The organism is Leifsonia sp. GW821-FHT13C05, assembly GCF_058806515.1.
Map to the genome: position 1 here is coordinate 1 of NZ_JBXAPT010000004.1, position 55,573 is coordinate 55,573.

The window sequence follows — 55,573 nt, forward strand, 5'->3', positions numbered from 1 at the left end:
CCCCCCCCCCCCCCCCCCCCCCCCCCCCCCCCCCCCCCCCCCCCCCCCCCCCCCCCCCCCCCCCCCCCCCCCCCGCCACAGTCAGCGCGGCAGCACGCCCGCACGCGCTCAGCGCGGCAGCGGCGCTCCCGCCGTGAACACCTGCAGCACGCGGAAGTCGTCGTCGAGGAGCACGGCGTCCGCCGCGTATCCGGCCGCGAGCCTGCCGAGATCGCCACCGCGACCGACGGCGGCCGCAGGGGTCTCCGTGAGCGCGAGCACCGCATCCTCGACCGGGATGCCCACCTCCGTGACCGCCCGGCGCAGCGCGTCGTCGAGGGTGAGGGTCGACCCGGCGATCGAGCCGCCCTCGGCCAGGCGGGCGACGCCGTCGCGCACCTGCACGGCCAGCGAGCCGAGGATGTAGTCACCGTCGCTCGATCCGGCCGCCGCCATCGCGTCGGTGATCAGCGCCATGCGTCCGGGAGCGGAGGCGAACGTCATCCGCACGACCTCCGGGTGGATGTGCACCCCGTCGTTCACGATCTCCAGCGTCACCCCTGCGGTGTGCGTCGCCGCTGCCACGGGACCCGGCGCGCGGTGGTGGATGCCGTCCATCCCGTTGAACGCGTGCGTCAGGATGCTCGCCCCTGCGTCGAACGCCGCGAGCGTCTGCGCATAGTCCGCCGCGGTGTGCCCGACTGCGACGGCGACACCGGCGTCGGAGAAGGCGCGAACAGCATCCAGTCCGCCCGGCTGTTCCGGGGCCAGGGTGATCTGCCGCAGGGTCCCGGTCGCCGCCCCGAGGAGGAGCTCGATGTCGGACGGCGTCGCCTGGCGGAGGAGGGAGGGATCGTGGGCGCCCTTGTGCCCGACGTCGAGGAACGGTCCTTCGAGGTGCGAGCCCAGGATGCGCCGGTCGTCCTGCATCATCGCCGCGATGCCCGCCACCCGCACAGCGAGGTCGTCGACGGGCGCTGTGACGAGGGAGAGGACGAAGCGGGTGGTCCCGTGCTTCTGGTGCAGCGCCATCCCGGTGCGGATCGCGTCCTCGCCGTCGTCGAACGACGCTCCGCCTCCACCGTGGGTGTGGATGTCCACGAACCCGGGGGTGACCCAGGCGCCGTCGGCGTCCGTCACAGCATCCGGCTGGTCGCCGGCGACGGAGATGCGCCAGTCGTCGCCGGTGCCGACCTCTGCGATGGTCTCGTCCTCGAAACGGACCCAGCCGTTGTGCAGGATGCGGCCCTCGCTGACGAGGCGGGCGGAGTGGATGACGTGAGCGGTCATTTGATCGACCATAACCTAAGCACCGATGGCCTACGCGACGATGACCTCGAACCCGGCGTCGGCGAAGGCGGCACGCTGCTCCGCCGTGATGCCGTCGTCGGTGATGAGCGTGTTCAGCACCTTCGGTCCTCCGAGCGTCGCGAACGCCTTGCGCCCGATCTTGCTGGAGTCCGCGACCACCACGGCGCGGGTGGCGCGCCTGGCCATGAGGGAGTTCACGCTCGCCTCGCCTTCGTCGTGCACGGTCGCGCCGATGGCGGGGTCGATGCCGTTGACGCCGATGAACGCGATGTCCATCGTGATCTTCTCCAGCACGACATCGCTGTACGGTCCGACCAGTTCGTAGGAGCGGGCGTGCACGACGCCTCCGGTGACGACGGTCTTGATCTGGGGCCGCATCACCAGCTGAGCGGCGATGTTGATGGCGTTGGTGACCACGGTGAGGTTGGGGTGAGGCGACGGCTCCATCAGGTCGGGCCGGGAGCCGAGCACGGTCGCGACGGCGGTGCTCGTCGTTCCCCCGCAGAGCCCGACGACGGCGCCGCGCGGGACGAGAGCGCTCGCCGCCTGCGCGATCCGCAGCTTCTCCGGAGCGTGCTGCTCGCGCTTGTACCGGATGGGGAGGTCGTATGCCACGGACTGGCCGACAGCTCCTCCGCGGGTGCGGGTGAGCAGCTGCTGGGAGGCGAGCGCGTCGAGGTCGCGACGGGCCGTCGCCGCGGAGATGTCGAGACGCGTCACGAGGTCGTCGACCTCGAGCTGTCCCGTCTCCGCGAGCAGGTCGAGCACGGTGTTCAGCCGCTCAGCTCTGTTCATCGCCGTTGTGTCTCCGTTCGGGTTGACGCCTGCTCCACAGCGAACAGCGCGAGAAGGCGCGCCGCCTCGCCAGCCACCGCGGTGCGTCCTTCGCGCAGGTATTTGCGCGAGTCCACCACCTCGGGATGCGCGGACAGGTAGCCGCGCACCGCCTCCGTGAAGAAGCGGTTGAGGTGGGTGGAGACGTTGACCTTGGTGATGCCGGAGCGGATCGCTGAGACGATCGTCTCATCCGACACGCCGGACGAGCCGTGCAACACGAGGGGAACGGGCACGGCGGCGTGCAGCCGTCCGATCAGGTCGAGGTCGAGCGAGGCCGTCCGCTCCGTCATCGCGTGCGAGCTTCCGACCGCAACGGCGAGGGCGTCGACGCCCGTCTCAGAGACGAACCGGCGTGCTTCTTCCGGGTCGGTGCGCACACCGGGGGCGTGTGCGCCGTCTTTGCCACCGATCTCGCCGAGCTCGGCCTCCACGAAGACGTCGTTGGCGTGTGCGTAGTCGACCACCCGGATGGTCGCCTCCACGTTGCGGTCGTAGTCGAGCTTCGCACCGTCGAACATCACCGAGCCGAAGCCGAGGTCGATCGCCTGGCGGGTCAGCTCCTCGTCCTCCGCGTGGTCGAGGTGGACGGCGACGTGGGCCTGTGACGCCGCCGCGACGGCGATGGTCGCGCGGGCGATCGGCTCGAGGCCGCCGTGGTAGGTGACGCAGTTCTGCGAGATCTGCAGGATGACGGGCAGCTGCGTCTCCTCTGCGGCGGCGACGAGGGCTTCCGCCGTCTCCAGATGGATGACGTTGAAGGCGCCGATCCCGGTCTGCCGGGAGGCGGCGGAGTGCATCAGGTCGGCGGTGGAGACGAGCGGCATGGCTTCCTTACTGGGACGGATGGTGCGGGATGGACGGTGTCAGGGACCGGCGGCGGTTCAGCCGGTGACGATCAGGCGGGTCTCGATCTCGGGGTACGACGGGTCGAGCTCCCCGGCCAGCGGGGCGAGCACGGCGGCGGCCGACCAGGCCGTCGCCCTGCGCAGGATGCGCTCGGGATCGGTGACGCCCGCCGCCAGGCAGGCGGCGACCGCTGCGACCCCGGCGTCCCCTGCCCCGGTGGCGTTGCCGTGCAGCGGCTCGGCCAGCCGGGCGCGGACGGGGGAGGAGGACGGGCCGATCGCGAGCATCCCGTCGGCCCCGAGCGAGACGAGCAGCAGACCGGCGCCGCGGTCGAGGAGGATGCGCGCACCGGCGACGGGGTCGCTCTCTCCCGTGCTCTCCGCCAGCTCTCTGCGGTTCGGTTTGAGGACGGAGGCGCCGGCTTCCGCGGCGCGCAGGAGGCCCGGACCCGTCGCATCCACGATGCTCGGGATGCCCCTGGCCGCCGCGAGCGCGACCAGCTCCGCGTAGAAGTCCTCCGGCGCTCCGGGCGGGAGACTGCCCGAGCCGACGATGCAGGTGGCCGGCACGGACAGCCGGGTGACCGCATCCCACAGCGCGGACCATTCCGCGGAGGAGAGCTGGTCGCCGGTCTCGTTGAAGATGGTGGTGAGCCCGCTGCCTCTGTCGACGATGGCGACGCTGCTGCGGGTCTGCGCGGCGACCGGGACGACCTCGTGCGGAACCCCGCTCGCGCCGAGGTCGTCGGCCAGGCGCAGCCCGGCGACCCCACCGGCGGTGGTCAGCGCGAACGCGCTCCCGCCGGTCTGCGCGATCACGCGGGCCACGTTGATGCCCTTGCCTCCCGCGCGCGCCGCAGGGGCGGCGACGCGATGGCTCTCGCCCACGTCGAGCTCGTCGACCGCGTATGTGAGGTCGACGGCCGGGTTGGGGGTGACGGTCAGGATCATGCTGTCTGCTCCTCAGCTTGCTGCTCGGCGGGCGTCGCGGCGTCGAGCAGGTCGCGGGCGCGCAGGGCGGCTCCGATCACCCCGGCGTTCTCGCCGATGCTCGCCGGGAGCAGCACGGGACGTCGCTGGAAGGTGAGGATCGCATCCAGCCGCGCGGCCAGCGGCTCGAACAGGGCGGGGCCGGCCTGGGCGAGACCCCCGCCGATGACGATGGCCTCCGGCGCGAGCAGCGCGACGGTGTGCGAGAGGTCGAGGGCGAGCGCATCCAGTGCAGAGTCCCAGACGGACTGCGCCACGGCGTCGCCGGCCGCAGCGAACTCGAGCACCTCCTTGGCGCCGGGGACGGCGACGCCGGAGAGCGCGGTGTACCGGCGGGCGATGGCCGCCGCGGAGGCGATGGCCTCCAGGCAGCCGCGACCGCCGCAGGCGCACTCCGGACCGTCAGCGACGCGGGAGTGGCCCATCTCGCCCGCCATGCCGCCGCCCGTGTGCAGGCGGCCGTCCACGAAGATCGCGCCGGCGATCCCTGTGCCGATGGCCATCACGACCACGTCGCGGTACGGCGCAGCAGCTCCGATCCTGTGCTCGGCCTCTCCCGCACCTCGCACGTCGTGGCTGAACGTGACCGGCAGTCCGACGGTCTCCTCGACGCGGGCGCGGAACGGGAAGTCGTGCCAGCGCAGATTCTCCGAGAAGACGCCGATGCCGGCCTCGTCGTCGACGTGGCCGGGCACGAGCAGCCCGATGGCGAGCGGACGGACCTCCGGATGCTCGGCCCTGAACCGCGAGGACAGCTCGGCGACGGCGGAGACGACGGCCTCGGCCGTCTGGTCGCCGTCGTGCGGTGTCGCCCGGCGTTCGAGCGCGACGATCCTGCCGTCCGCGTCGATCAGCGCGGCCTTCATGTCCGTGCCCCCGACGTCGAAGGCGAGCACGGCGTGGCCGGCGCCGAGCGGAGCCGACCGGGACGGGGAGGTGGCGTGCTCTGTCACGGCGCGAGGATGACGGAGCGGGTCAGGTTGCGGGGGTGGTCGGGATCGAGCTCGAAGCGGCGGGCTCGGGCGAGCGCGACCCGCTGGGCGCGGATCAGGTCGGCCATGCCGTCGAGGTCGCTGTTCTCGAAGTGCGCGCCCGTCACCGCGACATCGGCGGCGAGCCCGGACGGCGCGGAGCCGAACATCCAGGTGACGCGGCCGGGAGCTGCGATCGCGATCGGTCCGTGGCGGTATTCCTTGGCCGGGTACGACTCCGTCCAGGACTGCGAGGCCTCGCGCATCTTCAGCGCGGCCTCGTGGGCGAGGCCGACGGTCCAGTTGGCGCCGAGGAAGGAGTACTGGTCGGCGGAGATCAGGGTGTCGTCGAGCTCCTCGTCGACCGCCGTCTGCGCATCCCGGATCGCGGCGTCGATGTTCTCGCCAAGCGACGCGCGGATCAGCGCGAGGGAGGTGGTGGCGAAGCGCGTCTGCACCACGGACTTCTCGTCGGCGAACGGCAGAGCGACGACGTCGTCGACCAGGTCGACGAGCGGCGTGTTCGGGTCGCCGACGACGCCGACGGTCCTGGCTGTGCTCCCGGATGCGCGGAGCTGGTCGAGCAGTTCGAGCACCTCGGTCGTCGTCCCCGACCTGGTGAGCGCGACGACCGCGTCGTACTCACGGTCGACGAAGGCCTCAGAGGCGGCGAACGCGTCGGTGACGCCCAGCCCGGCGGTCTCCCGGAGGGCGGCGTACGACTGCGCCATGAACCAGGAGGTGCCGCAGCCGACGACGGCGATGCGCTGTCCGGTCGACGGCAGGAGCGACTGCTCTGCACGCAGATCGGCCGCGCGCGCCCAGGTCTCCGGCTGCGAACGGAGTTCGGCCTCCATGTCGGCACCGAGCGTGGATGCTTGCGTCACTACTACGTCTCCTGTCTGTCGCCAACCACTTCCAGGACAATGATCGCTTATGAGCGATAAGTCTGTCTAGTGATCATCTTCAATCGCTCATTGGCGCCTTTTGCCGGATCTGTTGCGACGGAATTAACGCCGTGTAACGATCTGGGCGGAATTCCTTGACGAGCGCCCCAGTAGGCGCAATGATTCGAGCATCCAGTGAATACATGTGATTGTTTCGTGCAGGAACAAATCACAAAGGATCAATACTGACGCACCGTCGCGCAGCACTTCGTACCTTGCATCTGACGGTTCGTTCCCTTCGAGAGTGAGGAAGTCCATGAAGAAATCCCTGCGGTGGGGCGCAGCCGTCGCGATGGCGACAGCGGCGACCATGACACTCGCATCCTGTGGATTCGGCGGCGGCTCCGGCGGCGGATCGTCCAGCGGTGCGCAAAGCCTGGACCTCATGGTCGCGAGCTATTCGGACAACACCAAGGCCGAGTGGCAGCAGATCATCAAAGACTTCGAGGCGAAGAACAGCGGCATCACCGTCAACCTCGACGTCGAGTCGTGGACGGACATCAACAACGTCATCAAGACGCGCATCCAGGCCGGCAAGCAGCCGGACATCCTGAACATCGACGCCTTCGCCGGTTTCGCGGCGGACGACCTGCTCTACCCGGCCAAGGACATCGTCTCGTCGAAGACGCTCGACGACTTCCAGTCGGCGTTCGCCAAGAACGCGTCGATCGACGGCACCCAGTACGGCCTGCCGTTCATCGCCTCCGCCCGCGCGCTGTTCTACAACAAGGACCTGTTCGCCAAGGCGGGCATCACCGACCCGCCCAAGACCTGGGCGGAGTTCGAGACGGACGCCGGCAAGCTCAAGGCGGCGGGCGTCACCGGATACGGGATGCCCCTCGGCAGCGAGGAAGCCCAGGCCGAGACCGCCATCTGGTTCTACGGAGCAGGCGGAGGGTACGGCGACGCGAAGAAGCTGACCATCGACAGTTCGGAGAACGTCGACGGCGCCACCGAGATGCAGAAGATCATCAACTCCGGCGTGACGGAGGCGAACCCCGGTTCGACCAACCGCACCCCGCTGATGAACGTCTTCATCCAGGGCCAGATCGGGATGCAGATCGGCCTCCCGCCGATCGTCGGCCAGATCAAGGACAAGAACCCGAGCCTCAAGTACGGCATCGCGCCCATCCCCACCAAGGACGGCTCAGCGTTCACGCTCGGCGTCGCAGACCACCTGATGGCCTTCAAGGGCAAGACGGACAAGACGGCCTCGATCAAGAAGTTCCTCGACTACTTCTACTCGGCGGACGTCTACACCAAGTGGGTCGGCGCGGAGGGCTTCCTGCCCACCACCAAGTCCGGCGCGGACGCGATGGCCTCCGACGAGACCATCAAGCCGTTCCTCGACCTGCTGCCGAACGCCAAGTTCTACCCGTCCACCAACCCCAACTGGGCAGCAGCGCAGGGGGCGATCCAGAGCCAGATCGGTCAGCTCGGTCAGGGTGCCAACCCGGCAGACCTGCTGAAGTCGATCCAGGCGAAGGCCGACGGGCAGTAGTCAGCGCGGCATGAGTCACACCATCGAAACGACCGAGACGGGGGCGGCCACCGGCCGTCCCCGTCGCGGGGCGTCGCAGAAACCGCAGGGCACGGGCGCCCGTGACCTGGCGAACGCGGTCCCCTGGACGCTGCCCGCCCTCATCCTGATCTTCGGCGTGGTGCTGTTCCCCGCCGGCTACATGATCTTCAACTCCACCAGGAAGATCTCGGTCGCCGGAGTCGACCACGGCTCCGTCGGCTTCCAGAACTACCTCACGGTGCTCAACCGGCCCGAGCTGCCTGGCATCCTGTTCAACACGCTGCTCTGGGTCGCGTCCGTGGTGGTGCTGACCGTCGTGATCTCGCTCGCGCTCTCGCAGTTCCTGAACAAGAACTTCCCCGGCAGGCAGTGGGTGCGGATGGCCATCCTCATCCCGTGGGCGGCCAGCGTTGTGATGACCACGACCGTCTTCGTCTACGGCCTCGACCCGTTCTACGGCATCATCAACAAGTTCCTGGTGGATGTGCACCTGCTCGCCGAGCCGTTCGGCTTCACCAAGGAGCCGGTGCCGGCGTTCCTCTCTTCTATCGCGATCGCGGTGTTCGTCTCCCTGCCGTTCACCACGTACACGCTGCTCGCGGGTCTCGCGGGCATCCCGGGCGACATGCTCGAGGCGGCGAAGATGGACGGCGCCGGCGCTGCTCGGACATACTTCGGCGTCACGCTCCCGAACCTCCGCAACGCCATCGCCCTCGCCAGCCTCATCAACATCATCAACGTCTTCAACAACCTGCCCATCCTGAAACTGATGACAGGGGCGATCCCCGGCTACAAGGCGGACACCACGACGACGTACATGTTCAAGCTGCTGCAGAACGAGCAGAGGATCGACCTGTCGAGCGCGCTCAGCGTGATCAACTTCCTGATCGTGCTCGTGGTCGTCGCGCTCTACCTGTGGATCGTCAAACCCATGAAGGAGGTCTCGTGAGCGTCCAGGCCCCCAGCATCACCGCCCCGGTGACGCCGCCGCCGCGCCGCCGCCGTCCCGCCGAGAACCGGTTCACCGGCAGAGTCGCCGGCCGGATGGTCGCCGGTCTCGTGATCGCGCTGGTCTTCATCGCGCCGTACCTGATCATGCTGGTCGGCTCGTTCAAGAGCCGCAACAACATCCTGACGGTGCCTCCGACCTACCTGCCGACCACCTGGCATCCGGAGAACTACCTCACGATGTGGTCGACTCCGGAGACGCCGCTGCCCGAGAACCTCATCTCGACCATCGTGATCTCGGTGTTCGCGACGGCACTCGTGCTGCTGGTCTGCGTGCCGGCGGCCTATTACACGGCGCGGTTCCGGTTCCCGGGGCGCGGGGTGTTCCTCTTCCTCGTGATCGTCACCCAGATGCTGCAGCCGACGGTGCTCGCGACAGGCCTCTTCAAAGAGATGGTCGCCCTCGGCATCAACGACACCTGGCTGGCGATGATCCTCGTCAACGCGGCCTTCAACCTGGCGTTCGCGATCTGGATCATGCACAACTTCTTCGCGGGAGTGCCCAAAGAAGTGGACGAGGCCGCCCAGCTCGACGGCGCAGGCAAATGGACCGTGCTCTTCCGGGTGCAGCTGCCCCTGGTCTGGCCCGGCATCGTGACGGCCATCATCTACACGTTCGTCGCATCCTGGAACGAGTTCGCAGCGAGCCTGGTCATCCTGTCGACGGACGCCAACCAGCCGCTCTCTGTGGCCCTCACCAAATTCGTCGGCCAGTACGACGCCGCCTGGCAGTACGTCTTCGCGGTGTCGATCGTGGCGGTCATCCCGGTGGTGGTGCTGTTCATGCTCATCGAGAAACGACTCGTGGGCGGACTCACGCAGGGCAGCGTGAAGTAGACCGGTGGGGGTGCCCGCGCGTGTGGCGCGATGCGGGCGCCTCCCACCTGGGGTGTGAGGATGTACCCCAAGTGCGCGCACGCCGCGCGGAGAGTACGATCGCGGCGAACACACAGACCGGGGTCGGCAGACTGGGACTATGAGCGTGAGAGAGCGGCTCGGCGTGCTCGCCGAGAGGGGTACCGCATCGCCGTCGCGGATTCGCGTGGCCGGGCGCGAGTATCGCTGGTGGGTGGTCATCCTGGCCGTGTTCGTCGCATCCCGGGTGTTCACCACGACGCTGATGGTGACCCTGTACGTCGCGGCGACGGTCGGTGAGTGGCATTTCGCGAGTTCGCGCACGGAGCCCAGCTTCTGGACGTTCTCCGGGTCGTGGGATGCGTCCTATTACCGGAAGATCGCCGAAGGCGGGTACCCGACGACGCTTCCGACCGACGACAGCGGGCACGTGCAGCAGAACTCGTGGGCGTTCCTGCCGCTGTTCCCCGCCATCGCGCGCGGGCTCATGTTCGTCACCGGGCTCGGGTTCTACCCGGCCGCCGTCATCGTCGCCACGGTGTTCGGCGCTGCGGCGACGCTCGTGCTGTACCGGCTGGTCGCATCCAGGGTCGGCGCGTCGAACGCCCTCTGGGCTGCCGTGCTGTTCTGTTTCGGGCCGCTCTCGTTCGTGCTGCAGATCGCGTACGCGGAGAGCCTGTTCTTCTTCCTGATGTTCGCGGCGCTGTGGGCGATGATGGCGAGGCGGTACTGGCTGGTCATCCCGTTCGGGGTGGCGGCCGCGTTCACCAAACCGGGGGAGCTGGCGCTGCCGCTCACGCTCGGGATCGTGTTCCTGGTGCGTCTGGTCGTCTCCCGGCGCGGACAGGAGGCGTTCGGCTGGCGGGAGCGCATCGCGATGATCGTGGCGGGGGGAGTGACGGCGGTGGCCGGGCTCGCGTGGCCGCTGATCGCATCCGTCGTCACCGGATACGCGGACGCGTACGTCGAGACGGAGCTGTCGTGGTGGACCGGCTTCATCGGGCGGGTCGCCTTCGTGCCGCTGACGCCGTGGTTCCTGTTCACCTGGAAGTACGCGAACGTGATCGGGGCACTCCTGGTGGTGGCCGCGATCGGCGGTTTCGCCTGGCTGCTCAGCAGGCCGAGCGTCCGCGCGCTCGGCACGGAGGTGGTGGCGTTCGCGGCAAGCTACGGGCTCTACCTGTTCGCGGTGTTCCTGCCGCAGCAGAGCCTGTTCCGGCTGCTGATGCCGCTGGCGCCGCTCGCCGGTGCGCCGGCCCTCGCCGCCAATAAACGGGTCAGGATGATCGTGCTGATCTGCGGGATCGCCCTGCAGCCTGTCGCCCTGCTGCTGCTCTGGTTCCTCGGCTACCCCTGATCGAGGTCAGGAGCTGACGCGTTCCCGCCAGCGCACCTCGGGCACACGGCGGAAGTTGGTACCCGCCGCCTCCCAGTGCTCCGCGAGGTCGGCGACGCGCTCGGCGAAGTCGTCGAAGTCGCGGGCCGTCTCCACCGCATCCGTGTCGGACGGCGCAGGCGACCAGCCGATCTCCGCCACGGCGGCGAGGCGGGGGAACACCATCTCCTCGATGTCGGAAACGGTCGCCACCGTCTCCGTCCAGAGCGGAGCCTCCACGCCCAGGATGTGCGCCTCGGTGAGCCCGGGGACCACCCGCGCCGGGTCCCACTCGTACGACTGGCGCAGCGTGGTGGGGCCGTCCGCCCAGTCCTGGCCGAGGCGGTCGCCCTCCTCGTAGACGATGTCGAGGTATGCGACGTCGGCGGGGGACATGATGACGGAGCCGCCCTGCCGCACGAACGACAGGGTCTCGTCGGCAGCGCTGCCGCGCGGGGTGAGGAAGTCCCAGTACTGGCCGACCGTGCCATCCGGCAGGTCGCCGCTCTTCCCCATCTCGTGCCAGCCGGCCGGGATCTTGCCGTGGCGGGCGACCGTCGCGGCTGCGTCGGCGATGAAGCGGAGGAAATCGGCGGGGTCGGTGCTCTGGCACTCGTCTCCGCCGATGTGCAGGTACGGCCCCGGCGTCAACGCAGCGACCTCGCGCACGACGTCGTCGACGAAGCGCGCCGTCGTCTCGTCGCCGGAGAGGAGGGTGCTGAAGCCGACCTTCGACCCGGTGTACAGGGCGGGGGAGACGCCGTTGGCGTTCAGCTCCGGATACGAGGCGAGTGCCGCGTTGGTGTGGCCGGGCATGTCCAGTTCGGGGACCACTGTGACGTGCCGCTCCGCCGCGTACGCCACCAGATCGCGGAACTCGTCCTGCGTGTAGAAGCCGCCCTCGCTGCCGTCGCTCCCGGTCGACCCGCCGTGCGCCGTGAGGTTCGGCCAGCTGTCGATGTGGATGCGCCAGCCCTGGTCGTCGGTCAGGTGCAGGTGCAGGTGGTTGACCTTGAGGAGCACGATCGCGTCGATGAAGCGCTTGACCGCATCCGGGGAGAAGAAGTGCCTCGCGACGTCGAGCATCGCACCGCGGTACGCATACCGGGGGTGGTCGACGATGCGGACGGCGCCGATGGTGAGCGGGTCGGACCCGCATTCGGCGGGGACCAGCTGCCGCAGGGTCTGGACGCCCCAGAACGCGCCGGCGGTGGTCGCCGCTCCGATGCGGACGCCCTCCGCGGCGACCTCGAGCGTATAGCCCTCCGCGTCATGGCCGTCCGGAGCCTCGTCGTCCGCGATGACGATGGCGATGTCGCCGAACGCCGGAGGCTCGTGCACGACGGTGAGGCTGCGGCTGCAGTCGGAGGCGAGCTCAGCGCGGAGCAACTCGGCGACGGAGGAGGCTCCAGGGCCTGCGACGCTGATCCGCGCATCCGGTGCGAGGGTGAACGGCGCGGAATCGACGGACTCGAGCATCGCCGGGCGGGGGATGACCACGCGTTCTCCTTCAACTGAGCATGCGTTGGGTGCTTGGTGTGCTGACGGCCGTCGTTGCCCGCCCCTCCGGTCGGCCACCTGCGAGTATTGCAGCCCTCCTAACAAACGGCAAGGGTTCGCCTCCCAGCCGCCCTTTGCTATGCTTGCTCGCGTCGCGACTGGCGCTCAAATGGTCACCATTGGGGAGCGACGAATGCCCAGCGAAACGGGCGGATCGGCCGCGCGCCTGGGTCGATACGGGAACATCCCACCCGTCTGCGTTCACTGCTGAGTTGCATTTATAAGGAGCCGGTTTTGACTGACACACTCCCATCCACGTTCACGGCCCCGCTCGCGGAGGTCGACCCGGAGATCGCAGAAGTTCTGGCGCTCGAGCTCGGCCGCCAGCGCGACTACCTCGAGATGATCGCGTCCGAGAACTTCGTGCCGCGCGCGGTGCTCGAATCCGTCGGCTCGGTGCTCACCAACAAGTACGCCGAGGGCTACCCCGGCCGCCGGTACTACGGCGGCTGCGAGTACGTCGACATCGCCGAGCAGCTCGCGATCGACCGCGCGAAGAGCCTGTTCAAGGCCGAGTACGCCAACGTCCAGCCGCACTCCGGCGCGAGCGCCAACGCGGCCGTGCTGTCCGCCATCGCGACGCCGGGCGACACCATCCTCGGTCTGGAGCTCGCCCACGGCGGTCACCTGACCCACGGCATGAAGCTCAACTTCTCCGGCAAGCTCTACAACGCCGTCTCCTACGGCGTCGACCCGGAGACCTTCCTCGTCGACATGAACGTCGTGCGCGACAAGGCGCTCGAGCACAAGCCGCAGGTCATCATCGCCGGCTGGTCCGCATACCCGCGTCACCTCGACTTCGCCGCGTTCCGCGCGATCGCCGACGAGGTCGGCGCGAAGCTCTGGGTGGACATGGCGCACTTCGCCGGTCTCGTCGCCGCGGGCATCCACCCGTCGCCCGTCCCGTTCGCCGATGTCGTGTCGTCGACCGTGCACAAGACCATCGGCGGCCCGCGCTCGGGATTCATCGTCTCCCGCGACATGGAGCTCGCCAAGAAGCTCAACTCCAACGTCTTCCCCGGCCAGCAGGGCGGCCCGCTGATGCACGTGATCGCCGCCAAGGCCACCGCGTTCAAGCTCGCGGCGACCGACGAGTTCCGCGACCGCCAGGAGCGCACCGTCCGCGGCGCGCAGATCCTGGCCGACCGCCTGACGGCGGAGGACTCCCGCGCCGGTGGCGTGGATGTGCTCACCGGAGGCACCGACGTGCACCTCGTGCTCGCCGACCTGCGCAACTCGCAGCTCGACGGCCAGCAGGCGGAGGACGTGCTGCACGAGGTCGGCATCACGGTCAACCGCAACGCCGTCCCGTTCGACCCGCGCCCGCCGATGGTGACCTCCGGTCTCCGCATCGGCACCCCGGCGCTCGCGACCCGCGGCTTCGGCGACGTGCAGTTCACCGAGGTGGCCGAGATCATCGCAGCAGCGCTCCAGCCCGGCGCGGACACCGCATCCCTCCGCAGCCGTGTCGACGCGCTCACCGCCGCGTTCCCGCTCTACCCCGGCCTGACCCCGTCCGGCCAGGACGCGTTCCCGGTCGAGCTCCCCTCCTCCATCTAGCACCAGCCCACCTCCCGCAGCAGTCGAATCGGGACCTCTGCACGCGGCACGCCGTCGGCGGGCGTGCACAGGTCCCGGCTCGACGGCGTCACAACGTTAGGAGCGCGGATGAGCGCACAGATTCTGGACGGAAAGAAGACAGCGGCCGCGATCAAGGCGGAGCTGAAGGAGCGCGTCAGTGTGCTGCGCGAGCAGGGCGTCGTGCCCGGGCTCGGCACGATCCTGGTCGGCGACGACCCCGGATCGCAGTGGTACGTCGCCGGTAAGCACCGCGACTGCGCGGAGGTGGGCATCTCGTCCATCCGCCGCGATCTGCCCGCCGACATCTCGCAGGCCGAGCTCGAGGCCGTGATCGAGGACCTCAATAGCGACCCGGACTGCACCGGCTTCATCGTGCAGCTCCCTCTGCCGCCGCACATCGACACCGACGCGATCCTCGAACTGGTCGACCCGGCGAAGGACGCCGACGGGCTGCACCCGACCAACCTCGGCAGGCTCGTCCTCAACGTCAACCGCCCGATCACCACGCCTCTGCCGTGCACGCCCCGCGGCGTCATCGAGCTGATGCTGCGTCACGGCATCGAGCTGGCGGGCAAGGATGTGGTCGTCGTCGGTCGCGGCGTGACCGTCGGTCGCGCGATCGGCTCGCTGCTGACCCGCCGCGAGATCAACGCCACCGTCACGCTCACCCACACCGGAACGGTCGACCTGGATGCGCACCTCAAGCGCGCAGACGTGATCGTCGCCGCCGCAGGCGTGGCCGGCCTGGTCACCGCGGACAACGTGAAGCCGGGCGCGATCGTCCTGGATGTCGGCGTGAGCCGCATCGACGACCCGGAGACCGGCAAGAGCCGCGTGGCCGGGGATGTGGCGCCCGAGGTGGCGGAGGTCGCCGCCTGGGTGTCCCCGAACCCCGGAGGCGTCGGCCCGATGACGCGGGCTCTGCTGCTGCAGAACGTGGTGGAGTCGGCGGAGCGCTCCCTGCGATGAGCGACAGGACGCATCCGGCCGTCGAAGCGGTCGAGGCTGCCCTGCTCGCGGCCGGTGTCGAGCCGCGCGTGCGCTGGTTCGAGTCCGCGACGCCCACGGCGGTCTCCGCTGCGGCCGAGCTGGGCGTCGAGGTCGGCGCCATCGCCAACTCGCTGGTCTTCACCATCGACGACGAGCCGCTGCTCGTGATGACCTCGGGCGCGCACCGGGTCGACACCGCGTTCCTGGGGGAGCGGCTCGGCGGGCGCATCCGGCGTGCCGACGCCGACACGGTGAAGGCCGCGACCGGCCAGACCATCGGCGGTGTCGCGCCGGTCGGGCACCCGGCTCCGCTGCGCACGGTGGTGGATGTGGCGCTCGCCGGATACCCGGAGGTGTGGGCCGCCGCCGGTCACGCGCACACGGTGTTCTCGACCACGTTCGAGGAACTGGTGCGTATCACCGGCGGAACTCCCGGCCCGGTCGCGGAGTAGCCGAACTGCTGGTCCCGCTGAGCCCCATCGAGCCGGGACTTCTGTACGGCCGCCGCGGCGTGTCGCGTACAGAAGTCCCGGCTCGATCATTTGTGGGCGGCGACGTGGGCGAGGTAGCCCTCGGCGTTGCGGACGAGACCCGCGCGCTCGTCGTCGGTGAGGGGGCGGCGGACCTTCCCGGGAAGGCCGGCGACGAGGGAGCCGGGCGGGATGACGGCTCCCTCCAGGACCAACGTGCCGGCGGCCAGGAGGGAGCCGGCGCCGACGACGGCTCCGTTGAGCACGGTGGCGTGCATCCCGACCAGCACGCCGTCCTCGATGGTGCAGCCGTGCAGCACGGCGTTGTGGCCGACGGACACGTCGGTGCCGACGGTGAGCGGGAAACCGGCGTCGACGTGGCAGGAGACGTTGTCCTGCAGGTTGCTGCGCTCGCCGATCCGGATGTCCTCCGCCTCGGCCCGCAGCACGGCGTTGTACCAGACGCTGGAGTCCGCGGCGAGGTGCACCCGCCCGGCGAGCACGGCGCCGTGGGCGACGAAAGCGGTGTCGTGGACCTCGGGGGCCGAGCCGTCGGCGAGGGTGATTCGAGTCATGCCGTCAGCATAACCAGCGGAGCCAGCCGGGTCGGCGGGGTCAGCGCTGGTCGTCGACCAGGATGAAGCGGTCGCGCACCACGCGTTTCTTCGGCGCGCCGTGCTTCCCGGTCACGTCGAGGGCTGCCCGCACCTCGTCCAGGATGCTCGGCGGAAGCGCGAGCGGCGCCTCGTCCGGCTGGTCGACGGTGCCGGGCGGGTAGTCGACGCCCGGGGTGGTGGACATCTCCACGTGGGCGCCGAGCACCGTCTTGATGCGCGGCTTCGTCGCATCCCGGAACCGGATGAGCCTGTCGATGGTCTGCACGAACTGCGCGCGGTCGCGCACGTAGAGATTGCCCGGGCAGACCGTGTCCCCCGTGAACAGGATGCGCGTCGCCCTGTCGTAATAGACCACCGCGGACGGCTCGTGGCCGGGTGCGCCGATCACGTCGATGACGCGGCCGCCGAGGTCGAACGGGACGACGGCATCCGGCCAGGACGGGAAGCCGAAGAAGGCGATCACCTCGGCGGGGGTGGTGCCGACCACGGTCGTCCCCGGCCGTGGGGCGAGGAGGGCGTCGCCCGCGATGTGGTCGCCGTGCGCGTGGGTGTGCGCCACCACCAGTTCGTACGGCCGGGCGAACCGGGCTGGATGCTTGCGCAGCCAGGTCTCGATCGCGCCGTCGACGGCTCCGCGCAGCGCGAAGACGCGCTCGTCGCCGGTCGCTCCGGTGTCGAAGAGGATCGCCCGGTCGCGGCCGAAGAGGAGGAACAGGAACGGCGCCTCCCAGTGGGAGGCCTTCGGTTGGCGGAGCTGGACGGTGTCGGGGTCGAGCCAGGTGACGTCGGCAGCGGTCATACCGTCAATTCTCGCGCTTCGCGCCCTCCGATGCGCTGACGGTGAACAGATCGGGCTGCCCGAATCCGTGCTCGGCGAATGCGCCGTCGAGGGCGACGAGCACGCGGCTCATCGCGTCGGACGGGACGAGCGCGATGGCGGAGCCGCCGAAGCCGCCGCCGGTCATGCGCGCGCCGATGGCGCCGTTGGCCTGCGCGGTCTCCACGGCGAGGTCGAGCTCTGGCACCGAGATCTCGAAGTCGTCGCGCATGGACCGGTGCGAGGCGTCGAGGAGTTCGCCGATGGCGGCAGGACCGTGCTCGCGCAGCGTGCGCACGGTGTCGAGGACGCGCTGGTCCTCCGTCACGACGTGGCGGACGCGGCGGAAGGTCACGTCGTCGAGGAGTTCGCGGGCGCGGTCGAGGTCGGCCACGCTCACGTCGCGCAGCGATTCGACGCCGAGCGCTGCGGCCCCCGCCTCACAGGATGCGCGGCGGTCGGCGTACCCGCCGGTGGCGTGCGAGTGCTCGACGCCCGTGTCGATGATCAACATCTCCATCCCGGCGGCCTCGAGACCGAGCGGCACGACCTGCGCGTCCAGCGTGCGGCAGTCGAGGAAGACGACGGAGTCGCGTTCGCCGAGCAGGGAGGCAGACTGGTCCATGATCCCGGTCGGCGCACCGACGGCGACGTTCTCCGCCCGCTGGCCGACCTTCGCCAGCGTCTGCCTGTCCAGGCCGAGCTGCCAGACCTCGTTGAGGGCCACGGCGACCGCACTCTCGATGGCCGCGGACGACGAGAGTCCGGCGCCGACGGGAACGTTCGAGTCGATGAGCACGTCGAAGCCGGGGACGGCATCCAGGTCCGCGCCGAACTCGCCGAGCGCCCAGGCGACGCCGAGCGGGTACGCCGACCAGCCGGAGAGCACCTCCGGACCGAGGTCGGCGAGGTCGATCTCGACCAGTTCGTCGGCGAACGAGCTGCCCACCCGCACGGTGCGGTCGTCGCGGAGCCCGAGGGCGGCGACGGTGCGGCGGTTGATCGCCAGCGGAAGCACGAAGCCCTCGTTGTAGTCGGTGTGCTCGCCGATCAGGTTGACGCGGCCGGGGGCGGACCAGACGCCGTCGGCATCCCTGCCGAAGATCTCGGCGAAGCTGTCGCGGGTGTCCTGGCGGAGGTCGGTCATCGGTCGGCCTTTCTGGGGGTGAGTCCGGTGATTCCCGCGGGCAGCTCGCCGGCGGGATCGTCCCTGTCGGCGCGGGCGACGGCATCCCGGAGTCGTTCGGCTGCCTGCTCCGGCGGGATGTCGCCGATCCAGGCACCCATCGCCGACTCAGATCCCGCGAGGAACTTCAGCTTATCCGCGGCTCTCCTCGGCGAGGTGATCTGCAGCATCAGCCGGATCTCGTCGCGCCGCACCCCGACGGGCGCCTGGTGCCACGCCGCGATGTACGGCGTCGGGCTGTCGTAGAGCGCATCCACACCCCGCAGGACGCGCAGGTAGAGGGTGGCGAGCTCGTCGCGCTCGTCCGCGGACGTCTCGGTGAAGTCGGCGACGTGGCGGTGCGGCAGCACGTGGATCTCGATGGGCCAGCGGGCGGCGAACGGCACAAACGCCGTCCAGTGCTTCCCGGACAGGATGACGCGCTCGGAGGCGCGCTCGCGTTCCAGTATGTCGGCGAACAGGGTGGGCCCGTATGCGTCCAGTGACCGGATGAGCGCCGTGGTGCGCGGCGTGATGTACGGGTACGAGTAGATCTGCCCGTGCGGGTGGTGCAGGGTGACGCCGATCGCCTCCCCGCGGTTCTCGAACGGGAACACCTGGCGCACGCCGGGCAGGGCGGACAGCGCGGCGGTGCGGTCGGCCCACGCCTCGATGACCGTGCGGGCGCGCGACGGGGTGAGGCTGCCGAAGGATCCGGTGGAGGACGGGCTGAAGCAGACGACCTCGCAGCGACCGACGGAGGTGCGGGTGCGGCCGAGGCCGATCGCGGACAGGTCGTCGAGGCCCTCCGGCGCGTTCTCGTCTTCGAGCAGCGGGCCGAACGACGGCGACTTGTTCTCGAAGACGGCGACGTCGTAGTTGCTCGGCACCTCGGAGAGGTTGGTGGGGGTGGCGGGGGCGAGCGGGTCGAGCTCGGCCGGGGGGAGGAAGACGCGGTTCTGACGCGCGGCCGCGATCGAGATCCACTCGCCGGTGAGCGGGTCCTGACGCATGGTCGCGGTGGCCGGTCTGGGGGTCGGCTCGCGTAGGTCGGGGCCGCGTTCGGGGGAGAGTGTCGTGTCCGCGTCGTCGTAGTAGATGAGTTCGCGGCCGTCGGCGAGACGGTGGACCTGTTTGGTGATTGCTGGCACGAAGCGTCCCTTTCGGTTTCGAAAGCAAATCTAGTCAGTCGCTTTCGTATTGACAAGTAAACGCAACCACCGGACGATAGCAGCATGGCCGAACCGCTGCCCGCCGCCCTCCGCCGCGAACGGATGCTCGAACTCATCGGGCGGACCGGCTTCGTCCGCGTCGGCGACCTGAGCGAAGCGTTCCAGGTCTCCGACGTCACCGTGCGCAGCGACCTCGATCAGCTCGACGAGCAGCAGAGCATCCGGCGCGTGCACGGGGGCGCCGTCCTCCGCACGCCGGGGATGCGCGAGGCCAGCTTCGAGGAGGCCCTCGAGACCTCGGCGGACGAGAAGCGCCGCATCGCCGCAGCAGCCGCGGCGATGGTGGTCTCCGGCAGCAGCGTCCTCCTCGACGTCGGGACGACCACCGCGGCCATCGCCGCAGCCCTCGCCGCGCGCGACGACCTCGACGACGTGACGGTCATCACCAACGGACTCACCATCGCGCTCTCGCTGGAGAGCGCCATCCCGCGCTTCCAGGTGGTCGTCACCGGAGGGACGCTGCGGCCGTTGCAGCACTCCCTGGTCGAACCGCTCGCCTCCACCCTCCTCGACCGGATGCACGCCGACCTGGCCTTCATCGGCTGCACGGGCGTGCATCCCCAGGGCGGCATCACCAACGTCAACCTGCCGGAGGCCGACCTGAAACGCGTGATGGTCGGAGCGGCAGGCCGGGCGGTCGTCGTCGCGGACGGCTCGAAGCTCGGCCGCACCCACCTCGGCCGCATCGCCGGGCTGGATGAGGTGAGTGAACTGATCACCGGCGAGAGCGCTCCGGAGGCGGAGGTCGCAGCCCTGCGGGCGGCGGGGCTCGCGGTGGTGGTGGCGTGACAATACGCTGACCGTATGCACCCGCCGACAGGAACCCAGTACGACATCGTCTCCGGCGACCTCACCGCCTCCGTCACGCAGGTGACGGCAGGGCTCCGGACGCTGCGCCTCGGCGGCGCCGACCTGACCGAGCCGTTCCCGGTGGATGCGACACCGCCGTCCGGATGCGGGATCGTGCTGGTGCCGTGGCCCAACCGGGTGAAGGATGCGGCCTGGGAGTTCGACGGCAAGACGCAGCGGCTCGCCGTGACGGAGCCGGCGCGCGGGAACGCCATCCACGGGCTGCTGCGCTACCGGCCGTACGACCTGGTCGAGCGCACGGCGTCGTCGGTCACCCAGTCGGCCACGATCTTCCCGGAGCTGGGCTACCCGTTCCAGCTCGCCACGACCGTGCGGCACGAGGTCGGGCCGGGCGGCCTCACCGTCACGCACACCATCGAGAACCTCGGGAGCGGGCGTGCCCCCGTGGCGATCGGCGCGCATCCGTATCTTCGGATCGGCGACGTGCCGACCGCCGAGCTCACGCTGACCGTCGGCGCGCGCACGCACCTCGACGTGGACGACCGACTCAACCTGGTGGGGGAGTCGCCGGTGGCCGGCACACCGTTCGACCTGAGCGTTGGGCGCCTGGTCGGGGAGCTCGACCTCGACGACGGCTTCGCCGACCTGCCGGTGATCGACGGCGAGGTCGCCCACACGGTCTCCGCGCCGGACGGACGCAGGGTCGTGCTCTGGGCGGACCCGTCGTTCGGCTACCTGCAGCTCTACACGTCGCGCACGCTCGCGACCAAGCCGACGGGCGACGTCGCTCTCGCGGTCGAGCCGATGACGGCCCCGGCGAACGCCCTGAACACCGGGCGCGGGCTGCGCTGGCTGGAACCGGGCGAGACCTGGTCGGCCGTGTGGGGCATCCGACACGACGGCTTCTGACGGCGGCCGACGCTGATCTTTTGCGTTCCCGCGCGATAGTTTTGTGCAATGCGTGCATCCGGGGGGAGTGAGGGACGCATCCGTGCGTTCTGGGTGCAGCGTTCGCGCGCGCAGGCCGGGGTGCTGGCCGCCACCGCCCTCACCGTGCTGGTGGTCACCCTGCTGGCGAGCACGATGGTCGGTCTGGCCGTGCGGTCGCCGACGGTCGCGGTGCGGCAGAGCATCGAGTCCGGTCCGGCCGGGTCGGTGGCGCAGGCGGAGCAGGGGACGCTGAGCTCCGACGCCGACGAGCAGGATGCGACCGTGCGGTCCATCGTCGCCACGCACTTCTCCGGTGCATCGGTCACGGTCGACCGCTCAGCGTACGTGGCCGCCGTGCCGCTCACCGGCGACAGATCGATGCTCGCGCTCGCCGCAGACGACGACCTCCTCGCACGAGCCAGGCTCACCGCCGGCGCCTGGCCGACCGGGGCGAAGCAGATCGCCGTCGACGCCGAGCTGGCGAAGACCATCGGCGTCCACACGGGGTCGACGCTCAGCACCACGGGCGACACCAGCACGCGCACCTTCACCGTCTCCGGCGTCTGGCGCCCCGTCTCTCCCTCCGCGCCGGCGTGGCTCGGCCTCACCCCGGGGTCGGGCGGCACGGACGGCCGGGCCATCCTCACCCCCGACGCCCTCCGCACCCTGTCCGATTCCGAGTCCGTGCAGTGGGTGGTGGCCCCGGATGCGCGCGCCACGACCGCCGCGCAGCTCCCGCGCCTGCAGTCCGGTTTCCGCACGGTCACGGATGCGCTCACCGAGAACTCGACGGCATCCTCCTCTCCCTTCTCCACACAGGGCGACGCGCTCGCCACCGTGACGGCGATGCGGCAGTCGGTGGGGGCGCTCGCCGCGGTCGTCCCCGTTCCGCTGTCCGTGCTGGCGGTGTGCTCCGTCGTCGCGCTCCTCCTGCTCGCCCAGTTGCTCGCTCGGTCGCGACTGGCCGAGACGCGCGTGCTGCGGGCGCGGGGTGCGACCGTCGGCGAGCTCGTCGGTGCGGGCTCTGTCGAGGCCGTACTGGTGGGACTCCTGGGCGCTGTGCTCGGCTTCGCGGCGGCGCAGGCCGCGCTGCTCGGGATGGTCGGAGGCGCGGTCGGCGGCGTCGGCGGGGTGCTCGAACTGGTCGCGCCTCCGCTGCTGGTGCTCGCGGCGGCCGTCGCCTGCTCGGCCGTGGTGACCGCGGCGTCCGCGCGCGCGGCGAGCGGGACGCCGGGAGCCGTGGAGGCAGGACGGGCGAGGACGACAGCATCCATCGGGGTCGGCGTGCTCGCGTTCGCCGCCGCCGGACTCACGCTGTGGCGGTTCGTGGCGTTCGGCTCCCCGGTGTCTGCGGACGGCCGGGTGGACCCGATCGGCGTCATCGCTCCCGCCGCCGTGCTGTGCGCGATCGCGGTGCTCGGTCTGGTGCTGTTCGGTCCGTCGGCCGCGGCCGTCGAGGGCGTCGCCGCGCGCGGCCGCGGCCTCTCCGGCGTGCTGCCTGCCCGGCAGGTGGGGCGGGGGCTCGCGCTGTTCGCCGCCCCGGTCGCGCTCATCGTGCTGACGGTCGGCGCTGCCACGTTCTCCGCGGGATACGTCGGCACCTGGTCCGGGTTCCTCCGCGACTCATCCAGGCTCGTCACCGGCGCCGACGTGCGCATCGACTCCGGTCTCGCCGGTGTCGTCCGCGGTCCGGAAGACCTGCCGGACGTGGACGCGCTGGCGGGCATCCCGGCCGTGACGGCCGCGTCGCCGGGTCTGGTCACCGACGCTGGACTCGGTCAGGGCACCGTCACGCTGGTCGCGCTCGATGCCGGACGGCTGCCGCAGCTGACCAGGGTCGGCGGGTACATGCTCGACACGGGTGACGTGAGCAGGAAGCTGACCGACGCGACCCGCCTTGCAGGGCCGGAGCTCCCGGCGGGGGCGAAGACGCTCACCGCACAGACCGCATCCACCGCCGCTGTCACGTTCTGGGTGGTGGATGCACGGGGAGCGCTCGCGCCGCTCGTCGCCGCGCCCGGCGCATCCGGCCGGTTCAGCGCCACCGTGCCGGACGGCGGACGCTGGACGCTCGCAGCGGTGGACGCGCGACCCGCCGCGGCCCAGGGTGCTGCCGGTTCGACGGGCGCGGCGACCGCAACACCGCGCATCCGCTCGGTCGCTGCCGGCTCGGACACCATCGACATCGCCTCCTGGAAGCGCGCAGACGGTGTGCGCGGCGCGGACGGCCTGGTGCGCGTCATGCCGCCGACGACAGGGAAGCTGCCGGTCGCGGTCACGGCCAGCGCCGCCCAGCAGGATTCGCTCGCCGTCGGCGACACGATCGACCTCGACGCGGCCTGGGTGTCTGCGCGGGGCACGATCGCCGCCGTCGTCGCGGCCGTCCCCGGCACGAGCGATCCGGTGGCGGTGCTTGTCGACCAGCGCGCGCTCAGCGACGCCGCCCTCCGCGCCCAGCCTGCTCCTCCACGACTCGGCACGGTCTGGCTGGCCACGGACTCCCCGGACGCCGTGGCCGCCGCCGCCCAGCGCTTGGCGGGTCCGGACGCCGTCGTGGCCGACGCCTCCGGCGACTTCGTCTCCCGGTTCATGTCGAGCGCCATCGTGAGCCTCTGGCTCGGGACGGCCGGATGCGCGCTGCTGGCCATCGTGGCCATCGGCGCCACCATCGCCGCGCTGCTCCGCGGTCGCCGCGCCGAGGTCGCCGTGCTGCGCGCGGTCGGGATGAGCTCGCGCCAGCAGGCGCGCAGCCGCCGGATCGAGCTGGCCGGGATCGTGGCGGCCGCAGCCGTGTTCGGGCTGGCGGGCGGCGTCGCGGTGTTCCTGCTCGCCGGGAACGCGCTCGCCAGGCTCTCCGTCGTCACCGCCCCGCCCACCCTGTCGGTGCGCGGAGCCGTCGACCTTCCCGCGCTTCTCGGCGCGCTCGTGCTGCTCGGCGCCGCGGTCGCGGCGGTGCTGTGGGCATACGGCCGAGCGGTGCGCAGGCAGGTACTGGACACGACGTACCGGGAGGAGACGCGATGACTTCCTCCCTCGGCAGCGTGGGCCTGGCGGTGCGTGCCGCCTCCGCCTTCCGGGGCGGGCTGATCATGCTCGGCGTCGTCGTGCTCGTCGCGACCACGGCGCTGACCGCCTGGCCGCGCTTCGCGAACACCCTCCTCACCAGCGACCTGCAGTACGGGCTCGACCAGGCGCAGCCGGTCAACCGCGACCTGGTGACAGTCGTCAAGTCGGGCATGGGCCAGCCGGGCGGCATCATCGTCGACGATCCGGGAGCGGCCTGGAAGGCCATGCCGGGAGCACTCGACGCCGTGCGCAGGGGCATGACGGCCCCGCTGCGCCAGGTGACGGAGAAGGGCCAGTACTCGGCGGCGTCCGAGGAGCTGCCGACCACCCCGCCGGCCGGAGCCTCCTCCGACGGCCACTACTTCGCGACCGTCGAGGCATACCAGCAGCTGCGCAGCGTCGCGACCCTGGATGCCGGCGCCTGGCCGGACAAGGCGACGGTCGCCACCCTGTCCACCGCGCCCATGCAACCGGTGCCGGACCCGGCCGCCCAGCAGACGGGGATCGTCGTCACGGAGACGGGCCCTCCTGTCAACGCGCAGGTGGTGATGACCACCGCGACGGCGAAGCTCGTCGGCTGGACCATCGGCCAGACCCGGATCCTCGGCGAATCGCGCCTGACCCTGGTCGGCACCGTCACCCCGCGCGACCCCGCAGCCGACTTCTGGAATCTCGACACCGTCCGGGCGTCCGGCAGCTTCGCCGACCTGGGCGACGCCGGCAAGAAGTACAGCGGCGTCGTCTGGGTGGCCGCAGACTCCTGGCCGACCGTTGCGCGTTCCCTTCCCGGCACGGTCACAGAGGGCTGGTTCCCCGTCGAGCCATCGGCCTTCAGCGTCGACGGGCTGGATGCGGTCAGCGGCGCCCTCGGCCGGTTCCTCGCCACCACGCCCACCGCCACCATCGGCGGCGTGCCGACGGCGCTCCGGTTCAGCACCCAGCTCGACCGCTCGCTCGCCGAGTACACGGTGAGGGCGCAGCCGGCGGCGACCCTGTTCGCCATCCTCGCCGCAGGACCCCTCGGCGTCGCGCTGGCCGTGCTCGTCCTCGGCGTGCGGCTCGTGCTCGGGAGGCGCAGGGACGCGCTCGCGCTGATGGCAGCCCGGGGCGCATCCCCGTCCCGGCTGCGCTGGGGGCTGGCGGCGGAGGGGGCCGCCGTGTCGATCCCCGCGGCTGCGCTCGGGCTCGTGGCCGCACTGCTGCTGACGCCGCGCGGCGGGCCGGCAGGACTCTCCGTGGCTCTGGCCGTGTGCTGCGCGGTCGCGCCCCCGCTCATCCTGGCGGTGGCGGCCGGGGCGCTCGGCCCGCGCGACGACCTCCGCGGCGAGCGATCGGCGCGGCGGCGCTGGGGCTGGGTGCTCGAAGTGCTCGCGGTCGGGCTGGCGGTGGCGGGCGTCGTGACGCTGTTCCAGCGCGGCACGGCTGCTCCATCGCAGGATGCCGGGCTCGGCATCGACCCGCTCCTCGCCGTCACGCCCATCCTGATCGCTTTGGCCGCCTGCGTGCTCGTGCTGCGGCTCTACCCGCTTCCGCTCGGCTGGCTGGCCGCCCTGCTACGCAAGCGCAGGGGAGCCGTCGCGGCGATCGGCTCGACGACCGCCGTCCGGTCGCGCGCCGGCGGCCTGTGGCCGGTGTTCGCACTGGTGACCGGCGTGAGCATCACCGTCTTCTCCGCCGCCGTGCTGAGCACGGAGCGCGCCGGGATCGAGGGAGGGGCGCACGCGGCGGTCGGTGCGGACCTCAGCGTGTCCACTCCTGTGGCCTTCACCGACGACCAGCTCGACCGCCTGCGCTCGGTGCCCGGCGTCGCCCACTCCGCCATCGTCTACTCGGCGGGCGGCCTCGACGTGCGGGCGGGCACGCAGGGCGGCGACCTGAGCGGCTACCTCGTCGACCCGAAAGAGCTGGCGGCCGTCGAGGGCAACGTGCCGGAGAGCGCGCGCGTCTCCACGGCGCTGCGGACGAGCGTCCCCGGGCGCACGGCGGCGGTGATCGGCGGCTGGAGCCCGAAGATCCCGGTGACGAGCGCCATCCTGTACACGGACACGACGGTGCACCTGGGCGTCACGGCGTTCTCGTTCACACCGGGCGTCTACATCCGGGATGCGGAGTGGACGATCATCGACAAGACCGGCCTGCCGTCCGCGATCACGCTGACGCAGCGGCCGTCGACGGTGCTCGTCGCGCTCCGCCCCGGTGCGGACGCCTCGGCGGTGCACGGCGCCCTCGCCGCCGTCGCCGGCCCAGGGTCGGTCATCGGGGATGCGGTCGAGCAGCAGTCCGTGCTGCGCAAGGCGCCGCTCGTCTCCGGGCTCGAGACGGTCGCGCTGGTCTCGATCGCGCTCTCCGCCCTGATGTGCATCGGCGCGCTGCTGCTGACCCTGGTGATGAACACCGCATCCAGGACCAGGCTGGTCGCCACGCTGCGCACCATCGGCTTCACCGGCAGGCAGACCGCCGGCCTGCTCGGCTGGGAGCTCGGACCGGTGCTCGCGGTCGGGCTGATCGCGGGCATCCTGGTCGGCCTCGCTCTGCCGGCGGTGGTGCTGACTCCGATCGACCTCACCGGCTTCACCGGAGGGCCGGTGCGGCCGGCCGTGGTGATCGATCCCGTGCTCATCGCCGGAGCGGCGGTCGGCTTCGCCGTCGTCACCGCGGCGGCAACACTCATCGCACTCGCGGGTGCGCGACGCCGGTCACCGGCCACCGTGCTCCGGGCAGGAGGGGAAGAATGACCGACATGACCACCACGCGCCAGGATGCGGAGCTGCGGGATGCAAAGCTGCAGGATGCGGTGCACCAGGACGCCAGCATCGTCTGCTCCGACCTCGTGCGCATCTTCAGTGCGGACGGTGTGGAGGTGCAGGCGCTGCAGGGTCTCAACCTGCGCGTCGGCAGCGGCGACCTGGTCGCCATCGTCGGCGCATCCGGGTCGGGGAAGTCGACGCTGCTCGGCATCCTCTCCGGGCTCGACAAGCCGACGGCGGGCAGCGCGTCGGTGGCGGGCCGCGACCTGCTCGGCCTGACCTCCGCCCAGCGCGTCGACTACCGCAGACGCACGGTCGGCTTCGTCTGGCAGCAGACCTCCCGCAACCTGCTGCCGTACCTGACCGCCCGCGAGAACATCGCGCTCACCATGTCGTTGGCGAAGACGCCCGGCCGCAGGGAGCGCTCGCAGGAACTCCTCGACCTGCTCGAAGTGTCGCACTGCGCGGACAGGCGCCCCACCGAGATGTCCGGAGGCGAGCAGCAGCGGGTGGCCATCGCGGTCGGCCTCGCCAACGACCCGCGCGTCCTCCTCGCCGACGAGCCGACGGGCGAACTGGACGAGGCGACCTCCGCCGAAGTGCTCGAAGCGATGCGCGGCGTCAACAGGGAGCTGGGGGTGACGACGCTCATCGTCACCCACGACCCCGCCGTCTCCGAGCACGTCGCCCGCACGGTGCAGATCCGGGATGGGCGCACCTCCACCGAGGTGCTGCGCCGCACCGGCATCAGCGAGAGCGGCGACGAGCACACCGTGGCGGAGGAGTTCGCCGTGCTCGACCGCGTCGGACGCCTCCAGCTGCCGCCGGAGTACCTCACCACCCTCGGGATGCGCGACCGCGTCCGCCTCGCGCTCGAGACCGACCACGTCGGCGTCTGGCCGCACGACACGGAGACGGCCGAAACCACCGGAGGAGACTCATGACGCTCGCCGACGAACAGGCCACCAGCCCCATCAACGCGTCCACCACCCCGCAACCCATCCTGCGCGCCGAGGGCGTCGGCCGCGTGTTCGAGACGGAGGCGGGCACGGTGACTGCGCTCGCCGAGGTGTCGCTCGACGTGCATCCCGGTGAGCTGCTGGTGGTCAGGGGCCGTTCCGGCTCCGGCAAGACCACGCTGCTCAACGTGCTCGGCGGCCTCGACACCCCCACCTCCGGGCGGGTCTGGATCGGCGACACCGAGCTGACCACCGCGTCGGAGGCAGAGCTGGTGCAACTGCGAAGGGAGAGCATCGGCTTCGTCTTCCAGGCGTTCGGCCTCGTGCCCGTGCTCTCGGCCGCCGAGAACGTGGAGGTCCCGCTCCGGCTGCTCGGCACAGCGCCCGCCGACCGGGATGCGCGCGTCTCCGAACTGCTCGACCTGGTCGGCCTCTCCGGTCACGCCAAGCAGCGTCCCACCGAACTGTCGGGCGGCCAGCAGCAGCGCGTCGGCATCGCCCGCGCGCTCGCAGCACGCCCGCGCATCCTGTTCGCGGACGAGCCGACGGGCCAGCTCGACAGCGTCACCGGCGCGGCGATGATGGACCTCCTCGTCGACCTCGTGCACAGCAGCGGCGTGGCCGCCGTCGTCACCACGCACGACCCGCTGCTGATGGCCCGCGCCGACCGCGTCCTCGAACTCCACGACGGCCGCACGCTCCCGCCGCAACGCCGCCGCGGCCGTCACGCAGCCCCCGAACCGGACGCCGCTCCGCCCCTCGGTCAGTAGGACCTCGGTCAGCAGCCCTGACGACGGCCCGCCGTCCAGCCGCCGCTCACACGTCCGGCCCGTCTCCCGGCTCGTCGTCCTCCTCGTCGGTGTCGGCGAAGGCCGCCAGCCCGTCGAGCGACGGCGCATCGTCGGTCCCGCCCGCCGCATCCGCATCCGGATGCGCGGTGCCCTCGTCGAGGAAGCCTTCGCCGTCCGGGTATCCGGCCTCGTCGGGGTACTCGATCGGTTCTCGTTCAGCGGTCATCGCATCCACCTCGTCTCGCGTCGTGGCCGCGCGGGGAGCGCCGCCTCACGACCCAGCTTGCCCCCGTGCCACGATGCTGCGCCAGCCTCCCGCGCGATTGTCCGCCACGATCGCACGCAGGAACGCCAGCAGCGGCTCCCGCCGGATGGGCTGCCCCTCGGTGAATCCGATGGTGCGCGCCGTCGTGTTGCCGTGTCCTGCGGTGATCAGTCCGTGCGGGTCCGCCACGATGCCCCCGTCGTAGACGAACAGATTCACGCTAGCTCCGGCACGGGGTCATGGCGCGATGGAGAGGAAGATGAACGCCGCGAACAGCACCAGGTGGATACCGCCCTGCAGCCGCACCGCGCGCCCGGGCATGATCGTCAGGATGCTCACCCCGACCGTCAGGGCGAGCAACACGATCTGGCTGGCGCCGAGCCCGAGATGCAGTGGTCCGGTGAGCCAGATGGATGCGACGGCGATCGACGGGATGGTCAGACCGATGCTGGCGATGGCCGAGCCGAGCGCCAGGTTCATGCTGGTCTGCATCCGGTTGCGTGTCGCAGCCTTCGCGGCGGCGATGCCCTCGGGGAGCAGCACGAGCAGGGCGATGACGACGCCCACGAACGACTGCGGGAGGCCGACGGCTTCGACGCCGCGCTCGATCGACGGCGATTCCAGCTTGGCGAGACCCACCACCGCGACCAGCGCGAGGAACAGCAGCCCGAGGCTGATCATCGCGGTCCGGGTGGACGGTCGCTCGGCGTGGGTGTCCTCGTCGAGCGGTTTGCCTTTGGCGGTCACCGGGAGGAAGTAGTCGCGGTGCGCGACCGTCTGGGTGAAGACGAACATCGCGTACACGACCACGGACGCGATCGCAGCGAAGACGAGCTGGCTGGGCGAGAACTGCGGGCCCGGCGTCTCGGTGAAGGTGGGGAGCACCATCGTCAGCGTCGCGAGCGTGACCACCGTGGCAAGGGCGGCCCCGCTGCCCTGGGCGTTGAATTTGCTGCTGGTGTTCCTGGTGGAGCTGAGCAGCAGCGACAGGCCGACGATGCCGTTCATGGTGATCATCACCGCCGAGAACACCGTGTCCCTGGCCAACGTGGATGCGTCCTTGCCGCTCGACATCAGCGTCACGATCAGCCCGACCTCGATCACCGTGACGGCGACGGCGAGCACCAGGGAACCGAACGGCTCACCGACTTTGTGCGCCACGACCTCGGCGTGCTGCACGGCCGCGAGCACCGTCGCGGCGAGCACGAGGGCGACCAGCGTGACCAGCACAGGGCCGAGCTCGGCGTTCCAGCAGAGGACGAGCAGGATCACCCCGAGGATCGGTACGACGACCGGCCAGAACCGGATGATCCACGTGGTGAAGCCTTTCATGCCTCCCATCATGACAGCCGACCCGCGCCCAGCCCGCCGCGACGACGAAAAGAGCGGCCCGCCGGATGAACCGGTGGGCCGCTCTCGATGCTGCCGGCGACGGAGGGGATCAGTTGGCCGGCGGCATCAGCACGGTGTCGATGAGGTACACCGTGGCGTTGGCGGTGTGGACTCCACCGCAGATGACCTTGGCCCCGTTGACCATGATGTTGTCTCCGCTGCCGGTGACGGTGACGTCGCCGCCCTCGACGGTCTTGTGGGTGCCGTCGATCTTGTCAGGGGCGATCTGGCCGGGCACGACGTGGTAGGTCAGGATCTTCTTGAGCGTGTCGGCGCCTGCCGGCGTCTTCAGCGTGTCGATGGTGGCGGCGTCGATCTTCTTGAACGCGTCGTCGACCGGTGCGAACACGGTGAACTCGCTGCCGTTGAGGGTGTCGACCAGGTTCACATCCGGGTTGAGCTTGCCGGACACCGAGGCGACCAGGGTGGTGAGCAGCGGGTTGTTGCTTGCCGCGACCGCCACCGGGTCCTGCGCCATGCCGGTGACCGAGCCTGCGCCGGACGGGACGGCCTTGGCGTATGCCGCGCATCCGCTGCCGACGAGGTCGGCTGCCGGGTCCATCGCCGTCGCGCTGGGCGACTCCGAGGTCATCGACGACGACGAGCTGGACGAGCCGGAGCCCGAGCTTCCGGAGGAACACGCCGAGAGACCGAGGGCGGCCACTGCGGCGAGTCCGAGGGCGGCGATCATGTGACGCTTCTGAACTCGCATGGGAACTACTCCTTCTATGTGGGCTGTGGTGAGCCGCAGCAGCGGCTTCGAAGGGGGTTCGGGGCGCGCACGGAATCGGATTGCGGATTCTTCGGATCTCTTCCGGATCAATCCGTGGGGCCCTCCGTTCCGAACGCCAGGCATGTACCTCACCCTCGCTCTCATCGGCTTCCTCGGCGGCCTCATCACCGGCATCTCGCCATGCATCCTGCCGGTCCTGCCCGTGATCTTCTTCTCCGGCGGCGCGCAGAGTGCGCGCCAGAAGACGGAGGAGACGGAGAAGACCCAGACCGCGCAGACCGGATCTTCGTCCGGCACGGCGCAGGCCGTGCTCACCGAGGAGAAGGTGAAGGTGAAGGAGAAGGTGCAGACCGTCTCCCGCTGGCGGCCGTACCAGGTCATCCTCGGCCTCGTCGTCAGCTTCAGTGTCTTCACGCTGGCAGGGTCGCTCATCCTGGCCCTGCTGCACCTGCCCCAGGATGTGCTGCGGTACGCGGGCATCGTCGTGCTGGTGCTGATCGGCGTCGGCCTGATCGTGCCGAAGTTCGAGGAGTACCTGGAGAAGCCGTTCTCCTGGATCCCGCAGCGCAACGTGGGCACCGAGCGTGGCGGCTTCGTCCTCGGCATCGCCCTCGGCGCTGTCTACGTGCCGTGCGCCGGCCCCGTGCTCGCCGCCATCACGGTGGCAGGATCGACGGGCCGGATCGGGCCGGAGACCATCGTCCTCACCCTCACGTTCGCCATCGGCGCCGCCATCCCGCTGCTCATCTTCGCGCTCGCCGGCCGCAGGGTCGCCGAGCGGGTGAAGTCGTTCAGGAAGCACCAGAAGGGCATCCGGCTCACCGGTGGCGTCCTGATGCTGGCGCTCGCCGTCGGACTGCTGTTCAACCTTCCCCAGGCGCTGCAGCGGCTCATCCCCGACTACACCAGCGCCCTGCAGGACCAGTTCTCGAACTCCGACCAGGTGTCGCAGGCGCTCAACCTCGGCGGCATCGTCAACGATCAGAACAAGAACCTCTCCAAGTGCACGAACAACTCCGACCAGCTGCAGAGCTGCGGCATCGCGCCGGACATCACGGGCATCCAGCAGTGGTTCAACACCCCGGGCGACAAGCCGATCGCGCTCTCGCAGCTGAAGGGCAAGGTCGTGCTCGTCGACTTCTGGGCGTACTCCTGCATCAACTGCCAGCGCAGCGTGCCTCACGTGGTGGCGTGGGACAAGGCGTACCGGGATGCGGGACTCGAGGTCATCGGCATCCACTCGCCCGAGTACGCGTTCGAGAAGGTGCCCGCCAACGTCGAGTCCGGCGCGAAGAGCTTCGGCATCACGTACCCGGTGGCCATCGACAACAACCTGAGCACCTGGACCAACTACCGCAACCGCTACTGGCCGGCCCACTACCTGATCGACGCGAAGGGCGTGGTGCGCAACGTGCAGTTCGGCGAGGGCAACTACGCCTCCACCGAGAAGCTCATCCGCCAGCTGCTCCAGGATGCGAAGCCCGGCGAGACCCTGCCGGCGGCCACCGAGCTGAAGGACACCACGCCGGTCGCGGGAAGCACGACGCCGGAGACCTACCTCGGCACCACCAAGGTCGTGAACTTCGGCGGAGACGAGAAGTACTCGTCCGGCACCCCGTCGTTCTCGTTCCCGGCGAAGCAGCGCTCCAACTCGTTCGCCCTCGACGGCGCGTGGTCGCTGAACACCCAGTTCGTCGAGCCGACGGGTCAGGATGCGCGCATCCGGCTGAACTACAAGGCCTCCGAGGTGCGCATGGTCCTCTCCGGCAGCGGAACGGTCAGTTACACGGCGGACGGCGTCACCAAGACCATCCACGTCAGCGGCACTCCGGACTCGTATCGGCTGCTGAAATCGGCGACGGCGAAATCCGGAAATGTGATCGTGACCATCCCGAAAGGTGTTTCGGCATACTCGTTCACCTTCGGATGATGATCAGATAGGGGCATGACTTCTTCCAGGATCGTCACAGCCTCCCTGATCGTCGCCGGCGTCGCGCTCGCGCTGACCGCATGCTCGGCCTCCACGCCGAGCGGGTCGCCGAGTTCGACGCCGGCGTCGTCGTCCACCACGTCGTCCTCGTCGCCGCGGCCGAGCGCATCCAGCACCACCGTCCCGGTGGACGGCCAGTGCGACACGGCGAAGCTGACCGGCTCGATCGGACAGGGCGGCGGGGGAGCGGCGGGCAGCGTCGAGGTGACGCTGGTGCTGACGAACACCGGCACGACGGCGTGCGCGCTGCAGGGCTGGCCGGGGGTCTCCTTCGTCGGGGACGGCAACGGCACCCAGCTCGGCAAGGCGGCGGACTTCGACAGGTCCACGCCGCATCCGACGGTCAACCTGGCTCCCGGCGGCACGGCGACGGCGCCGCTGAAGATCGCGCAGGCGCTCAACTACTCGACCTCCGACTGCCAGCCGAAGCCGGCCGACGGCTTCCGCGTCTACCCGCCCGGATCGAAGGAGTCGCTGTTCATCAAGGACGCCGACGTCACCGCGTGCACGTCCGACACGATCTCGCTGCTGACGGTCGGGGCGCTCGTTCAGGGCTGAGCATCCCGGATGTCGGTGGTCCCCTGCACACTGGGGACATGCCGACGCCGCGCGAGAGACTCCTGCTCCTGTTCGAAGCCGAGCATCCGGAGACGGCGGATCGCTCGGCGAAAGACGAGGCGATCCGCCGCACCTTCGGCATCGACCCCGCGCAGTACCGCGCGCTCGTGGCCGAGCTGCTGCGCGACGCCCATCGGGACGCCGCCTGAGCAGAGCATCCACGTTCCGTCAAGGCGGTTCACGGATGTCGTCGATGCGCCTACCGTTCGTGTTCCAGCCAATCGACACGAGAGATGGGATGCTCATGGCTAAGACCACGACCACGACCAGCGCGAAGACCACCACCAGGACGGCGGGATCCCGGGCGCCGGGCAGCGCCTCCGCCGGTGCGCACACCACTCGGCGGGAGCACGCGGAGAAGGGGTTCGTCGCGTCGCCCGAGCTCGTCGCCGACCTCCAGCGCGTCCACGTCGACCTGATCGAACTGCACCTGCAGGGCAAGCAGGCGCACTGGAACGTCGTCGGCAAGAACTTCCGCGACCTGCACCTGCAGCTCGACGAGATCATCGAAGCGGCTCGCGAGTTCAGCGACGAGGTCGCCGAACGCCTGCGCGCTCTGCACGCCACCCCGGACGGCCGCAGCGCCATCGTCGCCAAGACGACCAGCCTGCCCGAGTTCCCGAACGGCGAGGTCGACACGGCGGAGACCGTCGACCTGATCACCGAGCGGCTCGAAGCCACCGTCGCGACGATGCGCGAGGTGCACGACGAGGTGGACGAGGCCGACCCGACCTCCGCCGACCTGCTGCACGCGATCATCGCGGCACTGGAGCAGTACGCGTGGATGGTGAGCGCGGAGAACCGCACCCCCGCCACGCGGTGAGGCCCGCGCAACAGAGCTACCTCGAGGCGGCCGCATCCTGCTCGGGCAGGGTGGGGCCGTTGCTCGCTGCGCTGGAGGGCGCTGGGGGAGCTGCTGATGAACTCGCGACGTTCCCCGGCGAGGGCAGGACGGCCGAGCGGTTCGCGTTCCTGCAGCGGGTGGCCGCCGAGGACGTGACCGCCGCCCGCGTGCTCGAACCGCACCTGGATGCGCTCGCGATCCTGCACGAGGCCGGTATGGATGCTCCGCGTCCCGGCTCGACGTTCGGGGTGTTCGCGGCGGAGACGCCGGGGTCCGTGCTGCGTGCTATGCCTGCCCCGCGCGCTGGAACGGCCGCTGCCGGGGACGGCGGCACGGACGCCTGGGTGCTCGACGGCGTGAAGCCCTGGTGCTCGCTGGGCGCCCGGCTGACGGATGCGCTGGTGACAGCCACCACGGAGGGCGGCGACCGGCGCATGTTCCTGGTCTCGCTCCGTCAGCCGGGCGTGACGGCGGAGGACACCGCGTGGGTCGCCCGCGGCCTCGCCGAGGTGCAGAGCGGTCCGCTGCGCTTCGACGGCGCCACCGCCCGTCCCGTCGGCGGGCCTGGCTGGTATCTCGACCGCCCAGGATTCCGCTGGGGCGCGATTGGCGTCGCCGCCGCCTGGTGGGGCGGCTGCCTGCCGTTCGCGGACGCGCTGATCGCGAAGGCGAAGCGTGCCGGCGCGAACCAGCTGGCCGCATCCCGTGCCGGACGGGTGTACCGGATGCTCGACGCCGCCCGCGCGCACCTCGCGTCCGCCGCGGCCGTCATCGACAGCCAAGAACCCAGCAACGACGATGCGGCCGCCATCGCCCACGCCGTGCGGGGCACGGTCGCCGATGCCGTCGTCGAGACCCTCGCCGCCGTGCGCGACGTGCTCGGCCCGGCAGCGCTCGCCTTCGACGAGTCGCTGGCCCGCCGCTACGCCGACCTCGACCTGTACGTGTCCCAGTACCATCGCGGACCGGACGACGTCTCCCTGGCCGCGCACCTGCCGGACGGCGGCCCCCGATGGTAGCGTTCGACGCCCTCCGCACCGTGACGCCCGCCGCCGAATGGGAGGCGCGCCCGGAGTGGTCAGAGGCCGAGACGATGGATGCGCAGGCCCTGGATGTGCTGGACGAGCTGGTGGTGTTCTCCGCGCATCCCGATGACGAGACCATCGCCGTCGGCGGGCTGCTGGCGCTCGCCGCAGAGAGGGGGATCCCGGTGCGGGTGATCGTCGCGACCGGTGCGCCCGGAAACGACGAGTCCGGCCAGGACGACCACAGGGCCGACGAACTCCGCGCCGCCCTCGACCGCCTGGGAGTGGATGCGCGCCCGCAGTTCCTCGGCCTGCCGGACGGCGCGCTCAAGCACCACGCAGACCGGCTGCACGCGGAGGTCGAGCGCGCGATCGACGCGCCCAGCGCATCCACCGGCCGTCGCTGGCTGCTCGCCCCCTGGCCGGGCGACCGCCACGGCGACCACCGCACGCTCGGCAGGGAGCTGCGCGATGCCGCGGCGCAGACCGGAGACGTCGTCTTCTTCTACCCGGTCTGGCTCTGGCAGTGGGGAGTACCGGCAGACATGCCGTGGGATCGCGTCGTCGGCCTCCCGCTCGACGACCGCAGCCGCGCGCGCAAGTCGACCGCGCTCGACGCCTTCGCCTCCCAGCACCACACGCCCGAGAACGAGGACGGCGTGCTCACGGCCGAATTCCTCGCCCGCGCCACGGAGGGCCGCGAGATCCTCATCCGGCCCGAGCGCCACGGCTCCGACGACCTGGCCGCGCATTTCGAGGCGCTGCACCGCGAGAGCGACGACCCGTGGTCGGTGCGCTCCCGCTGGTACGAGCGGAGGAAGAGGGCGGTGACCGTCGCGAGCCTGCCACGGGAGCGGTACGGCAGCATCCTGGAGCTCGGCGCGTCGGTCGGCGCCCTGACCGGGGAGCTGGCCGACCGCGCCGACGCGGTGCTCGCCGTCGACGGTTCCGCTGCGGCGGTCGAGACGGCCCGCAGCCGCCTGGCCGGACGCGCGGGCGTCACCGTCGCCCGCATGCGCGTGCCCGGGCAGTGGCCGGACGGCGCCTTCGACCTCGTGGTCGTCTCCGAGCTCGCCTACTACCTCGCCGACGACGAGTGGCGTGCACTGACCGCCAGGATCGTCGGCTCCCTGGCACCGGGCTGCGAGGTGCTGCTCTGCCACTGGCTGGGCTCGGCCGACGACTTCGCGCAGAGCGGCGAGCAGGCGCACGCGACGTTCCGCGCAGAGTCCGGGCTCAGCGCGACCGTCGTGCACCGGGATGCGTCATTCCTTCTGGAGGTGTTCTCGTGACCGCCGCCATCCAGCGCGCCACTATCGAGCGCGTGGTCGTGGTCGTCCCTGCCAGAGACGAGGCGGAGACCCTGGCGGCCTGCCTCGACTCGATCATCCGGTCGGGCCGCGCTCTCGAACGGCACGGGATGCGCGCGCCCGTCATCGTGCTCGTCCTCGACTCCTGCACAGACGGGTCGGCCGGGATCGCGGCGGGGTTCCCGTCGGTGGTCGTGGCCGAGACGAACGCGGGAAGCGTCGGCCGCAGCCGGGCGCTCGGTGCGGCCATTGGCCTCGAAGAGGCGGGCGCCGACCCCGCGGCCGTCTGGATCGCGACCACGGACGCCGACGGCTCGGTGCCCGAGGAGTGGCTGGCGCAGCACCTCGACTGCGCGCTGGCGGGCGCCGACGCGTTCGTCGGCGCCGTCGTTCCCCCGCTCGACGACTTGGACCCGCTCCGCCGTCACGCCTGGCTGTCGAAGCACCATCCCGGTGCGACGCTCGGCCACGTGCACGGCGCGAACCTCGGCGTGCGGGCAGACGTGTACCTCGCGGTCGGCGGCTTCGCCCCCGTCGCCCTCGACGAGGACGTCGCCCTGGTCGAACGCCTCCGGGCACGGGATGCGCGCATCGCGGAGACGGAACTGCATCCGGTCACCACCTCGGCCAGGCTCACCGGCAGGGTCGACGGCGGGTACGCCGGATATCTGCGCGGGCTGATCGACGAGGCGGGCTGACCCAGTAGCGTTGGAGCGTGCGCATCGCCCTGCCCAGCACCCCGAGGTGGATCATCCGCCTGGTGGTCGTGACCGCTCTGGTCGGCATCGGAGCCGGGATCGGCGGCGGACTCGTTTACCTCGCGCTGCACGCGATCCAGCACCTCGCCTTCGGGTACTCGGAGGGGACGTTCATCGACGGCCTGCTGCAGGCGCCGCCGGTCAACCGGGTGGTGGCGCTGGCCGTGGCCGGTGTGCTCGGCGGGGTCGGCTGGTGGGCGCTCCGCCGCTGGGGACGCCTCCGGCCGAAGCACGCGATCGTCTCGGTGGAGTCCGCGGTCGGCGGGCGCAGGATGCCGTGGTTCGTCACCATCGCGAACGCCGGCCTGCAGGTCGTGATCGTGGGCCTCGGCGCATCCATCGGCCGTGAGGTCGCCCCGCGCGAGCTGGGGGCGCTGGCCGCCGACTGGCTGAGCGAGAGGGCTGGGGTGAGCGCTCGGGAGCGCCGGATCCTGGTCGCCTGCGGAGCGGGTGCCGGCTTGGCCGCCGTGTACAACGTGCCGTTCGGCGGCGCGGTGTTCGCCGTGGAGATCCTGCTGGCGGAGATCAGTTTCGCGACCGTGCTGCCCGCCCTGGCGTCGTCGGCCATCGCGACACTGGTCGCCCGCCTCGTCGTCCCCGCCAACCCGCTCTACCCGATCGAGCAGTTCCCGCTGTCCCCGTCGGTGGTGGTTTGGGCGGTGCTCGCCGGTCCGGTGATCGGCCTCGCGGCGATCGGCTTCGTGCGCCTGATGCAGTACGCGCAGGCCATCCGCCCGAAATCCTGGGGCATCCTGATCGTGATGCCGCTCGTGTTCACGGCGGTCGGCGTCGTCTCGCTCTGGTTCCCCGCGATCCTCGGGAACGGCCGCTCGCTCGGCCAGCTGGCGATGACCGCCTCCCTCCCCGTGCTGCTGATCCTGGCGATCACCCTGCTGAAGGTGTTCGCGACGGCGGGCACCATCGGCGCCGGAGCTGCGGGAGGCACGCTCACCCCGTCTCTGGCGGTCGGGGCGGGTCTCGGCCTCACCATCGGCGCCGCCTGGAATCTCGTCTGGCCCGGCGGTGCCCCCATCGCTGTGTTCGCCCTGGTCGGAGCCGCCGCCTTCCTCGCGGTGACTATGCGTGCCCCGCTCACCGCCCTGCTCCTGGTGATGGAGTTCACCGCCCAGGGACCGGACATGTTCGCCCCCGTCATGCTCTGCGTGGCCGGTGCGGTGGCGGTCGGCTATCTGTTCGAGCGGGGCCGCGTCACCGGAGTGGCGTGACGCGGTTAGAACGGGATGGAACCGTTCGGGCGCGACCGGACAGTAGAGGGTATGAGCACGGATGATTTCGACGAGGCGGCGTCCTGGTCGGCAGCGCGCGGAGGGGACAGCGCCGCGTTCGCGGCGTTGTTCGACCGGCACCGCGACCGCGTCTACGGCCACGCCCTGAGACTCCTCGGGCAGCGGCACGACGCCGAGGACGTGACAGCGGTGGTCTTCCTCGAGGCCTGGCGCAAACGGGATGCGGTGCGCGTCGTCGACGGGTCGATCATCGGCTGGCTGCTGGTGACCACCACGTACACGGTCCGCAACCACACCCGCAGCCTGCGCCGTTACCGGTCCGCGCTCGGCAAGCTCCCCGCTCCGCGTCCGCAGGACGACCACGCCGCCCACGTGCTTGACGCGCTCGACGGCTTCGAGCGCGACAGGAAGGTGCGGGACGCCTTCGCCAAGCTCAGCAGGCAGGACCAGGACGTGATCACGCTCTGCGTCCTGGAAGAACTGACCACCTCACAGGCCGCGCAAGCGCTCGGCGTGCCGGACGGAACCGTGAAGTCGCGGCTGTCCAGGGCACGAAGGCGCCTCGCAGAGCTCGCATCCCCTCTCGCCGACGATCGACCCCTGTTCGAAGGAGGTGCCCGATGAGCGCCACAGAGTTCACCCAGGAACGCAGCGACGCCATCCGGAGGCTGCTGATCGACACGGTCGATGCGGAGCCCCGTCGCCGCCGCCGCTTCCAGATCCTGGTCACCTCGGTCCTCGCGTCTGCCGCCGTCGTCCTCGCAGGAGGCACGGCCGCGCTGGCTCTGACCGGCGTGATCCGGTTCGACGCCCCGCCGCCACCTCCGCCCGTGCCGAGCGTGACGGGGACGCCGACCCCGACGCCAACGCCGACCCCGACGCCCACGAAGGGCCCGAGGGCGATCCACGTGCAGTCGACCCCCATCCAGCCGACGGATGTGCGCACCCCGCCCGCCCGCCCGTCGTGGAGCATCGACCTGCCCGGTGACACCAGCACCTGCCAGTACACCTACGTCTACGACATCGCCGACGGTCTCGCCCTCTTCGTCGTGGATGCGAACCACGCCACGGATGCGAAGGCCGGCTGCGAGCTCGAGCACGGCAACGCTGCACTCGCGATGGTCGACACCGTCGACGGTTCCGTGCGCTGGACGAGGGAGTGGAACTGGGAAGGAAACGAGGGCATTGGGACCTTCCTCTCCATCCTCGGCACCTCCAACAGGGCGCTGTTCACCGACGAGAGCGGGGGCGGCGGTCCCCGCGACATCATCGATCTGGCGACCGGTGAGACCGTGGCGACGCTCCCGACCGATTTCGGCTCGTATCCGAACTGGCAGCTGACTCCGGTCGGGGACGACAGCGGCGACATGATCTGGACGAAGCCGACCCCGGATGCGTCCGGTGAGGCGACGAGCTACACGATCGAGCGCGTGGACCCGCGGGACCTCACGCATCCACGGTGGTCGACACCGCTGCAGGCCACGAAGGCGTCCCTCCACGTCCCGAACGTCGCGGCTTCCGGCCTGGTGCCGCTCGAGTACCTGGCCACCGGGCAGGTGAACGGCTGGCAGTCGGCACTGCTCGACATCGGCACGGGTGCGCTCGGCCATCAGGCCGCCAGCGCCGCCCACCTCCCGATGGGCGACGTGATCGTCGAATACCGCGACCAGGTCGACGGCATCCCGACGACCATCGCCGGCCTCGACCAGACCACGGGCGACACGCTCTGGACGATGCCGTTCCCGCGGGGCGCCTCGATCTCGGAGGCGAGGACCACGGCCAGCCGCCCGGGCTGGTTAGACGGCATCGACGCAGGAGCCCCTTCTGGCGATCTGGTCCTCACCACCCCGTCGACCCTCACCCGCATCGACAGCAGAACCGGCGCGGTCGAACTGACGGCCGACATCGCTCACTGCGGCATCAGCCAGTGGTTCTGGAGCAACGGAAGCCGCGACGTCGTCGCCGACCAGGAGCGCAACTCCCTGATCGTGATCAGCGGAGCGAACGACACCTGCTCCATCGACCGCGACACGGGATCCCCGACCCCCGTCGCAGACAAGGACTCGGCCCACTGGCCGCTCTACGGCCCAGAGGTCACGTACCTGAACAGCGCCACCGTCATCGCTCCGGGCACCGGGGGCGCATACGACCGCCGAACGGGCGAAGAACTTTGGACGACCCCGACGGCCCAGGGCGAGAACTGGTTCTTCGCCGGAGGCATCCTGGTGCGCCAGGTGGGGCACCACGTGGAGTCGGTCGGGTGACGGCGGTTCGCCGATGATCGGCCCAGCAGCGCCCGCCTCACAGTGAAGCGCCCGACCCATCGGGAATCGGGCGGCGGCAGTGAGAAAGTAACGGTGGGCCCGGTGGGGCTCGAACCCACGACCCGCGGATTAAAAGTCCGATGCTCTGCCAACTGAGCTACAGGCCCTACCCTTCTAATCTAGCGTGGTTTCCCGACCGCTCGTGCCGGGCGGAGAATGGTGTGCATGAGCGACCATTTCCACAAGCCGACCACGTTTCCGAGCGGGATGTTCGAGGCGTTCATGGGTGGGGAGGACCCGGCGCAGATCAGCAGGGTCGCGCACGAGACCGCCAACGCCCTGCTCGCCAGGGTGCGTTCGAACCCTGATCCCGAGGTCGTGGACCGGCTGGTCGCGTTCACCGACGAGCACGGCATCGACGCCGTCGCCGAGTTGTGGTCGCGGTCGAGCGCCAAGAGTCTGCCGGGCGCGTTGTGGCGCATCTATCTTCTTCGGTTGCTGATCCGGCAGGACGCGGCGGGCACCGCCCTGCTGTATCAGCGCGGGACCGAGGTTGTCCCGTCCATCGATCCTGTCGTCGCCGGTGCGTCGTCGCCGGCCGGGCCCGCCGAGGTCACCGAGCTGGCCGACCGCATCCTGCGCGGGTTGTTCGAGGGGGATTTCGCCGTCGCGCTCGATCGGGCCGCCGCGTTCTGCCGGGTCACGGCTGCCGGGTGCGTGTCTGTCGCCGACGATCAGGAGAACACGGCGCCGGAGCGGTCCAGCGAGCTGACGACCCGTGCGCTGCGGTTCTCGCGCACGGCGGAGGAGCTCACCTCGTGCGCCAAGCTGTGGCGGCACGAGTCGCTCGAGTAGACGGCGGTACTCTCAGCGCATGGACGACAGCAAGAACAGCGACAAGAGCACCACGAGCAACACCACCCCCAAGCAGCCGTGGTGGGTCGTCGGCCGCGTCCTCCCGGCGGCGATCGCGCTCACGGTGTTCTTCGCCGCCGCCTTCGCCCTCTCCTTCGCCAGGCTGCTGCGCACCGACCTGCCGGATGCGAACCCTCTGCTGACCTGGGGTGGCATCGTCCTCGGGGTCATCGGGTTCGCCCTCGGCGTCGCCAGCATTGTCTTCCACCTGCGCCGCAGGCGCGGCGGCCGCGATTAGTCAACCGGCGGCGGCGCATCCGGCGTTCTCGGCCCGCGAACGCCACGCCGCAGCATCGGCACCGCGGCTCGGGTAAACTCGTTTAGCCGGGCCGCAGTAACCCCGGGCTCCAAAATTAGCCGCTCCGAGCGGCCTCGCGCCGAGAGGCGTTCTGCGGCCCGGTTTTTCGCGCCCTGCGGAGCGTTCGGTCCGGATCGCCGTCCGACCTGCGATGCTTGTCAGTGCGCCGAGAGACAGGAGACGCCGTGGACGATGAGGTGCCCGTCTCCTTCGACGACCTCCTCGCCCGCACCGCGGCCGGTGATCAGAGCGCGTTCTCCGTGCTCTACGACCACACCGCATCCCGAGTGCTCAGCCTGGTGCGGCGCGTGCTCGTCGACCCGTCCCAGTCGGAGGAGGTCACCCAGGAGGTTTTCCTCGAGGTCTGGCAATCCGCTTCGCGGTTCGATCCGAATAAGGGTCGAGCGTTGACGTGGATCATGACGATGGCCCACCGGCGCGCCATCGACCGGGTCCGTGCCGCACAGGCGTCGCGGGACCGGGATGTGGCTGTGGGCATACGCGACCTGCCGACCGCGTACGACCAGGTGGCCGAGACCGTGGAGGTTCGCGTGGAGCACGAGAGGGTGGAGGTTGCGATGGCTGCGCTGTCCGATACCCAACGCGAAGCTGTGCGGTTGGCGTACTACGGCGGCCTCAGCCAGAGCGAGATCGCGGCCGAGCTCGGCATCCCGCTCGGCACAGCGAAAACTCGGCTGCGCGATGCGATGATACGGCTACGAAACGAACTGGGGGTGACCTGATGACCGACGAGGAACGTCGCTCTCCGTCGCGCCTCGGCTATGACCTGGGCGCTGAGACTCCGGAGGAGGCCCGCCAGTTCGAAGAGGTGGCGGCCGAGCTCGGCCTCGCCGCCGACCCCGTCACCCCTCCAGCCTCGCTGAAGGCCGACCTCTTCGCCAAGCTCGCGAGCACCCCGCAGCTTCCCCCGGTGGATGCGCAGGCGCCCGAGCCCGCTCCTGTCGCCGCCGTGCAGCCCGCCCCGGCCACCACGTCTGCAGCCACCCCCGCCCCGCAGACCCCCGCAGAGACCAAGGCCCGCTCCCGCTGGTTCACCCGCCCGATCACCATCGCGGCGGCCGCGGCGGCCGCCGTCGTGCTCTTCCTCGGCGGCACCTTCCTCGGCAGCTCGCTGGCCGGCAACAACTCGTTCCAGCAGCAGCAGGCGTCAGCGCTCGCCCAGATCAACGCGGCCCCGGATGCGCAGCGGGCCACGGCGGACGTGTCCGGCGGAGGAACGGCCACCCTCGTCTGGTCGGGCAAGCTCGGCAAGTCGGCGCTGGTCGCGAACGACCTTCCAGCCCTTCCCAGCGACAAGACGTACGAACTCTGGTACATCCGCGGCGGTGAGGCCACCCCGGCCGGCACCATGAAGCCCGCGGACACCGGCTCCACCTGGCGCGTGCTCACCGGCACGATGCAGGCGGGGGACACCGTCGGCGTCACGGTCGAGCCGCGCGGCGGTTCCGACCAGCCGACCACGAGCCCCATCGTCGCCATCAGCTCTTAACGCGATCGACTCCGAAGCTGTTCACGCGCCACGCCGGGTGGCACCGTGAATAACGTCGGAGTCGAATGCGTCGCGGCCTGGGCGATGCAGCCGATCCAGCCGGATCAGCCGAAGCGGCCGGAGACGTAGTCCTCTGTCGCCTGCACGCTCGGGTTCGAGAAGATCATGTTGGTGTCGTTGTATTCGATCAGCTTGCCCGGCTTGCCGGTGCCCGCGATGTTGAAGAACGCGGTGCGGTCGGAGACGCGCGACGCCTGTTGCATGTTGTGGGTCACGATGACGATCGTGTAGTCGTTCTTCAGCTCTTCGATCAGGTCCTCGATGGCGAGGGTCGAGATCGGGTCGAGCGCGGAGCACGGCTCGTCCATCAGCAGCACGTCGGGGGAGACCGCGATGGCGCGGGCGATGCAGAGACGCTGCTGCTGGCCGCCGGAAAGGCCGGAGCCCGGCAGGTTGAGACGGTCCTTGACCTCGTTCCAGAGGTTCGCTCCGCGCAGCGAGCTCTCGACCAGTTCGTCGGCCTCCGGCTTCGCCATCCGGCGGTTATTGAGCTTCACGCCGGCCAGCACGTTCTCGCGGATCGACATGGTCGGGAACGGGTTCGGCCGCTGGAACACCATGCCTACCTGGCGGCGCACCAGCACGGGGTCGACGCCGGGGCCGTAGAGGTTGTTGCCGTCGATGGCCACCTCGCCCTCGACGTACGCGCCGGGGATCACCTCGTGCATCCGGTTGAGGGTGCGGAGGAACGTGGATTTGCCGCAGCCGGACGGGCCGATGAATGCGGTGACGGTGCGGGGCTCGATGGTGAGCGAGACACCCTCGACCGCCTTGAAGTTGCCGTAGAAGACGTTGAGGTCGTTGACTTCGATGCGCTTGGACACAGGTTTCCTTGGGTTCGGGTGGACGCGGTCAGCGACCGTACTTGGGGGCGAAGACTTTGGCGATGATGCGGCCGATCAGGTTGAGCAGCATCACGATGATGATCAGGGTGAGGGCTCCGGCCCACGCCCGCTCGACGGAGGCGTCGGCGTGCAGCCCGGCCGCCTGCGTGTACTGCGTGTACACGAAGACAGGGAGCGTCATCATCCTGTCGGAGAAGAGGTCGTAGTTCATGCTCGTGGTGAAGCCGGCCACGATGAGCAGCGGAGCGGTCTCGCCGATGACGCGGGCGATGGCGAGCATGATGCCTGTGGAGAGACCGGCGAGCGAGGTCGGCAGCACGATCTTGAGGACGGTCAGCCACTTCGGGACACCGAGCGCGTACGACGCCTCCCGCAGCTCGTTGGGCACCAGGCGCAGGATCTCCTCGCTGGACCGCACGACCACCGGGATCATCAGCACCGACAGGGCGATGGACCCCATGAAGCCGCTGCGCACGCCCGGCCCGAAGAACAGGGCGAACAGCGCGTACGCGAACAGACCGGCGACGATCGACGGGATGCCCGTCATCACGTCGACGAAGAAGGTGATGCCGCGGGCGAGCATCCCGCGGCCGTACTCGACGAGGTAGATGGAGGTGAGGAGTCCGATCGGCACCGAGATGACCGCGGCCATTAGCGTGACGAGCAGCGTGCCGACGATGGCGTGCAGCGCACCGCCGCCCACGCCGATCACGTTGCGCATCGACTCGGAGAAGAACTGGATGTCGAACCGCGCGAGGCCGGAGCTGATCACGGTCCACATCAGCGAGATGAGGGGGAGCAGCGCGATGATGAACGCGGTGGCGACGAGCGACGTGACGAGCCGGTCGGTCGCCTTGCGGACGCCCTCGACCAGCAGCGACGTCGTGTAGATCACGACGTCGAACAGCACGGTTCCGAAGAAGATCGCGCCGACGATGTTGAAGCCCTTGGTCGCGCCGCTCGCGGCGAGGATCGCGAAGATCGCGATGAAGACGACCCAGGAGCCGACCAGCATCATCCACGCCGAGCCGCGCGGCAGCTTCCCGGCGGTGAGCGAGTTGGCCATCGGCCTGGTCAGGGGAGCGGAGGTGGTGGCGGTCATCAGTTCGCTCCAGAGAAGGCCTTGCGGCGGCTGACGATGTAGCGGGCGAGCATGTTGATCAGGAGGGTGACGACGAACAGCACCAGACCGGATGCGATCAGTGCGTTGGTCGAGAGCCCGGTCGCCTCGGGGAACTGCAGGGCGATGTTGGCGGCGATCGTGTTCGGACTCTGCGCCTGCAGCACTGCGAACTTCACGATCAGGGCGGGGGACAGCACCATCGCGATGGCGAGCGTCTCGCCGAGGGCGCGGCCGAGGCCGAGCATGATCGCCGAGATGATGCCGGAGCGCGCGAACGGGAGAACGGCCATCTTGACCATCTCCCAGCGGGTCGCGCCGAGCGCGAGCGCCGCCTCCTCGTGCAGGCGGGGGGTCTGCAGGAAGATCTCGCGGCAGATCGCGGTCATGATCGGGATGACCATGACGGCGAGGACGATCGCCGCGGTGAGGATGGTGCGGCCGGTGCCGGAGACGGGCGGTGCGAAGAGCGGGAACCAGCCCAGGTTGTCGCCGAGCCAGAGGTAGAACGGCTGGACGAACGGCGCGAGCGTCGCGATGCCCCAGAGGCCGAAGACCACCGAGGGGACGGCGGCGAGCAGGTCGATGATGTATCCGAGCGTCTGCGCGACACGGCGGGGCGCGTAGTGCGAGATGAAGAGCGCGATGCCGATGGAGAGCGGCGTGGCGATGAGCAGCGCGATGATCGCGGCCCAGATGGTGCCGAACACGAGCGGCCACACCCACGACCAGAAGTTGGTGGCGTTGTTGGGCAGCTCGCCGGTCTTCGCGAACAGAGCGGGGATGCTCTGCACGATCAGGAAGAGCGCGACAGCCGCGAGCACCGCGAGGATGAGCGAGCCGGCGACGATGGTGCTGGTGGAGAAAACGCGGTCGCCGAGGCGGGTCTTCGCCTTCGGCCTGATGGCGCCTACGGTTCCGGCGGTCATTCCTGCCATTCTTTCGTCACGGCCCAGCTTGTCATCTGGCTCTCACTTTCGGGTGGTGAGGATGCGCCACTCGGCCTGGGCGCGACGCCCAGGCCGAGTGGCACTGTCATTACTTGATGGTGGCGACGGCCTTGCTCACCTTGGAGGCGAGGTCGGACGACAGCGGGGCGGAGCCGGCCTGCTCAGCGGCGGCCTTCTGAGCGTCGCTGCTGACGATGTAGTCGACGTAGCCCTTCACGAGGTCGGCCTTGGCGGAGTCCTTGTACTCCTGGCAGGCGATCACGTAGGAGACGAGCACCAGCGGCCATGCGCCCTTGGTGGTGTCCTTGCGGTCGATCTGGATGGCCAGGTCGTTGGTCTCGCGGCCCGAGGCGATCGGGGAGGCGGCGACGACTGCAGCCGCGCCGTCCGCGCTGATCTTCTCGAAGTTGTCGCCCACTTTGAGCTGCGCGATGCTGAGGCCGGCCGAACCGGACTCGTCGATGTAGGTGATCGAGTTCTTCGCGTTCTTCGTGGCGTCAGCGACACCGGAGGTGCCCTTGGCCGCGTCGCCCACCTGGAACGGGAAGGTCTGCGCTGCCGGCTTCGTCCACACCTCGGGAGCGTTCGCCGCGAGGTAGTCGGTGAAGTTCTGGGTGGTGCCCGAGTCGTCGGAGCGGTGCACGACGGTGATCGGTGCCGACGGGAGCGTCGCGCCCGAGTTCAGCGCCTTGATCTTGGCGTCGTCCCAGGTGGTGATCGCACCGGAGAAGATGCCGGCGATGGTCGCGGCGTCCAGCTTCAGGTCCTTGAGGCCGTCGACGTTGTACGCGATGGCGATCGGGGAGATGTAGACGGGGAGGTCGATGCCCTTGGAGCCCGCTGCGCACCCGGCGAAGGTGCCGGCGAGCTCGGTGTCCTTGAGGGCGGCGTCCGAGCCGGCGAAGTCTGCAGCACCGGAGATGAAGCTGGTGCGGCCCGCGCCGGAACCCTGCGGGTCGTAGTTGATGGTGACCTTGGGGTTGGCGGTCTGGAAGCCGGCAGCCCACACGGTCTGGGCGGCGCCCTGGGCGGACGAGCCGATGCCGTTGAGGGTGCCGGAGAGGTTCGACGGCTTCGCCGTCGTCGTCGCCGGGGTGCTGCCCTCGTTCGACGCGCAGGCGGTCAGTGAGATGGCGACGGCGGCCAGGATGGCCAGAGGAGCGCCAACACGCTTGAGATTCACAGTTGTCCCTTCCGGGGAATCAGTAACAACAGGACGGGGCCGGTGCGACCCGCCAGCGACGCTATTCCCGGTGTCTGTCCAGAGTCCCCCGCAGCGGTAAACGGGAGGTTAACGAGGGGTGTGCTCTTGGGGGCGTCTGGCGCCGATTCCGGACGGACGTCGCCGGCCCCGAAGGACAGGTAATGAATTTCACACCTTAGACGTTTAGTCTTTGTTGTGAGATGTTGCGCTCGCTCCTGTGGTGCCCTTCGCCAACGACCGCCCATCTCGGAAGGAACACCTCATGGGCAGACGCTCGGCTTCACCGCGGCCGCGGAGGCGAAGGCGCAGGCTTTCGCGCGGCGCCAAGATCGCACTCTGGATGGGCGGGGGCTTCGTCGGCCTGCTCGGCGCGCTCGCCGTCGCGGTCCTCATCTTCGCGCTGAGCCTGTCCAGCGCGATCAGCTCCAACATCACCACGCTGTCGTCCTCCGAGGCGTTCCCGAAGGAGGAGACGCGGCCGGCGCCGTCGGAGAACGGCAGCCGCACCATCCTGCTGCTCGGCTCGGACGCGCGCGGGGCGGTGTCGGCCGTGGCCGATCAGGATCCGGACAACCAGCGCTCCGACGTGATGATGGTCGTGCGCATCGACGCCGACCGGAAGAACGTCGAAGTGATGTCGGTGCTGAGGGACAGCTGGATCGAGATCCCCGGTCATGGCAGGGCGAAGGCCAACGCCGCGTATTCGTGGGGTGGCGCTCCGCTCGCCGTCGCGACCGTCGAGAACCTGCTGGGCGTGCGGATCGACCACGTGGCCCTGATCGGCTTCGACGGGTTCGCCGACATGACGAATGCGCTCGGCGGCATCACCGTCGACAACGCCGTGCCGTTCACCAGGGACGGCTTCGACTACGTCGCGGGAGCCAACAGGCTGACCGGAGCGCAGGCGCTCGAGTTCGTGCGCGAGCGATACTCGTTCACCGACGGGGACTACCAGCGGGCGCGCAACCAGCAGGAGTTCCTCCGCGCCATCGCCACCCAGGCGATCAGCGCGAACACGCTCTCCAACCCGGAGCGGATCTTCTCGTTCACGACGGCCGTGACCAAACACCTCGCTGTGGACGAGTCGTTCACCACGCAGGCCATGTTCGAGCTCGGCGTGAGCCTCCGTGACGTGCGCCCGGCGAACATCCACTTCTTCACCCTGCCGACGGTGGGCACGGGGATGGAGGGCGACCAGTCTGTCGTCTACCTGGACGAGGGCGCGCTGCCGGCCATCCGGGATGCGCTCCGCACCGACACCCTCGACGAGTACGTCGCAGGGCACTGAGAGCGCTGAGAGCGCTGGGCGCTGAGGGCACCGACGGCGCCGCGCCGCCTGCCCGGCCGGCGCCGTCAGGCGTCGACGTACGCGCCCGTCACGCGACGGGCGCGTACGTCTCGATCGAGATGATCCCGGACGCCGGATTGCTCGCGGACAGGTGCACGATCGAGAACCCGCCGGTGTCGAGGTCTGCGGCGTCGTTGAGGTAGGCACCCGGCATGGTGCCGGTGGCGAGGGCGATCTCGCGCATGATCTCGGGCAGCACGGGTCCGTGGCTGCAGAGCACGGCGGTCTTCCTGGAGCGCACGCGCTTGCCGATGACGCCGCGCACCTCGCCGCGGCCCTCCTCGTACGCATCCTGGCTGATCCCCGGCTCGTGCCGCGGCTTCACCCCGGTCGCCGCCGCCAGCGGAGCGACCGTCCCGACGCAGCGAACGGCGTCGCTCGTGATGATGCGCTTGGGCCGCCAAGCCGTGATGGTCGGCACGTCGGAGCAGGCCTGCTTGACCCCGCGGTCGGTGAGCGGGCGGGAGGCATCCGGGCCGTCCCAGTCTCCGCGCGGCGCAGCCTTGCCGTGGCGGAGCGCGATGAGCGCGAACGTGGAGGTCACGCCCTGCCGCACCAGCTTCTCGAACGCGTCGAGGATCTCGACGTCGCGCTCGTAGGTGAGGTAGCCGCGCGCCTTCTTCAGCGTCACCCACTCGATCGCGGCGATCTCCGCGTTGGGGACGAACGTCGACTGGGCGATGGCCTTGTCGCCGACCTCAGCCGCCCAGAAGTGCACGATCTTCTCGCGCCCGCTCGAGATCGGGTACGTCGAGACGCCGAGGGGGACGCCGAGCGCGACCTGCAGTCCCGTCTCCTCGTGGATCTCGCGCACGGCGGTCTGCGGCAGCGTCTCGCCCGGGTCGACCTTGCCCTTGGGGATGGTGACATCGCCGTACTTCGTGCGGTGGACGACGAGCACCACGATCTTCTCGTCCACGACGCGCCAGCAGAGGGCGCCCGCGGCGTAGATGGCCGCGCTCACCGCCTCGAACCCGTGCGGGTGGAGCGCGGGCGATGGCTGATCTGCTGCATGAGCTTATTCTGCAGGTCGTCGAGCGGCTGGCCGTTGTCGTCGAGGTGGTGGCGGGTCCAGGTGCCGTTCTCGTCGAGCGCCCACGCGGAGGTGCGCTCGTCGAAGGCGCGGTCGAAGAGCGCATCCAGTTCGGCGAGGTGGGCGGGCTCGGTGAGGCGCACGAGCGCTTCGACGCGGCGGTCGAGGTTGCGGTGCATCATGTCGGCGCTTCCGATGTAGACCTGCGGGTCTCCGTCGTTCACGAACGAGAAGATGCGCGAGTGCTCCAGGTAGCGACCGAGGATCGACCGCACCCGGATGTTCGACGACAGCCCCTTCTGACCGGGCCGGAGCCCGCAGATGCCGCGCACCCACAGGTCGACGGGCACGCCGGCCTCGCTCGCGCGGTAGAGCGCGTCGATGATGGCCTCGTCGACGATGGAGTTGAGCTTGATCCTGATGCCGGACGGTTTGCCGGCCGCAGCGTTCGCCGTCTCGATCTGGATGCGCTTCAGCAGCCCCTTGCGCAGGTGCAGCGGGGCGACGAGGAGTCGCTTGAATTTCTTCTCGATCGCGTAGCCGGACAGCTCGTTGAACAGGCGGGTGAGGTCTTTGCCCACCTGGTCGTCTGCGGTGAGCAGGCCGAGGTCTTCGTAGATGCGCGATGTCTTGGGGTTGTAGTTGCCCGTTCCGATGTGGCTGTAGTGCTTGAGCACGCCCTTCTCCTCACGGATGACGAGCGCGAGCTTGCAGTGCGTCTTGAGCCCGACGAGACCGTAGACGACGTGCACGCCGGCCTTCTCGAGCTTGCGTGCCCAGGAGATGTTGTTCTGCTCGTCGAAGCGCGCCTTGATCTCCACCAGGGCGAGCACCTGCTTGCCGGACTCCGCCGCGTCGATGAGCGCCTCGACGATCGGGCTGTCTCCCGACGTGCGGTAGAGCGTCTGCTTGATGGCGAGCACGTGAGGGTCGGCCGCCGCCTGTTCGAGGAACGCCTGCACACTCGTCGCGAACGACTCGTACGGGTGGTGCAGCAGGATGTCCTGGCGGCCGACGGCGGCGAACACATCCGGTTTGGCGTTCGGCTCGCTCGGCATCAGCTGAGCCGCCGTGGTCGGCACGTGGTTGGGGTAGTGCAGGTCTGGCCGGTCGATCTTCGCCAGCACGAACAGGCCGCCGAGGTCGAGCGGCGACGGGAGGCGGTAGACCTCCTGCTCGGTCACGTCGAGCTCGCGCACCAGCAGGCCGAGGGTCACCGGATCCATGTCCTCGGTGACCTCGAGCCGGATCGGCGGTCCGAAGCGGCGGCGCAGCAGCTCGCGCTCCAGCGCCTGGATGAGGTTCTCCGTCTCGTCTTCGTCGACCTCGACGTCTTCGTTGCGTGTGACGCGGAAGACGTGGTGGTCGAGGATCTCCATGCCGGGGAACAGATCGCCCAGGTGGTTGGCGATCAGGTCTTCGAGCGCGATGAAGCGCATCTGGTCGACGGTCTCGCGCTGGTCGATGCGCACGAACCGGGGGAGCATCTGGGGCACCTTGAGGCGCGCGAACTGCTCCTTGCCCGTTCGCGAGTTGCGCACCCGGATCGAGAGGTTGAGCGACAGCCCGGAGATGTACGGGAAGGGGTGGGCGGGGTCGACGGCGAGCGGCATGAGCACGGGGAAGATCTGCTGCGAGAAGATCTCCCGCATCTGCGCCCTGTCCGCTTCGTCGAGCTCATCCCACTTCGCGACCGTGATGCCGGCCTCTTCGAGCGCGGGGAGCACCTGGTCGCGGTAGACGGCGGCGTGCCTGGACTGCAGTTCGTGCGCCTTCTCGGAGATGTCGGCGAGCACATCCACCGGCGCGCGGCCGACGTTGGTGGGGACGGCGAGGCCGGTCGCGATGCGGCGCTTGAGGCCGGCGACGCGCACCATGAAGAACTCGTCGAGGTTGGTCGCGAAGATGGCGAGGAAGTTCGCCCGTTCGAGCACAGGCAGCGTGGGGTCTTCCGCGAGTTCGAGCACGCGCTGGTTGAACGCGAGCCAGCTCAGCTCCCTGTCGAGGTACCTGTCGTCCGGCAGATCGGGGTCCGGTTCGTAGACGAACGGCGCGAAGTCGTCGTCGAAGTCGCTGCCGAAGCTTCCGCTCAAGCCGTTGTCCAGAAGGATGTTGTCGCCGTCCATCACAACATCATTGCACCGTGCGCCCGGCCGTGGCACCGCGCCAGGTTAACTGTGGATAAATGGAGGCTGTGCAGGTCAGGAGCGGACGGACGACGGCAGCCGGTCGTTGTCCTCTTCGTAGACGTTGAAGCGGTAGCCGACGTTGCGCACCGTGCCGATCAGCGACTCGAGGTCGCCGAGCTTGGCGCGCAGGCGCCGCACGTGCACATCCACGGTGCGGGTGCCGCCGAAGTAGTCGTAGCCCCACACCTCGCTGAGCAGCTGTTCGCGGGTGAACACCCGGGAGGGATGCGTCGCGAAGAACCGCAGCAGCTCGAACTCCTTGAACGTGAGGTCGAGCTGGCGGCCGTGCGCCTTGGCCGAATAGCTGGCCTCGTCGATGGTCACCCCGGACGCCTGGATCTTGGTCTGCGCGTGCTCCTGGGTCTGCCGCCCGATGGCCAGCCGGATGCGCGCATCCACTTCGGCGGGCCCCGCCGATTCGAGAACGACGTCGTTGACGCCCCAGTCGGCGCTGACCGCCGTGAGGCCGCCCTCGGTCAGCACCAGCAGCATCGGAACCGTGATGCCGGTGGTGGTGAGGATCTTGCACAGCGACTTGGCGCTCGCGAGGTCGCGGCGGGCGTCCACGAAGATGAGGTCGCAGCTGGGCGCGTTGACGAGCGACGCCGGCTCAGCGGGGATCTGACGGGTTCGATGGCTGAGAAGGGCGAGGGAGGGGAGCACCTCCGCGTCTGGCGCAGAGGTGAGTATCAACAACTGCGCCACTCAAGCCTCCTGAACGTGCTGTGCCGCAATGCTACCGGAAATGCCAGCGAACCCTTTCCCCCGTCGATCGGTGCACAATGGTGGAGTGAGCGACAGCAGCATGGGACCGGCGGCAGCCTTCGACGGAGACGTCGTCCTGTCGAAGCGCGCCCGCTACGGGAGTATCGGGGCCGTCTGGGCGCTCGCGCTCGTCTCCTCGGTGCTGATCGCGATCATCTCGCCGCCGGACCGATACGCCTCCTGGCTGTCCCTCGCCCTCGCCGGATGCGTGCTGCTCGGGCTCGTCGCCCAGCTCGCGACCCAGCAGAAGGACGGCTTCGTGAACAGGCTCGCCGCCACGGTCACCGGCTCGTTCGTGATCCTCGGCGTGGTCGGCGCCATCCTCGGCATCGTCGCCGCTGCGCAGTAGCGGCTGCGCACTAGCTCCGTCGCGACATACCAGCCGGGCACTGACTAGACTGGCTGCATGCTGGTTGCCCTCGAACTCTTCTTCGTCGGACTCCTCGGTCTGGCAACGCTCGCCATCGCCGGAGTCTCGGTGGTCGTCGTCTACAACCTCTTCCGGGGCCAGCGCTAAGCGCTTCACGACAGCCATGATCGAGATTCCGACCGATCTGCCCGCCGAACTGGTCCCTCTCTCCTGGTTGATCGGTGTGTGGGAGGGCACGGGCGTGCTCGACTACACGGTCGGTGACGACCACACCCAGCTCGAGTTCGGCCAGCGCGTGAGCTTCAGCCACGACGGCCAGCCGTACCTCAACTACTCGTCCACCTCGTGGGTGCTCGACGAAGGCAACACCCCGCTCGCCGCGGAGACCGGGTACTGGCGCCTCAGCCGAACGCTCATCGAGGGCGACGCCGGCCCGGCGATGCTGCCCGGCCAGGGTGCTCGCCCGTTCTCCACGGCGCAGTCCGTCGAGACGCTCCGCAACTCGCACGGCGGCTTCGACATCGACGTGGCGATCGTCCATCCGGACGGAGTGAGCGAGCTCTACCTCGGCCAGGTGAACGGCCCGCGCATCGACCTCGCGACGGATGCGGTGGTCCGCACCGCGGGCGCCAAGGACTACACGGCCGCTACCCGCCTCTACGGCCTGGTCGACAACCACCTGCTCTGGGCCTGGGACATCGCGGCCCTCGGCCAGGAGCTGCGCACGCACGCCTCCGCACGCCTCGCGAAGGCGGAGTGATGGCGGCATCTCCCTTCCTGGCACTGCCGGGCGCCGTCGACATCGCGGACGTCGGCGTCGCAGCGCACTACGGCAACCCGCTCTCCGAGCAGCGCGCGCTCGCCGAGGGCCGCGCGATCGTCGACCTCTCCGACCGCGCCGTGCTCACGATCACCGGGCCGGACAGGCTCAGCTGGCTGAACTCGCTCACCAGTCAGAGCCTCCTCGGCCTCGCGCCGGGCGAGTCCACGGAGACCCTGCTGCTCGACGTCACCGGACGACTGGAGCACGCCGTCCGCATCGTCGACGACGGAGAAACGCTCTGGATGCTCGTGGACAGTGCGGAGGCGGAGGGACTTCTCGCCTGGCTGACCTCGATGCGCTTCATGCTCCGCGTCGAGCTGGCCGACCGCACGGCCGACCTCGCGACCATCGGCACCATCGGCGACCCGGCCCTCCCCATCGCGGCCCCCAACGGCGTCCCGCTCATCTGGCACGACCCGTGGCGGGCGGTGACCCCCGGCGGCCACCAGTACGCGCGGGGCGAGCATCCCGGAGCGTCGTGGACGTGGAGCGAACGACTGGTGCCACGGGATGCGCTCGGCTCCATCGCCGCGCGCGTCACTGCCGGTGAGTTCCCCGTCGCGGGCACCCTCGCGGCCGACGCGCTCCGCATCGCCGCCTGGCGCCCGCGCTTCGCCACCGAGGTGGACGAGAAGACCATCCCGCACGAGCTCGACTGGCTCCGCACCGCCGTGCACCTCACCAAGGGCTGCTACCGCGGCCAGGAGACGGTGGCGAAGGTGCACAACCTCGGCCATCCTCCCCGGCGACTCGTGATGCTGCACCTCGACGGCTCGGAGGGCGTGCATCCCGAGCGTGGTGCCGTCGTGACGAACGACGGCAAAGAGGTCGGGACCGTCACGTCGTCGGCCCTGCACTACGAGCTCGGGCCGATCGCTCTCGCCGTGGTGAAGCGGTCGACGCCCGCCGATGCGACCCTCGTGGTGGATGCGGACGGCACGGCCGTCGCGGCGGCTCAGGAGATCGTGGTCCCGCCGGAGGCGGGCGCAGAAGCGCACGTCCCTCGGCTGCCGAGGCTCGGAGCCGTGACCCGCCAGCCCCGCGCGTAGCCGGGGCACTCACCACGCGAAGCCCTGCGGGGCGACCGCATCCCAGTCGACGGTGAGCTCTCCGAGCCGCCACCGCGTGCGCCCGCCGCGCACCGGCCAGCCGGCGTCGCGCATCCCCTGCGCCACGGCGATCCAGCGCTGCCTGGGCCCGTAGGCGGCGAGCGGGGCGTGGATGCGCCACAGCCGGTCCAGGTCGAGCATCAGCCGGTGCACGGGCTCGCCGGGCACGTTGCGGTGGATGAGGATCTTCGGCAGTCGCTCGGCGACGATCGA

54 protein-coding genes, 1 tRNA gene and 1 riboswitch (1 of these 56 cut by a window edge) are annotated in these 55,573 nt (G+C 70.1%); of the genes, 31 read left to right on the forward strand and 24 right to left on the reverse strand.

Features of this window, described 5'->3' with window-relative positions:
* Positions 1-108: 108 nt before the first annotated feature.
* The 6 genes from nagA to AC1ROC_RS12245 are packed head-to-tail and all read right to left on the reverse strand — an operon-like array spanning position 109 to position 5,790.
* Positions 109-1,269, reverse strand: a complete 1,161-nt coding sequence (gene nagA, locus AC1ROC_RS12220; protein WP_085371049.1) for an N-acetylglucosamine-6-phosphate deacetylase — start codon at positions 1,267-1,269, stop codon at positions 109-111.
* A 30-nt stretch (positions 1,270-1,299) separates the two neighbouring features.
* Positions 1,300-2,085, reverse strand: coding sequence for a DeoR/GlpR family DNA-binding transcription regulator (locus AC1ROC_RS12225; protein ID WP_085371048.1), 786 nt, complete (start codon positions 2,083-2,085; stop codon positions 1,300-1,302).
* Positions 2,082-2,951, reverse strand: coding sequence for a class II fructose-bisphosphate aldolase (locus AC1ROC_RS12230; protein ID WP_085371047.1), 870 nt, complete (start codon positions 2,949-2,951; stop codon positions 2,082-2,084). The genes AC1ROC_RS12225 and AC1ROC_RS12230 overlap by 4 nt, the downstream gene beginning before the upstream one ends.
* A 57-nt stretch (positions 2,952-3,008) precedes the next feature.
* Positions 3,009-3,923 carry a 1-phosphofructokinase family hexose kinase gene (locus AC1ROC_RS12235; protein WP_085371046.1) on the reverse strand — a complete coding sequence of 305 codons (915 nt, stop codon included), beginning with the start codon at positions 3,921-3,923 and terminating at the stop codon, positions 3,009-3,011.
* Entirely contained in the window at positions 3,920-4,915 is a 996-nt protein-coding gene (locus tag AC1ROC_RS12240) for an ROK family protein (RefSeq protein ID WP_256922115.1), read from the reverse strand. Before AC1ROC_RS12240 ends, AC1ROC_RS12235 begins: the two co-directional genes overlap by 4 nt.
* Positions 4,912-5,790 carry an SIS domain-containing protein gene (locus tag AC1ROC_RS12245; protein ID WP_493000837.1) on the reverse strand — a complete coding sequence of 293 codons (879 nt, stop codon included), beginning with the start codon at positions 5,788-5,790 and terminating at the stop codon, positions 4,912-4,914. Before AC1ROC_RS12245 ends, AC1ROC_RS12240 begins: the two co-directional genes overlap by 4 nt.
* A gap of 346 nt (positions 5,791-6,136) precedes the next feature.
* Here AC1ROC_RS12245 and AC1ROC_RS12250 point away from each other — a divergent pair, with 346 nt between their 5' ends.
* The 4 genes from AC1ROC_RS12250 to AC1ROC_RS12265 all read left to right on the forward strand — a co-directional run bounded on the left by AC1ROC_RS12250 (position 6,137) and on the right by AC1ROC_RS12265 (position 10,622).
* A complete protein-coding gene (locus tag AC1ROC_RS12250; protein WP_168689983.1) occupies positions 6,137-7,381 on the forward strand; it encodes an extracellular solute-binding protein in 1,245 nt (414 codons plus the stop codon).
* A 10-nt stretch (positions 7,382-7,391) separates the two neighbouring features.
* Positions 7,392-8,351 carry a carbohydrate ABC transporter permease gene (locus tag AC1ROC_RS12255; protein ID WP_168689982.1) on the forward strand — a complete coding sequence of 320 codons (960 nt, stop codon included), beginning with the start codon at positions 7,392-7,394 and terminating at the stop codon, positions 8,349-8,351.
* On the forward strand, positions 8,348-9,247 hold the full coding sequence (locus AC1ROC_RS12260; RefSeq protein ID WP_493000431.1) for a carbohydrate ABC transporter permease: 900 nt from the start codon (positions 8,348-8,350) through the stop codon (positions 9,245-9,247). Before AC1ROC_RS12255 ends, AC1ROC_RS12260 begins: the two co-directional genes overlap by 4 nt.
* A gap of 139 nt (positions 9,248-9,386) precedes the next feature.
* Positions 9,387-10,622 (forward strand): mannosyltransferase family protein, encoded by a 1,236-nt coding sequence (locus AC1ROC_RS12265; protein WP_493000433.1) that lies wholly within the window; start codon positions 9,387-9,389, stop codon positions 10,620-10,622.
* A 6-nt stretch (positions 10,623-10,628) separates the two neighbouring features.
* Here the strand turns inward: AC1ROC_RS12265 and AC1ROC_RS12270 are convergent, their stop codons facing one another.
* Positions 10,629-12,140: a beta-N-acetylhexosaminidase gene (locus tag AC1ROC_RS12270; protein WP_493000435.1), complete on the reverse strand. Its 1,512-nt coding sequence runs from the start codon at positions 12,138-12,140 to the stop codon at positions 10,629-10,631.
* A 144-nt stretch (positions 12,141-12,284) separates the two neighbouring features.
* Positions 12,285-12,379, forward strand: a riboswitch (ZMP/ZTP riboswitch).
* 55 nt (positions 12,380-12,434) lie between these two features.
* Between AC1ROC_RS12270 and glyA the strand changes: the two genes are divergently transcribed.
* From glyA to AC1ROC_RS12285, 3 genes are all read left to right on the forward strand, one after another.
* Positions 12,435-13,760, forward strand: a complete 1,326-nt coding sequence (gene glyA, locus AC1ROC_RS12275; RefSeq protein ID WP_085371039.1) for a serine hydroxymethyltransferase — start codon at positions 12,435-12,437, stop codon at positions 13,758-13,760.
* 108 nt (positions 13,761-13,868) lie between these two features.
* Positions 13,869-14,750: a bifunctional methylenetetrahydrofolate dehydrogenase/methenyltetrahydrofolate cyclohydrolase gene (locus tag AC1ROC_RS12280; RefSeq protein ID WP_085371038.1), complete on the forward strand. Its 882-nt coding sequence runs from the start codon at positions 13,869-13,871 to the stop codon at positions 14,748-14,750.
* Complete coding sequence (locus tag AC1ROC_RS12285; protein ID WP_168689978.1) at positions 14,747-15,223, forward strand: YbaK/EbsC family protein; 477 nt, start codon at positions 14,747-14,749, stop codon at positions 15,221-15,223. Before AC1ROC_RS12280 ends, AC1ROC_RS12285 begins: the two co-directional genes overlap by 4 nt.
* Before the next feature lie 86 nt (positions 15,224-15,309).
* On the opposite strand, the gene AC1ROC_RS12290 is transcribed toward AC1ROC_RS12285, so the two are convergent.
* From AC1ROC_RS12290 to galT, 4 genes are read right to left on the reverse strand one after another with little or no spacing between them, the layout of a single operon-like run.
* Positions 15,310-15,816: a gamma carbonic anhydrase family protein gene (locus AC1ROC_RS12290; RefSeq protein ID WP_493000438.1), complete on the reverse strand. Its 507-nt coding sequence runs from the start codon at positions 15,814-15,816 to the stop codon at positions 15,310-15,312.
* Between the two features lie 40 nt (positions 15,817-15,856).
* Positions 15,857-16,657: an MBL fold metallo-hydrolase gene (locus AC1ROC_RS12295; protein WP_493000440.1), complete on the reverse strand. Its 801-nt coding sequence runs from the start codon at positions 16,655-16,657 to the stop codon at positions 15,857-15,859.
* 4 nt (positions 16,658-16,661) lie between these two features.
* A complete protein-coding gene (gene galK, locus AC1ROC_RS12300) occupies positions 16,662-17,822 on the reverse strand; it encodes a galactokinase (protein WP_493000442.1) in 1,161 nt (386 codons plus the stop codon).
* A complete protein-coding gene (gene galT / locus AC1ROC_RS12305; protein WP_493000444.1) occupies positions 17,819-18,991 on the reverse strand; it encodes a galactose-1-phosphate uridylyltransferase in 1,173 nt (390 codons plus the stop codon). Before galT ends, galK begins: the two co-directional genes overlap by 4 nt.
* Before the next feature lie 84 nt (positions 18,992-19,075).
* Between galT and AC1ROC_RS12310 the strand changes: the two genes are divergently transcribed.
* From AC1ROC_RS12310 to AC1ROC_RS12335, 6 genes are read left to right on the forward strand one after another with little or no spacing between them, the layout of a single operon-like run.
* The gene (locus tag AC1ROC_RS12310) at positions 19,076-19,861 is read left to right on the forward strand and encodes a DeoR/GlpR family DNA-binding transcription regulator (RefSeq protein ID WP_493000446.1); all 786 of its coding nucleotides are present in this window, start codon (positions 19,076-19,078) and stop codon (positions 19,859-19,861) included.
* Between the two features lie 15 nt (positions 19,862-19,876).
* Entirely contained in the window at positions 19,877-20,791 is a 915-nt protein-coding gene (locus tag AC1ROC_RS12315) for an aldose 1-epimerase family protein (RefSeq protein ID WP_493000448.1), read from the forward strand.
* Between the two features lie 48 nt (positions 20,792-20,839).
* Positions 20,840-23,836 carry an FtsX-like permease family protein gene (locus tag AC1ROC_RS12320; RefSeq protein WP_493000450.1) on the forward strand — a complete coding sequence of 999 codons (2,997 nt, stop codon included), beginning with the start codon at positions 20,840-20,842 and terminating at the stop codon, positions 23,834-23,836.
* On the forward strand, positions 23,833-26,613 hold the full coding sequence (locus AC1ROC_RS12325; protein WP_493000452.1) for an FtsX-like permease family protein: 2,781 nt from the start codon (positions 23,833-23,835) through the stop codon (positions 26,611-26,613). Before AC1ROC_RS12320 ends, AC1ROC_RS12325 begins: the two co-directional genes overlap by 4 nt.
* 5 nt (positions 26,614-26,618) lie before the next feature.
* On the forward strand, positions 26,619-27,569 hold the full coding sequence (locus AC1ROC_RS12330; RefSeq protein ID WP_085371053.1) for an ABC transporter ATP-binding protein: 951 nt from the start codon (positions 26,619-26,621) through the stop codon (positions 27,567-27,569).
* Positions 27,566-28,354: an ABC transporter ATP-binding protein gene (locus tag AC1ROC_RS12335; RefSeq protein ID WP_493000454.1), complete on the forward strand. Its 789-nt coding sequence runs from the start codon at positions 27,566-27,568 to the stop codon at positions 28,352-28,354. Before AC1ROC_RS12330 ends, AC1ROC_RS12335 begins: the two co-directional genes overlap by 4 nt.
* A 46-nt stretch (positions 28,355-28,400) precedes the next feature.
* Here the strand turns inward: AC1ROC_RS12335 and AC1ROC_RS12340 are convergent, their stop codons facing one another.
* The 4 genes from AC1ROC_RS12340 to AC1ROC_RS12355 all read right to left on the reverse strand — a co-directional run bounded on the left by AC1ROC_RS12340 (position 28,401) and on the right by AC1ROC_RS12355 (position 30,744).
* Positions 28,401-28,601, reverse strand: a complete 201-nt coding sequence (locus AC1ROC_RS12340) for a hypothetical protein (RefSeq protein WP_493000455.1) — start codon at positions 28,599-28,601, stop codon at positions 28,401-28,403.
* Between the two features lie 45 nt (positions 28,602-28,646).
* Complete coding sequence (locus AC1ROC_RS12345) at positions 28,647-28,859, reverse strand: hypothetical protein (protein WP_493000457.1); 213 nt, start codon at positions 28,857-28,859, stop codon at positions 28,647-28,649.
* Positions 28,860-28,877: 18 nt separating this feature from the next.
* Complete coding sequence (locus AC1ROC_RS12350; RefSeq protein ID WP_085371024.1) at positions 28,878-29,972, reverse strand: calcium:cation antiporter; 1,095 nt, start codon at positions 29,970-29,972, stop codon at positions 28,878-28,880.
* A 109-nt stretch (positions 29,973-30,081) separates the two neighbouring features.
* Positions 30,082-30,744, reverse strand: a complete 663-nt coding sequence (locus AC1ROC_RS12355; RefSeq protein ID WP_493000459.1) for a fasciclin domain-containing protein — start codon at positions 30,742-30,744, stop codon at positions 30,082-30,084.
* A 142-nt stretch (positions 30,745-30,886) separates the two neighbouring features.
* Here AC1ROC_RS12355 and AC1ROC_RS12360 point away from each other — a divergent pair, with 142 nt between their 5' ends.
* The 10 genes from AC1ROC_RS12360 to AC1ROC_RS12405 all read left to right on the forward strand — a co-directional run bounded on the left by AC1ROC_RS12360 (position 30,887) and on the right by AC1ROC_RS12405 (position 40,821).
* The gene (locus AC1ROC_RS12360) at positions 30,887-32,695 is read left to right on the forward strand and encodes a cytochrome c biogenesis protein DipZ (protein WP_493000461.1); all 1,809 of its coding nucleotides are present in this window, start codon (positions 30,887-30,889) and stop codon (positions 32,693-32,695) included.
* Positions 32,696-32,710: 15 nt separating this feature from the next.
* Positions 32,711-33,313, forward strand: coding sequence for a DUF4232 domain-containing protein (locus tag AC1ROC_RS12365; protein WP_168689966.1), 603 nt, complete (start codon positions 32,711-32,713; stop codon positions 33,311-33,313).
* A gap of 38 nt (positions 33,314-33,351) precedes the next feature.
* The gene (locus AC1ROC_RS12370; protein WP_143466040.1) at positions 33,352-33,522 is read left to right on the forward strand and encodes a DUF3263 domain-containing protein; all 171 of its coding nucleotides are present in this window, start codon (positions 33,352-33,354) and stop codon (positions 33,520-33,522) included.
* Positions 33,523-33,617: 95 nt separating this feature from the next.
* Positions 33,618-34,196, forward strand: coding sequence for a Dps family protein (locus AC1ROC_RS12375; RefSeq protein WP_085371052.1), 579 nt, complete (start codon positions 33,618-33,620; stop codon positions 34,194-34,196).
* A complete protein-coding gene (locus AC1ROC_RS12380) occupies positions 34,193-35,236 on the forward strand; it encodes an acyl-CoA dehydrogenase family protein (RefSeq protein WP_493000465.1) in 1,044 nt (347 codons plus the stop codon). Before AC1ROC_RS12375 ends, AC1ROC_RS12380 begins: the two co-directional genes overlap by 4 nt.
* Positions 35,230-36,534: a PIG-L family deacetylase gene (locus AC1ROC_RS12385; protein ID WP_493000467.1), complete on the forward strand. Its 1,305-nt coding sequence runs from the start codon at positions 35,230-35,232 to the stop codon at positions 36,532-36,534. The genes AC1ROC_RS12380 and AC1ROC_RS12385 overlap by 7 nt, the downstream gene beginning before the upstream one ends.
* Positions 36,531-37,250, forward strand: coding sequence for a glycosyltransferase family 2 protein (locus AC1ROC_RS12390; RefSeq protein WP_493000468.1), 720 nt, complete (start codon positions 36,531-36,533; stop codon positions 37,248-37,250). The genes AC1ROC_RS12385 and AC1ROC_RS12390 overlap by 4 nt, the downstream gene beginning before the upstream one ends.
* A gap of 17 nt (positions 37,251-37,267) precedes the next feature.
* The gene (locus AC1ROC_RS12395; protein WP_493000470.1) at positions 37,268-38,536 is read left to right on the forward strand and encodes a chloride channel protein; all 1,269 of its coding nucleotides are present in this window, start codon (positions 37,268-37,270) and stop codon (positions 38,534-38,536) included.
* Between the two features lie 51 nt (positions 38,537-38,587).
* Entirely contained in the window at positions 38,588-39,181 is a 594-nt protein-coding gene (locus AC1ROC_RS12400) for an RNA polymerase sigma factor (RefSeq protein WP_493000472.1), read from the forward strand.
* Positions 39,178-40,821, forward strand: a complete 1,644-nt coding sequence (locus AC1ROC_RS12405; RefSeq protein ID WP_493000474.1) for an outer membrane protein assembly factor BamB family protein — start codon at positions 39,178-39,180, stop codon at positions 40,819-40,821. Before AC1ROC_RS12400 ends, AC1ROC_RS12405 begins: the two co-directional genes overlap by 4 nt.
* Before the next feature lie 94 nt (positions 40,822-40,915).
* On the opposite strand, the gene AC1ROC_RS12410 is transcribed toward AC1ROC_RS12405, so the two are convergent.
* Positions 40,916-40,988: transfer RNA gene (locus AC1ROC_RS12410), tRNA-Lys, on the reverse strand.
* A 58-nt stretch (positions 40,989-41,046) separates the two neighbouring features.
* Here AC1ROC_RS12410 and AC1ROC_RS12415 point away from each other — a divergent pair.
* The 4 genes from AC1ROC_RS12415 (at position 41,047) to AC1ROC_RS12430 (ending at position 43,544) form a co-directional block, all read left to right on the forward strand.
* On the forward strand, positions 41,047-41,676 hold the full coding sequence (locus tag AC1ROC_RS12415; RefSeq protein WP_085371451.1) for a DNA-directed RNA polymerase subunit beta: 630 nt from the start codon (positions 41,047-41,049) through the stop codon (positions 41,674-41,676).
* Between the two features lie 19 nt (positions 41,677-41,695).
* Entirely contained in the window at positions 41,696-41,974 is a 279-nt protein-coding gene (locus AC1ROC_RS12420) for a hypothetical protein (RefSeq protein ID WP_493000476.1), read from the forward strand.
* A gap of 245 nt (positions 41,975-42,219) precedes the next feature.
* Entirely contained in the window at positions 42,220-42,777 is a 558-nt protein-coding gene (sigK, locus tag AC1ROC_RS12425) for an ECF RNA polymerase sigma factor SigK (RefSeq protein ID WP_493000478.1), read from the forward strand.
* Positions 42,777-43,544, forward strand: a complete 768-nt coding sequence (locus AC1ROC_RS12430; protein WP_493000480.1) for an anti-sigma factor — start codon at positions 42,777-42,779, stop codon at positions 43,542-43,544. The genes sigK and AC1ROC_RS12430 overlap by 1 nt, the downstream gene beginning before the upstream one ends.
* 104 nt (positions 43,545-43,648) lie before the next feature.
* Here AC1ROC_RS12430 and pstB read toward each other — a convergent pair whose 3' ends face one another.
* The 4 genes from pstB to pstS form a co-directional block, all read right to left on the reverse strand.
* Complete coding sequence (gene pstB / locus AC1ROC_RS12435) at positions 43,649-44,428, reverse strand: phosphate ABC transporter ATP-binding protein PstB (RefSeq protein WP_085371117.1); 780 nt, start codon at positions 44,426-44,428, stop codon at positions 43,649-43,651.
* A gap of 28 nt (positions 44,429-44,456) precedes the next feature.
* Complete coding sequence (gene pstA, locus AC1ROC_RS12440; RefSeq protein ID WP_085371116.1) at positions 44,457-45,551, reverse strand: phosphate ABC transporter permease PstA; 1,095 nt, start codon at positions 45,549-45,551, stop codon at positions 44,457-44,459.
* Positions 45,551-46,498 carry a phosphate ABC transporter permease subunit PstC gene (pstC, locus tag AC1ROC_RS12445; protein ID WP_085371115.1) on the reverse strand — a complete coding sequence of 316 codons (948 nt, stop codon included), beginning with the start codon at positions 46,496-46,498 and terminating at the stop codon, positions 45,551-45,553. Before pstC ends, pstA begins: the two co-directional genes overlap by 1 nt.
* A 109-nt stretch (positions 46,499-46,607) precedes the next feature.
* Complete coding sequence (pstS, locus tag AC1ROC_RS12450) at positions 46,608-47,702, reverse strand: phosphate ABC transporter substrate-binding protein PstS (RefSeq protein ID WP_085371114.1); 1,095 nt, start codon at positions 47,700-47,702, stop codon at positions 46,608-46,610.
* 283 nt (positions 47,703-47,985) lie between these two features.
* Here pstS and AC1ROC_RS12455 point away from each other — a divergent pair, with 283 nt between their 5' ends.
* Positions 47,986-49,011 carry an LCP family protein gene (locus AC1ROC_RS12455; protein WP_493000484.1) on the forward strand — a complete coding sequence of 342 codons (1,026 nt, stop codon included), beginning with the start codon at positions 47,986-47,988 and terminating at the stop codon, positions 49,009-49,011.
* 88 nt (positions 49,012-49,099) lie between these two features.
* On the opposite strand, the gene AC1ROC_RS12460 is transcribed toward AC1ROC_RS12455, so the two are convergent.
* The 3 genes from AC1ROC_RS12460 to AC1ROC_RS12470 form a co-directional block, all read right to left on the reverse strand.
* Positions 49,100-50,035, reverse strand: a complete 936-nt coding sequence (locus AC1ROC_RS12460) for an NUDIX hydrolase (RefSeq protein ID WP_085371112.1) — start codon at positions 50,033-50,035, stop codon at positions 49,100-49,102.
* On the reverse strand, positions 50,032-52,230 hold the full coding sequence (locus AC1ROC_RS12465; RefSeq protein ID WP_085371111.1) for an RNA degradosome polyphosphate kinase: 2,199 nt from the start codon (positions 52,228-52,230) through the stop codon (positions 50,032-50,034). Before AC1ROC_RS12465 ends, AC1ROC_RS12460 begins: the two co-directional genes overlap by 4 nt.
* A gap of 75 nt (positions 52,231-52,305) precedes the next feature.
* Positions 52,306-52,998, reverse strand: a complete 693-nt coding sequence (locus tag AC1ROC_RS12470) for a response regulator transcription factor (RefSeq protein ID WP_085371110.1) — start codon at positions 52,996-52,998, stop codon at positions 52,306-52,308.
* Positions 52,999-53,083: 85 nt separating this feature from the next.
* Here AC1ROC_RS12470 and AC1ROC_RS12475 point away from each other — a divergent pair, with 85 nt between their 5' ends.
* The 3 genes from AC1ROC_RS12475 (at position 53,084) to ygfZ (ending at position 55,300) form a co-directional block, all read left to right on the forward strand.
* Positions 53,084-53,407, forward strand: a complete 324-nt coding sequence (locus AC1ROC_RS12475; protein WP_247597122.1) for a hypothetical protein — start codon at positions 53,084-53,086, stop codon at positions 53,405-53,407.
* A 184-nt stretch (positions 53,408-53,591) separates the two neighbouring features.
* On the forward strand, positions 53,592-54,188 hold the full coding sequence (locus AC1ROC_RS12480) for a nitrobindin family protein (protein WP_493000487.1): 597 nt from the start codon (positions 53,592-53,594) through the stop codon (positions 54,186-54,188).
* Positions 54,188-55,300, forward strand: a complete 1,113-nt coding sequence (ygfZ, locus tag AC1ROC_RS12485; RefSeq protein WP_493000489.1) for a CAF17-like 4Fe-4S cluster assembly/insertion protein YgfZ — start codon at positions 54,188-54,190, stop codon at positions 55,298-55,300. Before AC1ROC_RS12480 ends, ygfZ begins: the two co-directional genes overlap by 1 nt.
* A 9-nt stretch (positions 55,301-55,309) precedes the next feature.
* Here ygfZ and AC1ROC_RS12490 read toward each other — a convergent pair whose 3' ends face one another.
* A protein-coding gene (locus AC1ROC_RS12490; protein WP_493000492.1) for a class I SAM-dependent methyltransferase crosses the window boundary here: on the reverse strand, positions 55,310-55,573 show its end. 567 nt of this gene lie beyond the right edge of the window; only the last 264 of its 831 coding nucleotides appear in the window; its start codon lies beyond the right edge, outside the window; the stop codon is at positions 55,310-55,312.

Bases quoted from the DNA above. Each gene is read 5' to 3' on its own strand.
- nagA (WP_085371049.1), bottom strand. From the start codon at position 1,269: ATGACCGCTCACGTCATCCACTCCGCCCGCCTCGTCAGCGAGGGCCGC.
- AC1ROC_RS12225 (WP_085371048.1), bottom strand. From the start codon at position 2,085: ATGAACAGAGCTGAGCGGCTGAACACCGTGCTCGACCTGCTCGCGGAG.
- AC1ROC_RS12230 (WP_085371047.1), bottom strand. From the start codon at position 2,951: ATGCCGCTCGTCTCCACCGCCGACCTGATGCACTCCGCCGCCTCCCGG.
- AC1ROC_RS12235 (WP_085371046.1), bottom strand. From the start codon at position 3,923: ATGATCCTGACCGTCACCCCCAACCCGGCCGTCGACCTCACATACGCG.
- AC1ROC_RS12245 (WP_493000837.1), bottom strand. From the start codon at position 5,790: ATGGAGGCCGAACTCCGTTCGCAGCCGGAGACCTGGGCGCGCGCGGCC.
- AC1ROC_RS12250 (WP_168689983.1), top strand. From the start codon at position 6,137: ATGAAGAAATCCCTGCGGTGGGGCGCAGCCGTCGCGATGGCGACAGCG.
- AC1ROC_RS12255 (WP_168689982.1), top strand. From the start codon at position 7,392: ATGAGTCACACCATCGAAACGACCGAGACGGGGGCGGCCACCGGCCGT.
- AC1ROC_RS12265 (WP_493000433.1), top strand. From the start codon at position 9,387: ATGAGCGTGAGAGAGCGGCTCGGCGTGCTCGCCGAGAGGGGTACCGCA.
- AC1ROC_RS12280 (WP_085371038.1), top strand. From the start codon at position 13,869: ATGAGCGCACAGATTCTGGACGGAAAGAAGACAGCGGCCGCGATCAAG.
- AC1ROC_RS12285 (WP_168689978.1), top strand. From the start codon at position 14,747: ATGAGCGACAGGACGCATCCGGCCGTCGAAGCGGTCGAGGCTGCCCTG.
- AC1ROC_RS12290 (WP_493000438.1), bottom strand. From the start codon at position 15,816: ATGACTCGAATCACCCTCGCCGACGGCTCGGCCCCCGAGGTCCACGAC.
- AC1ROC_RS12295 (WP_493000440.1), bottom strand. From the start codon at position 16,657: ATGACCGCTGCCGACGTCACCTGGCTCGACCCCGACACCGTCCAGCTC.
- galK (WP_493000442.1), bottom strand. From the start codon at position 17,822: ATGACCGACCTCCGCCAGGACACCCGCGACAGCTTCGCCGAGATCTTC.
- AC1ROC_RS12310 (WP_493000446.1), top strand. From the start codon at position 19,076: ATGGCCGAACCGCTGCCCGCCGCCCTCCGCCGCGAACGGATGCTCGAA.
- AC1ROC_RS12315 (WP_493000448.1), top strand. From the start codon at position 19,877: ATGCACCCGCCGACAGGAACCCAGTACGACATCGTCTCCGGCGACCTC.
- AC1ROC_RS12320 (WP_493000450.1), top strand. From the start codon at position 20,840: ATGCGTGCATCCGGGGGGAGTGAGGGACGCATCCGTGCGTTCTGGGTG.
- AC1ROC_RS12325 (WP_493000452.1), top strand. From the start codon at position 23,833: ATGACTTCCTCCCTCGGCAGCGTGGGCCTGGCGGTGCGTGCCGCCTCC.
- AC1ROC_RS12330 (WP_085371053.1), top strand. From the start codon at position 26,619: ATGACCACCACGCGCCAGGATGCGGAGCTGCGGGATGCAAAGCTGCAG.
- AC1ROC_RS12335 (WP_493000454.1), top strand. From the start codon at position 27,566: ATGACGCTCGCCGACGAACAGGCCACCAGCCCCATCAACGCGTCCACC.
- AC1ROC_RS12340 (WP_493000455.1), bottom strand. From the start codon at position 28,601: ATGACCGCTGAACGAGAACCGATCGAGTACCCCGACGAGGCCGGATAC.
- AC1ROC_RS12350 (WP_085371024.1), bottom strand. From the start codon at position 29,972: ATGAAAGGCTTCACCACGTGGATCATCCGGTTCTGGCCGGTCGTCGTA.
- AC1ROC_RS12355 (WP_493000459.1), bottom strand. From the start codon at position 30,744: ATGCGAGTTCAGAAGCGTCACATGATCGCCGCCCTCGGACTCGCCGCA.
- AC1ROC_RS12360 (WP_493000461.1), top strand. From the start codon at position 30,887: ATGTACCTCACCCTCGCTCTCATCGGCTTCCTCGGCGGCCTCATCACC.
- AC1ROC_RS12365 (WP_168689966.1), top strand. From the start codon at position 32,711: ATGACTTCTTCCAGGATCGTCACAGCCTCCCTGATCGTCGCCGGCGTC.
- AC1ROC_RS12370 (WP_143466040.1), top strand. From the start codon at position 33,352: ATGCCGACGCCGCGCGAGAGACTCCTGCTCCTGTTCGAAGCCGAGCAT.
- AC1ROC_RS12375 (WP_085371052.1), top strand. From the start codon at position 33,618: ATGGCTAAGACCACGACCACGACCAGCGCGAAGACCACCACCAGGACG.
- AC1ROC_RS12385 (WP_493000467.1), top strand. From the start codon at position 35,230: ATGGTAGCGTTCGACGCCCTCCGCACCGTGACGCCCGCCGCCGAATGG.
- AC1ROC_RS12400 (WP_493000472.1), top strand. From the start codon at position 38,588: ATGAGCACGGATGATTTCGACGAGGCGGCGTCCTGGTCGGCAGCGCGC.
- AC1ROC_RS12405 (WP_493000474.1), top strand. From the start codon at position 39,178: ATGAGCGCCACAGAGTTCACCCAGGAACGCAGCGACGCCATCCGGAGG.
- AC1ROC_RS12415 (WP_085371451.1), top strand. From the start codon at position 41,047: ATGAGCGACCATTTCCACAAGCCGACCACGTTTCCGAGCGGGATGTTC.
- AC1ROC_RS12420 (WP_493000476.1), top strand. From the start codon at position 41,696: ATGGACGACAGCAAGAACAGCGACAAGAGCACCACGAGCAACACCACC.
- AC1ROC_RS12430 (WP_493000480.1), top strand. From the start codon at position 42,777: ATGACCGACGAGGAACGTCGCTCTCCGTCGCGCCTCGGCTATGACCTG.
- pstA (WP_085371116.1), bottom strand. From the start codon at position 45,551: ATGACCGCCACCACCTCCGCTCCCCTGACCAGGCCGATGGCCAACTCG.
- pstC (WP_085371115.1), bottom strand. From the start codon at position 46,498: ATGACCGCCGGAACCGTAGGCGCCATCAGGCCGAAGGCGAAGACCCGC.
- AC1ROC_RS12455 (WP_493000484.1), top strand. From the start codon at position 47,986: ATGGGCAGACGCTCGGCTTCACCGCGGCCGCGGAGGCGAAGGCGCAGG.
- AC1ROC_RS12465 (WP_085371111.1), bottom strand. From the start codon at position 52,230: ATGGACGGCGACAACATCCTTCTGGACAACGGCTTGAGCGGAAGCTTC.
- AC1ROC_RS12480 (WP_493000487.1), top strand. From the start codon at position 53,592: ATGATCGAGATTCCGACCGATCTGCCCGCCGAACTGGTCCCTCTCTCC.
- ygfZ (WP_493000489.1), top strand. From the start codon at position 54,188: ATGGCGGCATCTCCCTTCCTGGCACTGCCGGGCGCCGTCGACATCGCG.